General features: G+C 40.5%; 52 protein-coding genes, 1 pseudogene and 1 riboswitch (1 of these 54 running past the window's edge). Of the genes and pseudogenes, 16 read left to right on the plus strand and 37 right to left on the minus strand.

Features of this window, described 5'->3' with window-relative positions:
• Positions 1 to 342: 342 nt before the first annotated feature.
• A complete protein-coding gene (gene sbcB / locus B5G52_RS05045; RefSeq protein WP_087531619.1) occupies positions 343 to 1,788 on the plus strand; it encodes an exodeoxyribonuclease I in 1,446 nt (481 codons plus the stop codon).
• 85 nt (positions 1,789 to 1,873) lie between these two features.
• On the opposite strand, the gene B5G52_RS05050 is transcribed toward sbcB, so the two are convergent.
• The 11 genes from B5G52_RS05050 to B5G52_RS05100 form a co-directional block, all read right to left on the minus strand.
• Entirely contained in the window at positions 1,874 to 2,578 is a 705-nt protein-coding gene (locus B5G52_RS05050) for a hypothetical protein (RefSeq protein WP_087531620.1), read from the minus strand.
• Positions 2,575 to 3,315: an iron transporter gene (locus B5G52_RS05055; protein ID WP_087531621.1), complete on the minus strand. Its 741-nt coding sequence runs from the start codon at positions 3,313 to 3,315 to the stop codon at positions 2,575 to 2,577. The genes B5G52_RS05050 and B5G52_RS05055 overlap by 4 nt, the downstream gene beginning before the upstream one ends.
• Positions 3,302 to 3,628, minus strand: coding sequence for a cupredoxin domain-containing protein (locus tag B5G52_RS05060; RefSeq protein WP_254911149.1), 327 nt, complete (start codon positions 3,626 to 3,628; stop codon positions 3,302 to 3,304). Before B5G52_RS05060 ends, B5G52_RS05055 begins: the two co-directional genes overlap by 14 nt.
• Positions 3,629 to 3,641: 13 nt before the next feature.
• Complete coding sequence (locus B5G52_RS05065; RefSeq protein ID WP_087531623.1) at positions 3,642 to 4,946, minus strand: ATP-binding protein; 1,305 nt, start codon at positions 4,944 to 4,946, stop codon at positions 3,642 to 3,644.
• The gene (locus tag B5G52_RS05070; RefSeq protein WP_087531624.1) at positions 4,946 to 5,605 is read right to left on the minus strand and encodes a response regulator transcription factor; all 660 of its coding nucleotides are present in this window, start codon (positions 5,603 to 5,605) and stop codon (positions 4,946 to 4,948) included. Before B5G52_RS05070 ends, B5G52_RS05065 begins: the two co-directional genes overlap by 1 nt.
• A gap of 1 nt (position 5,606) precedes the next feature.
• Positions 5,607 to 6,254: a hypothetical protein gene (locus B5G52_RS05075; RefSeq protein WP_087531625.1), complete on the minus strand. Its 648-nt coding sequence runs from the start codon at positions 6,252 to 6,254 to the stop codon at positions 5,607 to 5,609.
• A 2-nt stretch (positions 6,255 to 6,256) separates the two neighbouring features.
• Positions 6,257 to 7,051, minus strand: coding sequence for an SDR family oxidoreductase (locus B5G52_RS05080; RefSeq protein WP_087531626.1), 795 nt, complete (start codon positions 7,049 to 7,051; stop codon positions 6,257 to 6,259).
• Positions 7,048 to 7,737 carry a TenA family transcriptional regulator gene (locus B5G52_RS05085; RefSeq protein WP_087531627.1) on the minus strand — a complete coding sequence of 230 codons (690 nt, stop codon included), beginning with the start codon at positions 7,735 to 7,737 and terminating at the stop codon, positions 7,048 to 7,050. The genes B5G52_RS05080 and B5G52_RS05085 overlap by 4 nt, the downstream gene beginning before the upstream one ends.
• On the minus strand, positions 7,734 to 9,206 hold the full coding sequence (locus B5G52_RS05090; RefSeq protein WP_087531628.1) for an AMP-binding protein: 1,473 nt from the start codon (positions 9,204 to 9,206) through the stop codon (positions 7,734 to 7,736). Before B5G52_RS05090 ends, B5G52_RS05085 begins: the two co-directional genes overlap by 4 nt.
• A complete protein-coding gene (locus tag B5G52_RS05095) occupies positions 9,206 to 9,844 on the minus strand; it encodes a thermostable hemolysin (RefSeq protein WP_087531629.1) in 639 nt (212 codons plus the stop codon). The genes B5G52_RS05090 and B5G52_RS05095 overlap by 1 nt, the downstream gene beginning before the upstream one ends.
• A gap of 190 nt (positions 9,845 to 10,034) precedes the next feature.
• A complete protein-coding gene (locus B5G52_RS05100) occupies positions 10,035 to 10,916 on the minus strand; it encodes an NAD(P)-dependent oxidoreductase (RefSeq protein ID WP_087531630.1) in 882 nt (293 codons plus the stop codon).
• A 122-nt stretch (positions 10,917 to 11,038) separates the two neighbouring features.
• On the opposite strand from B5G52_RS05100, the gene B5G52_RS05105 reads away from it, so the two are divergent.
• Together B5G52_RS05105 and B5G52_RS05110 are read left to right on the plus strand one after the other, a co-directional pair.
• The gene (locus tag B5G52_RS05105; protein WP_087531631.1) at positions 11,039 to 11,560 is read left to right on the plus strand and encodes a glutathione peroxidase; all 522 of its coding nucleotides are present in this window, start codon (positions 11,039 to 11,041) and stop codon (positions 11,558 to 11,560) included.
• Positions 11,526 to 12,506, plus strand: coding sequence for a 2-hydroxyacid dehydrogenase (locus tag B5G52_RS05110; protein ID WP_087531632.1), 981 nt, complete (start codon positions 11,526 to 11,528; stop codon positions 12,504 to 12,506). The genes B5G52_RS05105 and B5G52_RS05110 overlap by 35 nt, the downstream gene beginning before the upstream one ends.
• A 528-nt stretch (positions 12,507 to 13,034) precedes the next feature.
• Here B5G52_RS05110 and B5G52_RS21880 read toward each other — a convergent pair.
• The 7 genes and pseudogenes from B5G52_RS21880 to B5G52_RS05135 all read right to left on the minus strand — a co-directional run.
• Positions 13,035 to 13,158, minus strand: a pseudogene (locus tag B5G52_RS21880) (transposase); the annotation flags it as partial.
• A gap of 200 nt (positions 13,159 to 13,358) precedes the next feature.
• Positions 13,359 to 14,207, minus strand: a complete 849-nt coding sequence (locus B5G52_RS05115; RefSeq protein ID WP_087531633.1) for an HNH endonuclease — start codon at positions 14,205 to 14,207, stop codon at positions 13,359 to 13,361.
• Positions 14,200 to 14,814, minus strand: coding sequence for an AAA family ATPase (locus B5G52_RS22290; protein ID WP_254911141.1), 615 nt, complete (start codon positions 14,812 to 14,814; stop codon positions 14,200 to 14,202). Before B5G52_RS22290 ends, B5G52_RS05115 begins: the two co-directional genes overlap by 8 nt.
• Before the next feature lie 245 nt (positions 14,815 to 15,059).
• Complete coding sequence (locus B5G52_RS22295) at positions 15,060 to 15,782, minus strand: GTPase (RefSeq protein ID WP_254911142.1); 723 nt, start codon at positions 15,780 to 15,782, stop codon at positions 15,060 to 15,062.
• A 790-nt stretch (positions 15,783 to 16,572) separates the two neighbouring features.
• Positions 16,573 to 17,058 (minus strand): zinc-ribbon domain containing protein, encoded by a 486-nt coding sequence (locus B5G52_RS05125; protein ID WP_254911143.1) that lies wholly within the window; start codon positions 17,056 to 17,058, stop codon positions 16,573 to 16,575.
• Positions 17,059 to 17,075: 17 nt separating this feature from the next.
• Positions 17,076 to 17,480: a biotin/lipoyl-containing protein gene (locus B5G52_RS05130; RefSeq protein ID WP_087531635.1), complete on the minus strand. Its 405-nt coding sequence runs from the start codon at positions 17,478 to 17,480 to the stop codon at positions 17,076 to 17,078.
• A 96-nt stretch (positions 17,481 to 17,576) separates the two neighbouring features.
• The gene (locus B5G52_RS05135; RefSeq protein ID WP_087531636.1) at positions 17,577 to 18,899 is read right to left on the minus strand and encodes a sodium-dependent transporter; all 1,323 of its coding nucleotides are present in this window, start codon (positions 18,897 to 18,899) and stop codon (positions 17,577 to 17,579) included.
• 153 nt (positions 18,900 to 19,052) lie between these two features.
• Between B5G52_RS05135 and B5G52_RS05140 the strand changes: the two genes are divergently transcribed.
• Positions 19,053 to 19,802, plus strand: a complete 750-nt coding sequence (locus tag B5G52_RS05140; RefSeq protein ID WP_087531637.1) for a 4'-phosphopantetheinyl transferase superfamily protein — start codon at positions 19,053 to 19,055, stop codon at positions 19,800 to 19,802.
• Here B5G52_RS05140 and lysC read toward each other — a convergent pair.
• Positions 19,776 to 21,176 carry a lysine-sensitive aspartokinase 3 gene (gene lysC / locus B5G52_RS05145; protein WP_176372509.1) on the minus strand — a complete coding sequence of 467 codons (1,401 nt, stop codon included), beginning with the start codon at positions 21,174 to 21,176 and terminating at the stop codon, positions 19,776 to 19,778. The two genes, B5G52_RS05140 and lysC, sit on opposite strands and share 27 nt — an antisense overlap.
• A 75-nt stretch (positions 21,177 to 21,251) precedes the next feature.
• A riboswitch (Lysine riboswitch) is annotated at positions 21,252 to 21,423 on the minus strand.
• A gap of 114 nt (positions 21,424 to 21,537) precedes the next feature.
• The gene (nhaD, locus tag B5G52_RS05150; protein ID WP_087531784.1) at positions 21,538 to 22,785 is read right to left on the minus strand and encodes a sodium:proton antiporter NhaD; all 1,248 of its coding nucleotides are present in this window, start codon (positions 22,783 to 22,785) and stop codon (positions 21,538 to 21,540) included.
• 162 nt (positions 22,786 to 22,947) lie between these two features.
• On the opposite strand from nhaD, the gene B5G52_RS05155 reads away from it, so the two are divergent.
• The 4 genes from B5G52_RS05155 (at position 22,948) to B5G52_RS05170 (ending at position 28,274) form a co-directional block, all read left to right on the plus strand.
• A complete protein-coding gene (locus B5G52_RS05155; protein ID WP_087531639.1) occupies positions 22,948 to 24,228 on the plus strand; it encodes a hypothetical protein in 1,281 nt (426 codons plus the stop codon).
• Between the two features lie 5 nt (positions 24,229 to 24,233).
• Entirely contained in the window at positions 24,234 to 24,779 is a 546-nt protein-coding gene (locus B5G52_RS05160; RefSeq protein WP_087531640.1) for a hypothetical protein, read from the plus strand.
• Positions 24,779 to 27,556, plus strand: a complete 2,778-nt coding sequence (locus B5G52_RS05165) for an ATPase (protein ID WP_087531641.1) — start codon at positions 24,779 to 24,781, stop codon at positions 27,554 to 27,556. Before B5G52_RS05160 ends, B5G52_RS05165 begins: the two co-directional genes overlap by 1 nt.
• 169 nt (positions 27,557 to 27,725) lie before the next feature.
• The gene (locus B5G52_RS05170; RefSeq protein WP_087531642.1) at positions 27,726 to 28,274 is read left to right on the plus strand and encodes a DUF4136 domain-containing protein; all 549 of its coding nucleotides are present in this window, start codon (positions 27,726 to 27,728) and stop codon (positions 28,272 to 28,274) included.
• 62 nt (positions 28,275 to 28,336) lie between these two features.
• Here the strand turns inward: B5G52_RS05170 and B5G52_RS05175 are convergent, their stop codons facing one another.
• A complete protein-coding gene (locus tag B5G52_RS05175; protein ID WP_087531643.1) occupies positions 28,337 to 28,837 on the minus strand; it encodes a peptide-methionine (S)-S-oxide reductase in 501 nt (166 codons plus the stop codon).
• A gap of 159 nt (positions 28,838 to 28,996) precedes the next feature.
• Between B5G52_RS05175 and B5G52_RS05180 the strand changes: the two genes are divergently transcribed.
• Positions 28,997 to 30,844, plus strand: coding sequence for a TonB-dependent siderophore receptor (locus B5G52_RS05180; RefSeq protein ID WP_087531644.1), 1,848 nt, complete (start codon positions 28,997 to 28,999; stop codon positions 30,842 to 30,844).
• Positions 30,845 to 30,912: 68 nt separating this feature from the next.
• Here B5G52_RS05180 and B5G52_RS05185 read toward each other — a convergent pair whose 3' ends face one another.
• Positions 30,913 to 31,176 (minus strand): YkgJ family cysteine cluster protein, encoded by a 264-nt coding sequence (locus B5G52_RS05185; RefSeq protein WP_087531645.1) that lies wholly within the window; start codon positions 31,174 to 31,176, stop codon positions 30,913 to 30,915.
• A gap of 126 nt (positions 31,177 to 31,302) precedes the next feature.
• Between B5G52_RS05185 and B5G52_RS05190 the strand changes: the two genes are divergently transcribed.
• From B5G52_RS05190 to B5G52_RS05200, 3 genes are all read left to right on the plus strand, one after another.
• Positions 31,303 to 32,475 carry an efflux RND transporter periplasmic adaptor subunit gene (locus tag B5G52_RS05190; RefSeq protein WP_087531646.1) on the plus strand — a complete coding sequence of 391 codons (1,173 nt, stop codon included), beginning with the start codon at positions 31,303 to 31,305 and terminating at the stop codon, positions 32,473 to 32,475.
• A 5-nt stretch (positions 32,476 to 32,480) separates the two neighbouring features.
• Positions 32,481 to 35,660 (plus strand): efflux RND transporter permease subunit, encoded by a 3,180-nt coding sequence (locus tag B5G52_RS05195; RefSeq protein WP_087531647.1) that lies wholly within the window; start codon positions 32,481 to 32,483, stop codon positions 35,658 to 35,660.
• Between the two features lie 172 nt (positions 35,661 to 35,832).
• Complete coding sequence (locus tag B5G52_RS05200) at positions 35,833 to 37,287, plus strand: serine hydrolase (protein ID WP_087531648.1); 1,455 nt, start codon at positions 35,833 to 35,835, stop codon at positions 37,285 to 37,287.
• A gap of 27 nt (positions 37,288 to 37,314) precedes the next feature.
• Here the strand turns inward: B5G52_RS05200 and B5G52_RS05205 are convergent, their stop codons facing one another.
• A complete protein-coding gene (locus B5G52_RS05205; protein ID WP_087531785.1) occupies positions 37,315 to 38,250 on the minus strand; it encodes a LysR family transcriptional regulator in 936 nt (311 codons plus the stop codon).
• A 116-nt stretch (positions 38,251 to 38,366) separates the two neighbouring features.
• Between B5G52_RS05205 and B5G52_RS05210 the strand changes: the two genes are divergently transcribed.
• Both B5G52_RS05210 and B5G52_RS05215 read left to right on the plus strand, forming a co-directional pair.
• Positions 38,367 to 38,657, plus strand: a complete 291-nt coding sequence (locus B5G52_RS05210) for a putative quinol monooxygenase (protein ID WP_087531649.1) — start codon at positions 38,367 to 38,369, stop codon at positions 38,655 to 38,657.
• 23 nt (positions 38,658 to 38,680) lie between these two features.
• Positions 38,681 to 39,337, plus strand: a complete 657-nt coding sequence (locus B5G52_RS05215) for a nitroreductase family protein (protein WP_087531650.1) — start codon at positions 38,681 to 38,683, stop codon at positions 39,335 to 39,337.
• Positions 39,338 to 39,376: 39 nt separating this feature from the next.
• Here B5G52_RS05215 and B5G52_RS05220 read toward each other — a convergent pair whose 3' ends face one another.
• From B5G52_RS05220 to dapB, 5 genes are all read right to left on the minus strand, one after another.
• Complete coding sequence (locus tag B5G52_RS05220; RefSeq protein ID WP_087531651.1) at positions 39,377 to 40,420, minus strand: S66 peptidase family protein; 1,044 nt, start codon at positions 40,418 to 40,420, stop codon at positions 39,377 to 39,379.
• Between the two features lie 170 nt (positions 40,421 to 40,590).
• A complete protein-coding gene (gene greA, locus B5G52_RS05225; RefSeq protein WP_087531652.1) occupies positions 40,591 to 41,067 on the minus strand; it encodes a transcription elongation factor GreA in 477 nt (158 codons plus the stop codon).
• 51 nt (positions 41,068 to 41,118) lie between these two features.
• A complete protein-coding gene (gene carB / locus B5G52_RS05230; RefSeq protein WP_087531653.1) occupies positions 41,119 to 44,337 on the minus strand; it encodes a carbamoyl-phosphate synthase large subunit in 3,219 nt (1,072 codons plus the stop codon).
• 16 nt (positions 44,338 to 44,353) lie between these two features.
• Complete coding sequence (carA, locus tag B5G52_RS05235; RefSeq protein WP_087531654.1) at positions 44,354 to 45,490, minus strand: glutamine-hydrolyzing carbamoyl-phosphate synthase small subunit; 1,137 nt, start codon at positions 45,488 to 45,490, stop codon at positions 44,354 to 44,356.
• Between the two features lie 207 nt (positions 45,491 to 45,697).
• The gene (gene dapB / locus B5G52_RS05240) at positions 45,698 to 46,498 is read right to left on the minus strand and encodes a 4-hydroxy-tetrahydrodipicolinate reductase (protein ID WP_087531655.1); all 801 of its coding nucleotides are present in this window, start codon (positions 46,496 to 46,498) and stop codon (positions 45,698 to 45,700) included.
• A gap of 260 nt (positions 46,499 to 46,758) precedes the next feature.
• Between dapB and B5G52_RS05245 the strand changes: the two genes are divergently transcribed.
• Both B5G52_RS05245 and B5G52_RS05250 read left to right on the plus strand, forming a co-directional pair.
• A complete protein-coding gene (locus tag B5G52_RS05245; protein ID WP_087531656.1) occupies positions 46,759 to 48,072 on the plus strand; it encodes a Na+/H+ antiporter NhaC family protein in 1,314 nt (437 codons plus the stop codon).
• A gap of 89 nt (positions 48,073 to 48,161) precedes the next feature.
• Complete coding sequence (locus B5G52_RS05250) at positions 48,162 to 48,938, plus strand: nucleoside-binding protein (protein ID WP_087531657.1); 777 nt, start codon at positions 48,162 to 48,164, stop codon at positions 48,936 to 48,938.
• Between the two features lie 67 nt (positions 48,939 to 49,005).
• Here B5G52_RS05250 and B5G52_RS05255 read toward each other — a convergent pair whose 3' ends face one another.
• From B5G52_RS05255 to nagA, 9 genes are all read right to left on the minus strand, one after another.
• The gene (locus B5G52_RS05255; RefSeq protein WP_087531658.1) at positions 49,006 to 49,794 is read right to left on the minus strand and encodes a putative porin; all 789 of its coding nucleotides are present in this window, start codon (positions 49,792 to 49,794) and stop codon (positions 49,006 to 49,008) included.
• A gap of 218 nt (positions 49,795 to 50,012) precedes the next feature.
• On the minus strand, positions 50,013 to 50,387 hold the full coding sequence (locus tag B5G52_RS05260; protein ID WP_087531659.1) for a PH domain-containing protein: 375 nt from the start codon (positions 50,385 to 50,387) through the stop codon (positions 50,013 to 50,015).
• Entirely contained in the window at positions 50,387 to 51,298 is a 912-nt protein-coding gene (locus tag B5G52_RS05265; RefSeq protein WP_087531660.1) for an ABC transporter ATP-binding protein, read from the minus strand. The genes B5G52_RS05260 and B5G52_RS05265 overlap by 1 nt, the downstream gene beginning before the upstream one ends.
• Positions 51,295 to 52,113, minus strand: a complete 819-nt coding sequence (locus B5G52_RS05270; protein ID WP_254911144.1) for an ABC transporter permease — start codon at positions 52,111 to 52,113, stop codon at positions 51,295 to 51,297. Before B5G52_RS05270 ends, B5G52_RS05265 begins: the two co-directional genes overlap by 4 nt.
• Before the next feature lie 120 nt (positions 52,114 to 52,233).
• On the minus strand, positions 52,234 to 53,415 hold the full coding sequence (locus tag B5G52_RS05275) for a cystathionine beta-lyase (protein WP_087531661.1): 1,182 nt from the start codon (positions 53,413 to 53,415) through the stop codon (positions 52,234 to 52,236).
• Between the two features lie 13 nt (positions 53,416 to 53,428).
• Complete coding sequence (gene nudC / locus B5G52_RS05280) at positions 53,429 to 54,352, minus strand: NAD(+) diphosphatase (protein ID WP_087531662.1); 924 nt, start codon at positions 54,350 to 54,352, stop codon at positions 53,429 to 53,431.
• Positions 54,353 to 54,487: 135 nt separating this feature from the next.
• Positions 54,488 to 55,282 (minus strand): glucosamine-6-phosphate deaminase, encoded by a 795-nt coding sequence (gene nagB / locus B5G52_RS05285; protein WP_087531663.1) that lies wholly within the window; start codon positions 55,280 to 55,282, stop codon positions 54,488 to 54,490.
• A 216-nt stretch (positions 55,283 to 55,498) separates the two neighbouring features.
• Positions 55,499 to 56,641: a transmembrane glucosamine N-acetyltransferase NagX gene (nagX, locus tag B5G52_RS05290; protein WP_087531664.1), complete on the minus strand. Its 1,143-nt coding sequence runs from the start codon at positions 56,639 to 56,641 to the stop codon at positions 55,499 to 55,501.
• Between the two features lie 63 nt (positions 56,642 to 56,704).
• Positions 56,705 to 57,671, minus strand: partial view of an N-acetylglucosamine-6-phosphate deacetylase gene (nagA, locus tag B5G52_RS05295; protein WP_087531665.1) — the 3' portion only. 152 nt of this gene lie beyond the right edge of the window; 967 of the gene's 1,119 nt are visible here — the last part of the coding sequence; its start codon lies off the right edge, out of view; its stop codon occupies positions 56,705 to 56,707.

Consider the following 57,671-nt stretch of genomic DNA (forward strand, 5'->3'; position numbering starts at 1 on the left):
ATGAAGAAAATTAACCTATAGACTTAAGTCTAATACCGAGTAATTGCTTATTACTATCAAATGATAATCAAAGGTAACTTTAATGCTGCTTAACCACTGCAACCACCCTACTTTCGCTAACTGCTCATCGATTAAAGCAAGGCTACAGCTCAGCACAATAATTATTACACAGCCTATTCATCTATAAAAATATTTATAGCCACAGGTAAAACTTAATCAGTTTGAGAGTCGCTATAATTAACCTACAAACTCCCCCGCCCATATGCCATAATCTAAATAATTCATAAATTTAGTAACTTGGCGGTATTTCAACCGTATCGAGCTAACTTAAAGGGTTTTTTAATGGCTTATCAAGAGCAAAATCAAGCAACTATTTATTGGCACGATTATGAGACCTGGGGGGCCAGCCCGCAAAAGGATAAGCCGAGCCAGTTTGCTGGTATTCGTACCGACCTTGATTTAAATATTATTGGTGAGCCACTGATTGAATATTGCAAACCAGTGGCTGATTACCTACCGCACCCTGAGGCATGTTTAATCACAGGTATTACCCCACAAGTGGCGATGCAAAAAGGCTTAGTGGAAGCGGATTTTATAGCCAAAATTCATGCCGAATTTAGTGTGCCCAATACCTGTGTAGCTGGGTATAACAGTATTCGCTTTGATGATGAAGTAAGCCGTTATAGCTTTTATCGTAACTTTTACGACCCTTATGAGCGTGAATACAAAAACAATAACAGTCGCTGGGATATTATTGATTTAGTGCGCGCCTGCTATGCGCTGCGCCCTGAAGGTATTGAATGGCCATTAAAAGAAGATGGTAGCCCGAGCTTTAAATTAGAACATTTAACCGTTGCTAACGGCATTGAACACGCCGCCGCGCACGATGCACTGAGTGATGTAACGGCCACTATTGCATTGGCAAAGCTAATAAAAGAAAAGCAGCCAAAACTGTATAACTTCTTTTTTAGTTTACGTGGTAAAAAAGCGCTCGCTGAACTTGTTGATGTATTTAACATGACGCCGCTAGTGCATACATCATCCCGCATTCCTGCAACGCAAGGTTGCACCAGTTGGATTGCGCCGATGAGTTTTCACCCAACGAATAAAAATGCAGTGGTATGCTTTAATTTAACTGAAGACCCACAAGTATTACTGGATTTATCGGTAGAGGAATTACGCACTCGCCTTTACACAAAACGCAGCGAACTTGGCGAAGATGAACTGCCTGTTGGTTTAAAACTGGTACATTTAAATAAATGTCCTATTTTGGCGCCCGCTAAAACGTTATTGCCTGAAAACGCCGCACGCTTAGGTATTGACCGTGAGCAATGTTTAAAAAATCTTGCAATATTAAAAGCAAACCCAGGCCTTCGAGACAAAGTCACTGAGGTATTTAACGACAGACCTGATTACGGCAAAACCACTAATACTGATTACATGCTCTATGATGGTTTTACCAGCAACGCTGATAAAGCCAAATTTGCTATTATCCGTGATGCCAGCCCTGAGCAATTAGCAGGTATGCAATTAGATTTTGAAGACAAAAAATTTGATAACTTATTATTTAAGTACCGTGCCCGTAACTGGCCGCAATCACTGAGCCAAGACGAGCTCGATCAATGGCGTCAGTATTGCCAAAACAAATTAATGCATGGTGAAGATCAACCATCAATCAGTGCACAAGATTTTATGATCACCCTTGAAAACCTCGCCCATGAACATGACGATAACGAAAAGAATTTAACTATTTTAAAGGCGCTGTATAACTACGCGCAGAGTATGTAGTTTCCCTATTGCTTATAAACAAACAGCGCTAGTTTGCAAAACTAGCGACAAGATTTAAGGCCGCGATTAGTCGCGGCTTTTTAATTTAAAATTCAAACTCTAGGGCAAGACGAAAACTGTGATCTTTCCCTTGTTGGCTAAGCTCGGTGACAAACCCTGCTTCCCACTTAAGTTGTCGCTTCGCCGAAAATCGATGCAGGCCAATAAAACCGGGGCCAATACCCAAGAAGTCTTCTCCGGCGTATAGCTCTAAAGCAGGCTGAAACTCAGAGCGAAAACGATAGCGATACTGTGCGCGAAACTCAGTTTCCCATTCGTTTTTAATATCACCACCCCATTCATACACTAAAAATGCATTCATGGTGAGGCTAGTACGACCAAACTCCTTTTCCCATAAAAAGCCCGTTGTGGCTTCATAACTATCTTTGCCTTCTTGCGTTTCAAGTTCAAATAAAGCGCCCCAGTCAGCCCAAAAGCGCCCTTGTTCAACCAACTGCCAACGCAGTTCTAGCTCGTAGGCTGAAAAGCCAAAGTTACCGTCATCATCGCGCTCTCCAACCGCATAGCCTTCCAAACTCATGGTGTCGTTTAATGAGCCACCAAAGCCAACTCGTTGGGCTAAAATATTTCCTTTATCGGTTTGATGAGAGATCAGACGCCATTCAAACTCACGTTCAAATGGTAAAACATAAGGGTGGTAAACTTTGTCTACGACTATTCCATCGGCTCGCACACTAGACGATGTTATAAACAAAAGTGAAGTTAAGCAGCACGCGAGAATAAACCTCATGATGGCTCCTTTTGAGAAAATTGCCGAATAAATACTATGCTGGTACAAATAAAAACTAAAACCGCAGCTAGATATAACCATAATGCAGTTTTGCTTGGCGTTGCTTCATAGCCAACTAAGGCCTTTAGTACACGGCCTAACTCTGAGTTTTCGACTAGCACTGCACGCCAATCAAAGTAGTTGGAGGTAATATTGATCAAATCAATTTGGCTGGCTAAATCTAATGCGATAAGTAATTTTGCCGAGGCATTAAAAGCCAAAAATAACATCAGTGGATATACACCAAATCGTGCTTTAACACTGTGCAGTAAAAATAATAGCAACACACCAAAACTACCGCAGATCCCGATTCCCAGAGATGTTCCTATAAGCAAGGGTTTTGCTGTGTCAGTGTTATGCCAAAAACCAACCAGATAAATAAAATAGTGACTCAGATACAACGCCATAACCGCCACTATTACAAGTAATGCGAATAAATGTCGCTGCTTACAACTTACAAGTGACGCAACATACACAATGACGCACAACAGCATTTGACTAAACTCTAAGCCGCGATAATCAAATAACTGGCTCAACCACGCTGCACTTTGTACATAAATAATACTACACAGCAACCCAACAAAAGCGGTTGCTATGAGCATTCGCTGGTTTAGTGTTAGCAATGACTGTAACAGCACGAGCAAAATTACGACTGGTAAAAGCTGATTAATACTCATCAACAAACTAGTTATCAGCATCAATCTTTCCTTCTACTAATACTGCGCCATGGGCCGTATTAGGTGAAAACTCGCCAAAAAACTCATAACGCCCAGGGCTCAGTGGCCCAATATAAATCACACTACGGCGATTTGGATACAGCACTTTCTCACGATTTAAATCGAAGCTGTCAAACTCTTCTGGTGTACTATCTTGATTTTCAATCAAAAGTTTTAGTTTAGTATTGGCCGGTACGATGATCTCCGCAGGATAAAAAAGATGATCTTTTAAAATTAATTTATATTCTTTAGCAACACACGAAAACGGTAATACGCTAAATAGCAGCAGGCTAATAAACCCTAAGCAGTTATTCACTCCCTGCTCCTTGCATAAATTCAACTCGCACTTGTAAGCCACCTAATTCACTATCAGCTAAAGAAATACTCGCGCCATAAATTGTTACTATATGTTCAACTATCGCCATACCTAATCCGGCACCTTGCTCACCAGAGGGGTGTTTATCACCTCCAACACGGTAAAAACGATTAAAAATTCGTGCTTTATGGGCATCATCAATGCCAGAACCTGAATCATCAATTTGCCAACCTAACACACCGTGTATATTGTTTAAGCGGATCACTATATTACCACCACTTGGCGTATACTTTATGGCGTTACTTAATAAATTACTAAATAGGGTTGCTAAGGTAAATTGGTCGCCATTAATAACATAATCATCGCCTTCAATACTGATCGTATGCTGTTTTTCATCAAGTCGTTCGTATAGCTGTGCAACCACTTGCTGGCTGATCTCAAGCACTGAAATTGGGCTAAATTGCGCCTGCCATTGCTCAGGATATGTGCGCCCTAAAATCAACATTTGTTCAACAATATTACTTAGTTTATCGATACCTTTAGCCATTGCATCAAGCTCTAAACTATTATTACCTTGAGTGCGTAAGTTATGTACATTTATTTTTAAACTACTTAATGGAGTACGTAATTCATGGGCAGCATCTGAGGCAAAAAAGCGCTCTCTTAAGTAAGCACTTTCTACACGCTTAAACAGGTCATTTAAACGTGAGATCACCGGTTTAATTTCATGCGCGTTTACTTGCCAATCAATTGCAGTGAAGTCATTAGCTTGCCTCGTCTTTAAAAGCTTTGAAAGACGAGTTAAAGGGCTTAGACCTTGCTTAACGAATAAACTAATTAATATCGCCAGTAACGGCACGCTCCAAAGCAAAGGAGTCATTGCTGATAAAATCATCGTTTCGCTAAGGGCATAGCGTTTACTTAATGGCTCTGCCACCAGCACTTGTTTTGTCTGCATGGTTAACCTAAATACTCGCATACGCTGCCCAGCTAAGTTTTCAACACTAAATCCATTCAGACTCGGTTTTTGCGCAAGCTCGGCTAATGATTCAGACGCACTGAGTAAGTTGTTATCTTGCCATATTTGAAACAGTAATTGGGTGAGATCACTGCGTAGCATCGGCGCATCTGTGTGTATAGGTTGTTCGATTAATACATGAGCAATAGTCTTTAATTCATTATCAAGTAACTGCTCAGCTTGCATCATGCTTTCGCGGTAACCTTTACTAAAGGCTAAAAAACAAGTCAAAATCACTGTTGATAAAATAATCAGCGTGAGTCTGCGTTTGATTGACACTAGCGCTTGCCTACCACGTAACCGATACCTCGTAAGGTTTTGATCAACTCTTTAGGAAGTTTTTTACGAAGATGGTGAATGTGTACTTCAATAGTATTTGACCCGACTTCTTCTCCCCACTCGTACAGCTTGCTCTCTAATTGTTGTTTAGATAACACGCGACCTTGGTTTTCGAACAGTGCTTTAAGAAGCATAAACTCTTTACGTGGTAAATTAATAGCTTGCTGATCCACTGACACAGTGAATGCTGAAGTATCCATCACAATGTTAGCCACTGTAATTTTACTTGATTGCGTTTGAGTTACGCGCCGACTAGCGACTCTTAAACGGGCAAATAACTCAGCAGGGTCAAATGGTTTAGCTAAATAATCATCAGCGCCTAAATCTAACCCTTGTACTTTATCGTCAATACTACCGCGTGCCGTTAAAATAACGACAGGTAAGTTAGGGCGATGTTTTTTGACGTGTTTTAATACATCAATACCATCGCCATCAGGTAGGCCTAAATCCAATACTAGCAGTTCAATTTCATCGCTTTGTAACCATTGCATCGCTGAACTTATACTCGCACAATGTTCAACACTGTAACCTTGTTGGCGAAGTGATCGACATAAGCCTTCAGCCACCAATTTATCATCTTCAACAAGCAATAAATGCATATTATCTCTTTAGTTTCTTCTCGACTTTGGCCAACAGTTGAGTTATTTCTTGCTGGCGATATAAATCCGCTTTTGGCCTACCTGGGCGTGCCGGTGCCTGTTGGGCAGCAAGTAAATGTTTTTTTGCTTTTTTGTACTCTCTTTCGTCATACAAAAATGCCGCGTATAAATAATTACTATCGATGCCGTTTGGATTTATATCAAGCGCTTGGTTGAATAATTCATTCGCTTTGTCATCATCACCAAATCCAATTGGCCAACTCGGTACTTTACTGTAAAGAGTCGCTAAACTGGTGTAAGCAGAGCCTGATAACGCATTAGCATCAATTTCTATGGCTTGCTCTAACTGTCCTTTAGCGTCTTTTGCAAATCCTAACGCACCTAAGCCCCCTTTTGCCCCAGCGTAACTCGAAAGCACAATACCATACCAAATATGGCTTTGAGCCTTATCATCGTAGGTCTTTGCAAACCCGGCAGCCTGCTTTGATAACTTTTCAAATGCATTGAGCTGCGCTTTATCTACTAACTCATAATTCACAGTTGCCCAACTGGTTTGCACTTGAGCTAATTCGCTTGCAAGATCAGCATGTGCAGTACTGGTTAAAAATATCCCAGATAACAAGCAGCTAATATAAAGTAGTTTAGTCATAATCATTCACCTTTATCAATTTTATCTACAAAAAAACTTTTAATTTTAGGAAGTTGCTTTGCAATTGCGTTATCTACTAAGGATGGAAATGCCCCATTTAGTTTGACAAATAAGCGCTCTGGAAAGCCAATGTAACTGCGTGAATTTCCAGAGCTCAATAATGAAATAAGCGCATCTGCCACTTTATCGGGTGGATCCATTGTATTGCCTAAAGCTTTATTCATCGCGCGTACTTGCACGGAATTGATAGTTGTATCAGTAGCTCTAGGTGCTAAATATAATATTTTTACATCACAGTGACTGAGTTCGCGGGCCAGCGCTTCTGTCATTCCTCGTAAGCCAAATTTACTTGCGCAATATAAGGTTTGATAAGGGTAACCAATACTGCCAAACGATGATCCCACATTAACTATTGAGCCTTTTTTAGCTAAAATTTGTGGTAAAAATAGCTGGCATAGCTTAATTGGCACCGACAAATTAACTATCAGTAAATCATCTATTTGCTGCTCCGTCATTTCACTAAAACCTTGCATCACATTAATGCCAGCGCTATTTATAAGCATTGTTGCACTGCCGAGTGATTTAGCATGTTCGAGTAAATTTTGCCGAGTCTGTGCTGATGTTAAATCGCCAATAAATATCTCACAGTCTTGGCCACACTTAATCTGTAATGCCTCAAGCAGTGCTTGTTGACGACCCACTAACAGTAAACGCCAGCCATGCTGAATCAACTTTAATGCCACGGCTTGACCAATTCCGCCTGTCGCACCTGTTAACACGCAAAGTGGGCGGTTCATGCACTTTGCTCCAAGTCACTATTTACAAACTGTGGATCTGTATCTAATTCACGAAAAATATTGCCATATAACTTATAAAAACATTTAGCGGCATACACTATTGCATGTTGATCTGCAGGAGACTCTATTTTATTCATTAAATCTTCAAAAAATTTCACATGCTCAATATCCAAAGCGCCATGAGATGTTAAATAGCTAAATGCTTTTTTAGGTAACCCGGTCATATTGGCTATGTTACTTGCCGCATTATCGGCTAACGCAATTGATGTACCTTCGAGCACATGCACCATGCCAAAAAATGCCAATGGGTTACCCCGATTAATTGTATCGTAGGCATAAGCTACCATTAATTCAGTGGCAAATTTGGGAGCACTTTGACGTACTTGTTGTTTATCAAAACCACACGCTGCAATATCATTGAGCACCCATTCTTGATGGCCTATTTCTTCTTCTATATATTCTGCAACAGCCTCACGGATCCACTCTTGTTCAGTCGATAATTTCGCGCCCACGGCCATCATTAATGGCACCGTATGTTTAACATGATGATAGGCTTGTGCTAAAAATGAAGCATACTCAGTCGTGCTTACTTGCCCGTTAAATACCCGGGTAATGATCGGTGCAGCCAATAAATACTCGCGCTCTGCTTGGGTGTGTGATTTTAATGTCTCGAAAAAATTACTCATAATATTGCCTCACTGTACAGTGCTGTTAGTTGTGCATGATAATAGTTTGCTATTGCTTGACGTTTAGGACGGTTATTACTGGTTAATAACCCCTTCTCTGCAGTAAATGGTTCAGCTAAGCGATGAAATGTTTTAATTTGGGCATATTCAGGCAATTGTGCGTTAATACCTCTAAAATGCTCGGCTAACACAGCATCAGCCATATTTACTGATGTATAAATAAGCGCCACTAAATGCGCTTTACCTTCACCAAAGACTACAGCTTGTTGTACTTCGCTGTTACTGAGTAGCAAAGATTCAGGCCACTCAGCGCTGATGTTGCGCCCAAAGCTAGTAATAATTTGGTTTTTTAAACGCCCCTTAATAGTTAACCGACCTTGTTGTTGAGAAACCAAATCTCCCGTTGCATACCAACTCGTTTGATCATGAGACTGTTGGCCTAAATAGCCTAAAAATAAGGGTCCTTTAATAAATAGCTGTCCGTCTACCAGTTTGCTTTGCAAGTGATTTAACACCCGCCCTGCACACTCTATATCATCATCATTTGGCGTGTTTAAGCTCACGACTGATGAAGCTTCAGATAAGCCATAACCTTGGTAAACTGGTAACCCTAAACTGCGCGCTATACTGATCAATTCACTGCTGAGTACAGCGCCACCAACGGCAATAAACTTCAGGCTCTTTGGTACTGTCCATCCCCGCTTGGTAAACCAGACTAAACAGGTCAATAATTCAGGTACCAAAATAAGCGTGTTCGGTTGCACACGATCAATGGCGTTGATCAGTTGACTGGCATCATTTAATTTTGCTCCAGAGAAGCCTAATGCTGGCAGTGTCATAACATGCACTTCACCTGCGGCTAATAACGGTGCAAAAACCCCTGCAATGTTTTCAAGTAATACTGGTAAAGGTAATAAACACAGATGTTTTGGCTGTTTTATCGCTATTTTTTTATGTAATGAGGTCGCCACTTGTAATTGACTTTGTAAAGATAAACACACTCCTTTTGGCTCACCAGTAGAGCCTGAAGTAAACGTTACTTTTTGGGTATCTGTAAAAAATGTTGTTGGGCTCGAAGCGCTTACTTTATAGATATAAAGTGAGTAGCGGGTTAACACGCTCAACGTCGTAATACATTCTAAGCCATCAAGTTCACAGAGAGTGTCGCTGACAAAATGCGAGACGCCGCTTTTATTCACGCTATTAGTTAGCTGTTGTGGACTAAAAAAGGTTGGCAACGGAATACTCACCTTTTGTAACTCAATCAATGCAAAGTCTACAATTAACCAAGCTGGTGTATTGTCCATTACAAACGCCACAGCTGATATATCCAGCGCTTTTAAGTCGTTAATTAACTCGGCCACTGCTTGCATTAGCGCCTGCTTACTGATCAGCTGCATTTGTTGGTCATGATGATCAACAATCACAGTATCAAGCGCTGCATGTGGTAGTTGCGATAAAAACCCCATTATGCCTCCAATTGAGATGCTAATTGGCAACTCGCTTGATGATAGCGCTGTTTAATATTAAATAAATGAGGAGTGTTTAATACACAATCATGAGCAGCCGCTAAATCAACTACACACAGTGTTGGTTTATTTTCATAATAAGCCCCCCAATCAGCTGGGTTATCAAGTGCCTGACTATTAGCTAATGCAATTTCAGTGCAATTAACCCCCAGCACTTTTAATAATGCTCTCACCTTTACAGTGGCACAAAATACTAAGCATTTTGCGCCAATTTGGTAAAGTGCTTCAGTCGTTAGTACAAAATGAGCGAGAGTTGCTTTGCGATTGGTTGAACATAAATTACCAAGCTCGTAAATATCTACCCTCGGTACATCAACAAAGGTATCAATCGGCTCTGGTAAGTATTGCTCAATAAATAGTGATTGAGTAGCAGCTCTAAGTCCTAATGTGCAAGAATCAGCAGCAATACTTAATTGGCATAATATCGGCATAAACTGCTTAATATTAGCGCCATAGGCTCTGGCAAAACTCGCTTTAACAACCTGCTCTAGTTGCACACGCAAGGGCATGTTTGCATTTGCACACACATAATCGTGTGTGTTCGTAACAGGCAAGTTAGTAACTTGAAGTGATTGCATAGTGTTCGCTCTTTTTAGACTATGGTTAAAATCTAACGAGCAAAACTTAAATAAACCTTAAGAAAAATTAATTTTTATAAAAAACCCAAACAATGTTTGGGTCAGTGATTACCTAAGCGAAGATTTCAGAGATAACAAAGCACATCTACCCGCTAACTACATGCTGAAAATAGATTTATTATCCGATAATCTACTTTTTATGAAGTGCTTCAATACGTGCTAATAAGCTTGAAGTGTCATAGCGACCACCACCAAGCGCCTGAACATCAGCGTAGTATTGATCAACGGTTGCAGTCATCGGTAAAGTAGCGCCGTTGTTTTTCGCTTCATCGAGGGCAATGCCTAAGTCTTTACGCATCCAATCTACGGCAAAGCCAAATTCGTACTCGCCCTGCCACATGGTTTTATAACGGTTTTCCATTTGCCATGAGCCAGCGGCTCCTTTTGAAATAGTTTCAATCACTTTTTCGCCATCAAGGCCGGCTTGCTTGGCAAAATGCAGCCCTTCAGCCAAACCTTGCACCACACCAGCGATACAAATTTGATTCACCATTTTACATAATTGACCAGAGCCGACTTCACCAAGTAACTGGCTAAAGCGACTAAAAGCAGCCATAACGGGTTGCACTTTAGCAAAGACAGTTTCATCTCCACCAGCCATTACCGTCAATACGCCATTTTCAGCGCCCGCCTGACCACCTGAAACAGGCGCATCAATAAACGCGATATTTTGTAATGCCGCCTTTGCAGACACTTCGCGTGCAACTTCAGCTGAGGTTGTCGTGTGATCCACTAAAATAGTGCCATCTGTCATTCCTGCCAGAACGCCATCGTTACCGTAAATCACTGAACGTAAATCATCGTCATTCCCAACGCACATAAAAACAATATCTGCATCTTTAGCTGCAAATGCTGGAGTCAGAGCAACATTACCTTTGTACTGTTGTGTCCATTGCTGTGCTTTATCCGTTGTGCGGTTATACACAGTAACATTGTGCCCAGCATTAGCTAAGTGGCCAGCCATTGGGAAACCCATTACGCCTAAACCGATAAATGATACATTCATTGACATAAAACTTTCCTATTTCAGTGGTAACTTAAAAAGATACTTTGATTATCTCAACCGAACAGACAAAAAGCGAATGAAAAAGTCTTCATTAAATTTCTTCATGGACGATACAGTACAGGTAAACTATGGATAGCATATATCAATTCAGTGCCCCCCTTTATAACGGCGAAGATTTTGCTTTGAGCCAGTTAAAAGGTAAAACTATTTTAATCGTCAATACAGCGAGTAAATGTAACTTTTCAGTGCAATTAGCTGCGCTTGAAAAGCTGTACCAACAATATAAATCGCAAGGCTTTATCGTTTTGGCTTTTCCATGTAATCAATTTGATTACAATGAGCCTCTAGAAAACGCTGATATAAAAGATTTTTATCACCATCATTTTAATGTTAGTTTTCCAGTGTTTAGTAAGGTAATGGTAAACGGGCCTGACGCCCACCCGTTGTTTAACTATTTAAAAACACATACTCGGGGAATTGCACAAAACCGCGCAATAAAATGGAATTTTACAAAATTTCTTATAAACTCAGAAGGTCAGTTATCTGTGCGTTATGCCCCGCGCACAAAACCCGAAACCTTAAAAATGGTGATAGAGAGTACCCTCAATGAATCAGATGACAGTAGCGCTTTTCAGTTCGCAAAAATATGAGCAAACCCCTTTTGATACATGCTTGCAAGACCAACCAAGCATTTCAATCACTCATTTCGAACAAGCGCTCACTGAGCAAAGCACCATTTTATGCAAAGGTTTTGATGCTGTATGCATATTTGTAAATGATCTCGCTAATGAAGCAGTAATAAAACAACTAGCAGAGCAAGGAATTAAATGTATTTTATTACGTTGCGCAGGCTTTAATAATGTGGATTTAACAGCTGCTAAAGCCCACAATATAAAAGTATGCCGTGTGCCAGCGTACAGCCCTGAAGCGGTTGCCGAGCATTGTGTAGCCTTGATGCTCACGCTGAACCGCAAAACCCATAAAGCGTATAATCGCATACGTGAAGATAACTTTGATTTAAATGGCTTACTTGGTTTTAACCTGTTTAAAAAAACCATTGGCATAATTGGCTGTGGTAAAATAGGCCTTGCGCTGGTAAACATTCTAAACGGTTTTGGCGCCAACGTTTTAGTATGCGACCCCTACGCCGAACAAGGTGATTATACGCTTTGCGACCTTGATACATTATTAAGACAAAGTGACGTCATCTCATTGCATTGTCCACTGAACGACCAAACACACCACATAATTAATGAGCACGCCTTTAGTAAAATGAAACAAGGTGTGATGCTTATTAATACCTCACGCGGTGCATTAGTCGATAGTAAAGCATGCATTAGCGCACTCAAAAGCAAAAAACTTGGCTATTTAGGCCTCGATGTTTACGAGCAAGAATCAGAGTTATTTTTTAAAGACCGTCGCGACGAAATCATGCAAGACGATATATTTTCACGCTTAGTAAGCTTTCCTAACGTGTTAGTCACCGGACATCAAGGCTTTTTTACCAAAGAAGCATTAAGTGAAATAGCCCAGACTACAATTAATAACGCGATTGAGTTTGCTAAAAACCAGCCGCTGAGTAATGAGGTTAAATAAGGCTAGGTGCTAGATCAAAGTTTAAAAACCGAGGCAAAAAAAATCAACCAAGTGAGCTTTGTTTAAGCCCGTTATGTTCCTTAAGCTGGTGTGGCTAATATCAGCTCTAACGCTATTTAGAATTCAGTTGAATGGCTGCTCCGAGGGAGCAGCGGACAGTGATAAATTATGATGTATGAAGTCAAGGTTGATTTGACCCCATTAACTCAGTATCGATAACACAATTGCTATTCGTATGATTAACCTGCTTAATTACTCAGGCTAGTAGCGGCTGTGCGTGAGAAAATATCATTGCTTAACTGTTAAATATTAGGTTTCATAGGGGCATAATAAATACTGAGCTACGCAGGGATAGCTTAGATAGGGCAGGCATGCCGATGAAATTGGCTTGATGTAGCTTAGGTCATAAAAAGCAAATTCCCATCGCATAAAGAACACCAACTCTGACACACCGAGCAGGTAGTGCCTCAGTCCAACAAGCGATTATGCGACACAAACTGCGTGTCGCATAAATACTAAAATGTCAGTCTTCATGGATAGACCAGTAAAACGGTCTTCACCGCATAGAAATGCTCGGTGTACACAGCAAGAAATACAATGATAGTACTTTGTATCAACCCAAACTTATTTGACGCTTTCGTGCAACGGCCATACATCACCGTGTTTGTTTTTTGAACTAATTAAAAGTTAGTAAAAAATAGAGGAAATACAAACTTTAAAAATGGGTGTCTTTTTTGTTTCTCTCTTTGATGCTGGCATTGGTGAATTTAAATTTCTTTTTCATATAAAACCTCAGTTGATTGGTTATAACCAAGATTTTGATATGTGTTTAAATAAGTTTTAAATGCAAAATTAGATCTGTAAATTTTTTATAATTGCTTGATACATAACTCTCTTCCAATGGTTTTTAAACTCTATACTTTCAATAACAGGTTTAAGCAAAATTCTAGCTATTAATTCAGGTTCATCAGGAAATTGTTCTGACATAGAATTAAGTTGCGGTAACAACTCTCCTAGATGAGAACTCGCCACCCTTCCATATATTCTTGCCAGTTCGAATGCCCTGAAATGTTCTTCAACTCTGCTCTTATCATGCTCCCCCCACTGTTCTGGAGCTGATACGTAATAGTTTATTTCTCCAGGCTGACCCTCTTTATATTCAGCAAATACCCACTGACTGTTAAAAAAAATAAAATTATCCAAATAAGGATGAATAATCTGCTTTTCCAGTTGTTTAGCATATCTAGTTCCTTTGCCATCCATATTACAATCTCGACAAGATGGTATTAGATTATGAGGAGTAATTGAAAAAAGTGGGAAATGCTTTTTAGGTAAGTAATGGTCGAGATTTCTAGGATTACCAATCCCACCACAAAAAGGGCACCGTTCCTGCGCTGTAGCCATTATTTTATCATAGGCTTTCCTACCTACAGGCCTTTTAACCATATAGTAGTTATAAAGTTCTTTCAGCTCGTCAGAATGAATACTGCCAACAACTGGTTTATCAGAGTTTTCTTTCGAAAGAGCTGGTATTTTATATAGCAAACCTTGCTCGCCCAAATCTACATATTCATCAGCCAAATTTATTAACTCTGGTAAACTTTGGTTGTAACGCTTTTGCTCTTTTTTGTCAGTTATTCCATCGGCACAAGCATTAAACGTATATTCCATATCTATTTTCTTTAAATCTAACTTAATCATTTTCCTTGCGCTCTCTTTCCATGATCAATGCTTTTAACAACGCTCGAGCTTCCATTCCTAATTGACCACGATATTCGTGAACAATATCTTCATATTCTCCTCCAGTAGCTACAGATTTGGCTAAAAGATCATAAAAGCCAGACATTGCAACCTCTAATCCAAATACTTCTTTTGTTAAAACACCAACATTTTCCCCGAAAGTTTCGACTCTCGGCCTCCAAGTTTCCATAGTTGAGCCAATACGATTCACCTTCCATACGCAAGACTTGGGCACCTCTTGAAGTACAACGGGAGAATGCGTAGCAATAATCGCTACTGCATTTTTGTCATATGTTAACTCACTCAATGCTCTGATAAATGCTGCTAATAACGGTGGATGTAAATGACTTTCAGGTTCATCTATCAAAATTAATGTTTTTTGCCCTACAGTTGCTACTAGGCGAGTTATAGTTAAGAGGACTATCGCATGTCCTGAGCTCATTTTCGTTAAATCATCTTCAATAGACTTAAGATATAGTTTTCTATAAGCATCGGGGTTTTTTCTAATTTCAGGATCTACCCCGTTTTTAAATTCTTTGTACTTGCTATACAGGGACTGAAGACTCATAGAATGAAAATTTTCATCTGAACCTAGCTTTTCTATAGCTCTATGCCAACGTTCTCTTTTTTCCTTTTTTCTGAAACACTCGATTAATGCAGCGGCGCAGTCTTCTTGTAGATCTTCGATAGTTCGATTTTTCCCACCTCCATCAAAGCTTTTTAATCCAATATAAAAGTAACATGTCCCCTTAGCAGGATCTGATTGCTCTGATGGTGGAGTAAAAGGATCAAATGCGCTAAATGAAACAGAGACTAAGCTACTAAGTAATCCGCTTCAATAGGCTGCTCTTTCCTGCGTTCACAATCCATAAACCTAGTAGTACTAGAGTCTGAAGTATTGGCTATCGAATCTATCATTCTATTTAATAAAGTCGTTTTACCTACGCCATTTCTACCTATAATGGCATGGATATTGGTGCTTGGGGTGGAACTCTTTTCAACATTAAAGTCTAGCCTTATCTGAGCCATGTCAAGGGTGGAGTCTCGAACAAAAGCAAAATCATAATCTGTTAAAGCTGGAAGTCCATTTAAGACTCTCTGAAAACCGAGTTTAATTTCAGATAAAGTGGTATCCCTTAGCAATGAAGTGCTAAATACTTCCTCTTCTCTAATTGTCGAAATGATCTCATTATTGAAGACGATATCATTTAGGGGCTTTAAAATAGCCTTTTTTACTATATCTGAGTAAGATGCTAAGTTTTCGTAAAAGGGTTCATCGACCCCGAGTGAGAAAAATTTACTACATAGTTTAGTAAATGACTTGTCTAGCTGTGAATACGTACTCTCACTCGATGTTTGCCCTTTAAACCCAATTCGAATACTGCCAATACCATCTAATTCCCCGTCTTCATTACAAAATGATAAATAGAACATTGTTACAAATGAAAAATCATTCCAATGATCTATTTTCAAATACACTGTACTAGGTTTTGGCGCAGATATACTGGCATCTCTAGAAATAATCCTGAATTCCATACTCTTTCCTTTTTCCAGTTCATTCTACAATGGTAACTTATTTTTTAGAGTAAATTCAGGAGTAATACCTGAATTCAAGTGAAAAAATATTTTGAAAGAAAACTTAAAATGACATATATGGTCACTTCGCCTGAGTCAAATTTTTAGGTGATTTTTATTCTTTTACAGTACATTTTTGTTACATAATGATCATCGCGCCAGCGAGTTTTTACTAATAAAGGTAACGGTCTTATGACATATATCCGGCGTCTAGTGGCTATTTCGTTGCCGCGCCCTCATGAGATCCAAAAAGTCTTATTTGCCTTTGCACCCACGATGCCTCTAGGGCAGATGTCATACTGAGGTTTCAAATAAGACAATACCGTTTAATTCATCAGTGCTTATACCCGTTTGGTCCTATAAGTTTTAATAAAATTAATCTGTTACTAATAATTACCTAAGCCGTCTTTAGAAGCCAAAGGGTCAAATCTTGTCTTCAGACATTAAAACTCCTCAACGTCTGCAATTGACATACTTCTGACTATCAGGTTTGGTTAAGCCCTGTTTATCTGCTTATATAAATCAACCACTTAAGTCACTTAAATATGCCTACTCACATTTTACGAATAGCGTTTAGTTTATTTACCTTGTTGATCACACCTAAATCAAACAGTTGCTGTGCGCTGGAACCCAAAGGGGTCAAATCTTGCCTTCAGACATTAAAACTCCTCAACGTCTGTAATTGACATACTTCTGACTATCAAGTTTGGTTAAGCCCTGTTTATCGGCTTTTATAAATCAACCACTTAAGTCACTTAAATACATCTATTTGAATTTTACGAATAGCGTTTAGTTTGTTTACCTTGCTGATCACACCTAAATCAAACAGTTGCTGCGTTGTAGACTTGAGCAATTGCGTTTCTTCAGGCGTTCTATGTTCTTTAATGATTAAGTTTGCATAGCTGATTTGCAGCCGGTTTAATGCACGGGTTTTCTTTCTGCATTCAAAGCATTTGATTGCATGTGCATCAACCCAAAACTTTAATTGTTCAAACCAGTATTGCTGCTCTTTAGCAAAAAATATAAAAGCTCTGTGACAATCGACACAGTGCTCTGCTATATCAACGTAGAGTTGCCTTGGATATACACTGTAACTTTGTGTTTCTATAACTGCGGGGATTGCTGTTTCTGGAAAGTAACGCACATTTTCGTATCGCCAATGGGCATTATTGATTTCTTGTTTTGTATAGCTATTACCAGAGGGAATTGGCTCGCTGCCATATAGTGGATGGTTCACATAATTGCTCATATTAGCTATTTTCCAAGCACAAAAAGGATAGCTAAAGCCCCTACTGCTAGCGCAATAATCAAACTTTTATTTAGCTTACTTAACCAAGGAGAAACAGTAGCATTTTCTTCTGAGTCGCTTACTCGTGGTTGAGGCTGTTCAACAGTTGGTCGTGCTGGTAGTTCGCTGTCGGCAAGCTGTTTTATAGTCATGACAACTTGCTCGCCAGTAACGGCATCGCCATTAGCAATCGTTAAATTCTCAATAATGCCATTACAGTCTGCCATCACTTCTAACACGACTTTGTCTGTTTCAACATCAAATAACACATCGTCTACGTAGGCTAATTGACCTTCATTAACATAAAGGTTAGCAATTTTTGCTGTTGATACCGAGTCAGGTAAAGTCGGTATTTTAACTTCTCTATTCATGATCCCTCCTTGGATGTACTAACCCTCAAAACTAAAAAACTGACGGCTGACGGCTGACGGCTGACGGCTGACGGCTGACGGCTGACGGCTAAACTATTAACCAAACGCCACGTTAGCAAACACGGCGGTCATTAAAATAGGGCACACAAAGCGAATATACTGAGCAAACCAAAACTTAAAACCACTGCTTGCTTGGTGCAGTTGGTTACCACGGCGCCATAACCACCCTACCGTAATAAAATAAAACAAGCCCATTAATGGCAGCTGATATTGCGTTAATACCATAATCACTAAACCAAATAACCAATCAAAATTAAAGATGATTAATGAAGAGGCTGCCAGTACGGTGAGACTCACAATAAAGGTCGCTGATTTACGTTCTACTTGGTGGTTTTCAACTAAAAATGCTACGGGGATTTCGGTCGATGAAATGGTTGAGGTTAATGACGCTATCGACATCAAAACAAAAAACAATAAGCCTACCACTAAGCCTATTTCACCCATGGTATTAAATAGCTCTGGTAAAATTGCAAAAATAAGTTGGCCTTCACCAATGAGTTTACCATCAGCAAAAACTTGTACACCGTTGTGTTGCGCCACATAAATAGCAGGAATAATCAACAAACCAGCTAGAAACGCTACGCCAGTATCAAGCAATGCCACCGATGCAGTTAAGCGCGGTAAGTTAGCATCGGGTTGTAAATACGAGCCGTAAATCATCATACAGCCGACACCGAGTGACAATGAAAAGAACGCCTGCCCCATAGCGGCTATTATCAAGTTTGGGTCGAGTATATGGCTAAAATTTGGCACTAAATAAGCTGCAAACCCTTCGTTTGCACCATCAAGGGTGGCGATGTAGGCAATTAAACCCACTAGTAAAACTAACAACATTGGCATCAAACGACGAGACCAAGTTTCAATGCCCGATTTAACCCCTTTTAAAATAATGCTGGCAGTCAAGATGAGCATCAGCGGCGTAAATACAAAATTTCGCGCCATTGAATCTGTTTGTAAAAAATTACTTATATCAGTAAAACCGAAGAAGGTGGTAATGGGCTCAAGCGCATAAGCAAGCATCCACCCTGCTACAATCGAGTAAAAGCTTAGCATTACTATGGCGCCCGCTAGGCCTAAATAGCCCGCAGCCGCACCTACTTTTGGTGCTTGATCTTGCCATGCGTTTTTAAGTGCTTTAACTGGGTTAGCTTGTGCTTGGTGTCCTAAATACAGCTCGGTGTACAAAGCAGGCACAGCCAAAAGAAATATAACAATAAAATAAACCAGTAAGAACGCACCACCGCCGTGATTCGCCGCTTGTGTAGGAAAGCCCCAAATATTACCTAAACCAACCGCAGCACCAGAAGCCGCTAAAACAAAACCAAGGCGGCTTTGAAAACCATCACGCAATTGTGCCATACATCTACTATCTGTTATTATTTTTCATTATTGTGAATTAAACCATATTTCACAGCGACTGAGTAATAAATTTGTCAATGCTGGCACAGACCATTAGTAAATGCGCACTTTATACCCAGCTTTTATATTTTCACTGCTAGCCATCTGGACTTTATGCTTAACCAATACTTTGATCAGCACCTAACTGTAAACCCATTTAGTGCGTCTGATATTAATGCACAAAGCGTTTTAATGTTAAACGCAGAGTCTATTAACTTTGCTGATTTTGCATTAGATAATTTACTCAGCCCATTTGAGCAAGCTGTTATTGAACGCAGAAAAAGCAGTAAAGCAAAACAAGAGTATCTCGCCACACGTTTACTGCTTAAGTTTTTAGTGAAACACTGTTTTACTGAATTTGCCAATACATCCGCTCATCACATAAGCTCTGAATTTGATGACCATAGTAGCAAGCTTTTATTGCATATAAAAAACACCGATACCGTTTTGAGTAGTTGTTTATCTCATTCAAACGGTTTTGTTGGTGCGGCGCTCAATATTGAGCGGGTCGAGTTTGGATTTGATATTGAGAAGGTAAGCTTAAAACGCCCGTTTGAAAAACTGGCTAAACATTTTTATCATCAACAAGAAGTCAACTTAATAACCCAAACCGAGCAATGTGCTGCCCAGCGTTTTTTTAGGATTTGGACCTTAAAAGAAGCACTCGCCAAAGCGACTAGCCGCCCTATTGCTCAACTTCTCAGTCCACATGTTTTCACCGAGCTCGCAACGGCTAATTTAAATGCTAAAAGCACGGTATTTGAAGGCTTTGACATATCTATCGTGAATAAAAAAAGCACTGACTGGCAGTGCTTTTATATCACTGACTTACAGCAATTAAGCAGCGCTTTCGAGCTCAAGTAAACGGCTATGAATAGCTTGAACAACTAAATCTGATTCAGCTTGTTCAACTAAAAAGCATAAATTGTGTTTGCTCGCACCGTGACAAATTAAACGAATGTTAAAATCACTAAGCACATTCATTAAGTTTACTTCTTGTTGACGCAGCTGAATTTCAGAGCCAATGAGCGCCACCAGCGTTAGGTTGTTTTCAACCGATACATGGCAAAATTCAGCAAGTTTATCTAAACAATCTTGATCAAGCTCAGGGCGAGACGCATTCGGTGCATTATCAAGCGTAATTGCCACACTGATTTCAGAGGTTGTCACTAAATCAACTGAGATATTAAACTCACTCAATATAGTAAATACGCGCGCTAAGAAACCACTGGCTAAAAGCATTTCAGGGCTTTTTAGGGTTAACAAAATTTGGTTTTTACGTTGCGTAACAGCACGAATACCTGGCACTTGAGATTTTTCACGTTCGATCCACGTACCACCACGCTCAGGCTCTCGGCTTGAACCTACAAACACACTAATGTGGCTTCTACTGGCTGGTAAAATTGTTGCAGGGTGCAATACCTTTGCGCCAAAGGTGGCCATTTCTGCCGCTTCATCAAAGCTTAAACGGGCAATAGGTGTGGCTTTTACGCACAAACGCGGATCGGTGCTAAAAATACCCACAACGTCTGTCCAAATGTGTACACTTTTCGCGTTGACAGCCTCTGCTAATAACGCCGCGCTGTAATCTGAACCACCACGGCCAAGGGTAGTTGTTTGTCCATGGGCATCACTGCCAATAAAACCTTGAGTAACAACAACATGTTCTTTTAGTAATGGAATTAAATGCGCTTTTGCCGCCATTGCAGTCGCTTCAACATCTGGCGTTGCTTTTGAGAATTGGCTATCAGTTTTTAATACTTGGCGTACATCAAAACGCACCGCATCTAAACCATTTAGGCGTAATACTTGGGTAAATAAATACGACGATAAACGCTCACCAAAGCTTAATAATTCATCGTGTTGTTGCTTAGATTTAAGCGTTTCACTGGCAAGCGATTTAAACGCTTTAATTGTTTCAGTAAAACCGTGTGCTAAATCAGCATCAAGCGACAGTTCATTTAAAATGGCTTCTTGAATAGCAATCACACCATTAATGTGTTCGCTGCGCTCTGGTACAGTTAAGTCTTTTTGGCATAAAGCAACGAGGTGGTTTGTTACACCGGCGCTGGCACTCACAGCTACAACGCGCACTGTGTTATCAGCTACAATAATTTCACTGCAACGGCTCATTGCGTCAAAATTAGCTACGCTTGTACCACCAAATTTAGCGACAACGTAATCTGATTTTGCATTGCTTAATTGTTGCGTGTTATTTGTAACTACTTGGGTATTCATGTCGTCTCCTGTTGTGGCATTAACCACGATAATACAAGAAGAACTTGGCAAGGGGGTGCTTGATAAGAAAAGTCCACTGCCAGAAGCTCTCCACCTAAATTGGTGACAGTTTTGAGGATTCAGCCCCATAAACCGAAAAACCACTGTGACGTCAGTTGTTCTTCTCGGCGAGTATTTCCCTCCTTAATGATCAAAAGCAAACGTCGCTTCACATTAAGTACCTAAATATCGCACCTCTTCTGAATGTTAGATTAACTACTTTAAATTAGTGGCTAAAATAACAAAGCCCGCTATAAAGCGGGCTTTGAAAGTTATCGTTTAGACGTCTAGCTGTCAAGTTGTTTTATTAAATCTCGTACGATTAAATAAAACTCCCGGCAACATAAGATCCAACATAACCTACCGTATAAGCAATTAATAAATAAACCGACATACGTAAATAGCTCATAAAGGTCAGCGCTTTTACTTTACTCATGGCAATAATACCCGCGGCCGAACCTATAATAAGCATAGACCCACCCACGCCTGTGGCATAGGTAAACGACAGCCACTGCTGCGGGCTCATTACGATATCGGCTTTTAACAATGCAGCTGTTAGCGGCACGTTATCAACCGCAGCTGATAGAATACCCATGAGGTAATTTGCATATTGCGCAGGCATTAGCTCATATAAGTTAGTGAACTTACTAAGCATACCCACTTCTTTTAATGCACCAACGAGTAACAGCACACCAACAAAAAATAGCAAAGTGTCGTATTCTATTTCGCGAATGTAATCGATGATTTTTTTGTTTACGTCTTTTTTGCGCATTAAAAACTGTGCAGTTAAAAACATCAGTGACAAACCAAACAAAAAGGTCAACAACGGCGGTACATGGTAAAGTACACTAAGCATTAATGTAGCCATAATGGTTGATAAGAAAATAACCGCGATAGTGATATCGGTTTTTTCAATGCGACGCTCTTCTTGTTTGGTAAACTCAACAGCACCATTTAAGCCAAACGACAGCATAATTGCCAACAGTGCAACACTTGAAAGTGCTGGCACAATAAGCAATAGCAAGTTTGCTATGCTGACTTTACCATCGAGGAAAATCATCAAGGTAGTTACATCACCGGTTATGAGTGACACCCCACCAGAGTTCACACTAAAAACGATTAGCGTAGCGTATTTAATGAGCTTTTTCGGATCGAGTTTTAACGACATCACGACTGCAAGTGAGATAAGCGTAGCGGTAATGTTGTCTGATATCGACGAAAATAAGAAGGAAAAGCCACCAATTAAAAACATCAGCTTACGTTCGCTAATGGCACTTGGCATCACTCTGTGCACAATATTTTGGATAAAACCTTTGGAGTTCAAATAGGCAACAAAAGTCATTGCAGCCATTAAAAACAACCATAGTGTGGCAATCTCTAAAATATTGTGATCAAGTTGATGTTGTATATTTTCGGGGCTTTGCCCGTTAAGCGGCGAGATAAATAAGATAATCCAGCATAAAGTGCCAAAGAAAAGCGTAGTTTTGGCCTTGTTTACATGGATAATATCCTCTATAACGATGAGCACAAATGCCAGCGTTATCAGGGTTAGGATAATTGACGTTACCATGGTATTTGAACAACCTTTAGAAAAATGTAAAAATTGCATTCTTGATGTCACTTATGTGACACGGCGCGCAGTCTAGCACCAAAGGCTTTGTAAAACTATTGCCAATTACCTATTTTATTACTAATCGCTGATACAGCCTAAAAAGAGATTTACTGGAGCGTTATGATCCCAGCTAAAAAGTTACTAAATACCCTAACCGAGCACTGGGGAATGCTAGAACTATTATTTAAACGATTTAAAATGGCTGATTTTAGCTTAAAAGACGTACAAAATGCGATCAAACAAAAACAACCAACTTGGTCAAACGAGCGTATTTACAAAGAAACCAACCGACTTTTAAATCAAGATATTATTATTCCATTAGCAAAATCGTCTCAGCTTGAGATTAACCGTGCTATTGCTGATTTTGCAACCTTTTTATTGCAAGAAGAACATTTGGGGCTTGCGCAAGAAATCAGTGTTTTAGTTGAAGATTTAGCACGCTTAGGCAACCGCTTAGCCAATGCTGGTGAAATTGAAGACTACGATGAATTACGCCGCTTTAGTCGCATTATGGATGACCGGGTACGTAAAATAATGAAGCTGTTTGCTCATAACGAAAACGCGATTTTAAATATTGTGGAGCAAGCAAAAGCCAATAACGCGGTGCAATCGTTGCAAAAACGCTACAAAGCAGTCATTGAAGCCTTTGACGAATACATCGAACCCATGCTCGAAATGGTTGATATTCGTGGTGACTTTCATGCTTGCTTTAGCACTATTGAAGAACAGATAAGTACGCAAATAGTGCATATAGAGCGCTCCGGTAAAGCGTATCAAGATAAACGTATGCTTGAACAATTGCGTACGCGTATTTTGGAAATGCACCTTGTTGGACGCGAGAGCTTACGTAAAAGTGCCGATATGCTTATGCCTCTGCGCGAAGAGCTGCGTCGTAATAATATGATCACCCGCCAAGCAGCGAAAGTACTTGGTTTGATTCGTAAAAATGGCGTAGACAACATGCTAAGCAGTGTGCAACCGCATTTTGTATCAGATGCTCAGCGCTTTTCACTGGGTCAACAACGCCACATGGTGGCTTATATGGCTGGCTTAGTGGAATTTGAACACAGTGAATATGAATTGCCTGACCAACAAGATGTGCCAGCATATGTGACACCGAATATTCCAGATTATAACAATGTTAAAACCAGCTTTAAAAAGCGTTTTAATGCTAAACGTAAAAAGCCAGAGCCTCTATTAACTTTTCTTGGAGAAAGTTACCCAGAACTCGAAGCCGACGAAATGCTGTTTTTATATCAAAAACTCGTTAGCGATACTGATATTGAAATCAGTCAAAGCGATGAAAAAATGCGGGTTAAAATCGCCGGACAACACTTTTCACTCTTTCCATTTAATACAAAGCCTGTTGATCCCACGCATAACCAAACAGGGAATGAGTAACCTCTATGACACAAATTAATTTACATGAATTAACCCACCTACAAGCCATCAATAAAAAACTGGTAACGGGTTATCACATTAGTGAACAAGACACCTTAATGTGGCAAGAGCTTGATCAACACATTGAGCAATACAGCGCGCTATTTAGTTCACTCGGCCATGACTTACAACACGATAGCCGCGGCTTTTATTATTTTGCCAGCGACGAAAGCACGCCAAACATGGGCAAAATCTCCCGTGCCATTGCACTCACTGTTTACATATTAATTGAACACTACGCTAATACGGGTAAAGACCCGATGCGTGCACTATTTGATGAAGTAAACGATTTAGAGTTGATGCAAACCTTAGTGCAAATGAACAAACACTTGTTTGATCAGCTCGAGATTTTTTCAGGCTCAGATTTACGTAAAGATGTGTACTTACGTATGATTCGCTTAGGCCTAGCTCGTGAAGTTGAAGGTGGCTTTATGTTGCAAGCCCCTGTTTATCGTTATATCGATGCATTAATGGAAGTTAACGAAGAAACCTACCTAGGTGAGGACGAATAATGAAAAATCTTTACGGCCTCAGTAAACTGGCGCTTTTAAACACCGCAGGTTATGCCAAGTGTGTTATCCCGCTTGATAAAAGTAGCTCCATTTGTGCCCCTAATAACACGGGTAAAAGCTCAGTAATCAATGCCCTGCAATTTCCACTGATCAACGATTTGCGCCTTACCGAATGGGATGGCCATGATTTAGATGAAACCCGTAAGTTTTATTTTTCATCTGATCAATCTTACATTTTACTCGAAGCAAACTTACCGCAAGGCTCTGTGGTCATCGGTGTTGCGGGTCTTGGGAAAATTGCCGGTTACGCCCATCAGTTTTTTTGTTATCAAGGCAAGCTTGAGCTTGAGCAATACACTCAGGGCAAAACCATCATTAAGTTCACTAAGCTGTTTAATCACTTAAAAGAGCAAGGCTTTAACCCAATTGAACTTAAAGCCCAAGAGCTAAACGCTTTACTTACAGGCGGTGCCACGCCGTTTGATGGCGACATTAACTTAAAAATGATCCCGCTGAACAATGTGCAAGATTCAGCAATTTATAAAGAGATATTCCGTCGTATTTTAAACTTACATAAGCTTGGCGCTGCCGATGTTAAACGTTTTATGCTGCGGGTGTTTGAGCGTCATATGTCTAACTCAAAAGTCGATTTTTATGAAGTATGGCGTCGCTCATTTGATAAAGTGAATCGGGCTAAACGTGAATTAAAAGCCCTTGAGTCAATGCAAGAGCCAATCAGCGCCCTTGAGTCAATGCTTGAAAATCAAACCGTTCTCAAAGGAAAACTTGCCGCTTACGCCCCTAAAATTGACCAAGCGCTAATAGACTTTGATACGTACCAAGAGGCACAACTTAGTGAGCTCAATGTTGCCCTTGAGGACATTGAACACGAAAAACATGAGTTTGAACAAAAGCAGCAACTCTACGTTCAGCAATCAAGAGATATTGAGCGTAAACAAACCCAGATTGAACAATGGTTTTTAGACTTTAATGCACTAAAAGCAGAGTTTGAACTGGTTAATATGGCAACGCTAAAAGTAAGCCTTAGTCAGTTAAAACAAGATTATGAGTCACTGTCGCATTCAATAAATAGTGCCCAAGGGCAAAGTTTACATACGCTTGATTACCGTATCAGCGAAACTCAAAAGCAAATTAAAAGTTTAAAACTGCAACTTAAAAACCTTGAATTTAATTTGTTCACCCGAATGCGTGAGGATTTATCGCTCAAAGAAGTGGAAGAAATTTCACGTATTTTAAACCCAGATATTCTCTCGTTAGCCACCACCAGCAGTGGCGATATTGATATTAGCGATGAAGATGCATTTGGCGAATTTTTAACGCAGTTATCTGATAACGTAAAAGGCGGCGTACTTACCCTACCCGGCGCAACCATTAAATTGAAAAAGCTCTCTGTTGTGCAAATGCAAACAGGCGAGAATAAAGAGCAACTGACAGCGCAGCTAAGCGCCCTTGAAAATTCATTAAAAGAATTTAAACAGCAGCGCGAAGTAGCTGCAAATGTTGCTGATAAACAAAAAGAAAAAGATGCCCTATACGATGAGCTAATGAGCTGCGAAAGTGCACTGAAACGCTTTGAGCAATATGAGGTGATGTTGCAGTCAATTGACGCTCAAGCCATGCTGAAAGAGCAGTTAGTCGCCGAGCGCGATCAGGTTGATGAGTACTTACAAGATATTCAAAAAAATAGTGGCTCAATCGCAGACAGACGCTCAATTATTAAATCTAAAAAGGAGCTGATATCACGCCAAGCTGATCGCCTGCGCCAAGTTAAATCTGAGAGAATCGACCATACCCTTGATTTATACAGTGGCAAAGTCACCCCTTATATGATTGATATTCATATCGACTTTGACAACTTGAGCGATTTAGTCCATCACTTTAATAAAGACTGCCAAGAGCTACGTAATTTTGATATCAACGTTCGAAATACCTATTTGCACATTTATAATGCAGGCATCACTAAGTTTGATAACGAAAACGATGAGTTTACTAAATACCAGAAACTGATCAGCGCATTTCATAATATTGATAACGAACGTGATGCAGTTGAGCGTCAAGCCCGTGTTGCACTGACTGAAGTTGCGGCAACCATTAAAGGCTTGCGTGAAGACTTAGACCGCTTGCGCCGCGAAATGAATAGCTTTAATAAAGGCATCAGTCAGCACCGCATTTCAAACCTACAAGCGTTCAAAATTAATGTGATACCGCGCAAAATGCTGGTTGATAGTATTGATACCATTATCAGCACTTCCAATCAGTTTGAGCAAGGCGACACCCTTGATTTATTAAGCCAAGAACCTTACAGCGAAAGCGCAGTGAACGAGGCAAAAGATCACTTGATTCAACTGGCTTCTGATAAAGCAGGTTTAACCCTAACCGACTTATTTGATATTCGCTTTGAAGTGGTTAATCGTGCCGGTGAGACTGAACACTTTGATAAAATTGATTCAGCAGGCTCAAATGGTACTCGTATAACCATTAAACTGTTATGCGGCATGCTGTTTATTCGTTATTTATTAAGCGACCAAGAACAAAACCTTTACCGTATACCTATTTATATTGATGAAGCGGCCGATATTGATCCGCAAAACCAAAAGGCAATTATTGAAACCGCCTTAAGTTTTGGCTTCGTGCCAATTTTTGCTTCAGTTAAACCACAAGTAAGCTGTGACTACATAGTGCCTATTCGCTCAGTAAAAGATGGTGCGCAAAACTGGGTAGACGAAAAAGATTGGATAGAAGTGGAGCATGAATAAGACCAGAGCGACGTTTCTATAAATTAATATATCATTCAGTCAAGGACGACTAAACTGATTAGTACGTATTGTTTACACAAATTACAGGCAAAAAATAACATTTCCTTGAATTCATTCTATGTTATGTTATCCAACGAATAGTCATTAAATTTGCCAAGGAGCAAACTCCATGAAAAATATATTAATTTCAGCTGCTGTATTACTACTTGCAGCCTGTGCAAAAACCCCTGATATTGATTACGACAAATCTGTGGACTTTGGTAACTACAAAACGTTTGCTTGGTTTCCACAAGCGACTTTGGCTAACGCTGATAATTATCAAATCAGCCCATTGATGGAAAAACGTGTGCGTGAAGCGGTAAATACACAATTACAAGCACACGGTATGACACCTGCCGACGAAGCCTCAGCAGATGTATTAATTAACTATCATGCCTCTGTTGATACTAAAGTTGATGTTGATACATTTAAGGTAGGTTATGGCGCACGTTGGAATTACTGGGGTATGGGTTATAACACACAAACAACAACCCATGAATATGATGTAGGTACTTTAGTTATTGATGTTGTTGATCGTGCCTCTAATCAGCTTGTTTGGCGCGGTGCTCGTGAAGGTCGCTTACAGAAAAAACAAACGCCTGAACAGCGTAACAAAGCTGTTCAACAAGCTGTTGCGACTATTCTAAGTGGTTTTCCACCAGAAAAGCTTGCACAATAAACTGCTATAATTAATTTTTAAAAAGCTCACTTTTTAGTGAGCTTTTTTGTATCTGAACAAATTTAATCCATTTTATACTTATACAAAAGATCATGCGGTATATGGCAGTAATCATCGGGGAAGTTAGTTAAGCGATCTTGATGCTCTGGATCGCTTGCAACGTAGTTTATTAATGGTTGCACTTCTACTACGACTTTAACGGCATCATCACGTTGGTTGATATAATCTCGGGCTATAGTTAGGTGTGTTTGCTGTTTACTATAAATAGCTGTGCGGTACTTCGGACCAATATCATCGCCTTGCTTGTTTATACTGTAAGGGTCGATAATTTCAAAAAAGTATTCTATTAAACTGTTGAGCTCAACTTTAGCGGCATCAAAAACCACTCTCACACATTCAGCATAGCCGTCATATTCATCAGTTGTATTATTACTAGTGCCATTCGCACGACCAGCTTCTGTACCGACGACACCAGGTAAATGCTTAATAAACTCTTGTACGCCCCACAAGCAGCCGCCAGCAAAATAAACGGTTTCTAAATTGGTGTTATGTAATGTGTTCATATATTAAACCTATGTGATAGACATGAATGATTATCAAATGCAATTTTCTCTCATTAAGATACAATAGCGCTCTATTTAAAATGCGTACTAACAACGTAATAAATATGATAACAACAAATAATCACACCACTATAATTAAAAGCGCAAAGAGATTTTAACGTGATCAAAACTGTACACCTAGCAATACCAGCCATCTTATGTAATTTTTCAGCACTCACTCTGGCCTCAGATAATACCGATGATATTGAACAAATAACAGTGCACTCCTCTGCCACTGCAAATCAACTCCCAGTGGGTACATTTGATGCACCAGTGTCAAACTTAGAATATGACCCACGTGTTGATTTACAATCACGTAATATGGCTGAGGCACAAGCCGATGTCACAATACGTGGCGGGATTTTTGAAAACACCGGTTTTAGTGTAGGTAGCGTAACGTTATTCGATCCACAATCGGGGCACTACTTTGCTGAAATCCCTATTGCCCCACAAATGCTTAGTGGGGCTAAAATTTTTACTGGCGTTGATAATGCGTTTAATGGCATGAATAGCTCGGTAGGAACGGTTGCTTTTGGGTGGACACCAATCAACACCGGCGGCAGTGCTTCTATAGGCGTTGGTAATAACGACTTTAATCTACAAAGTGTTAATGCAGGCATTAGCACTCCTCTTGAAGGGGTGAACGATTGGCAGTTAGGCTTTCAAGGTGAATATTCGCACTCACAAAGTGACGGTACCATAGAGTATGGCGATCATGACTTTAGTCGCGCCTCAGGACGAGTACAGTTAACTGGCCCACAATCACAAACTGATATTTTTTATGGCTCACAGCAAAAGTTTTTTGGCTGGCCAAATATGTACACCCCTTTTGGTGTAAATGAAACCGAAGACTTAGACACTGAACTGTTTTTGGTTAATCATCAGCAAAACTATGCCGCTGATAGTTCATTTGAAATATCTGCTTATTATCGTAAGAATAACGATCATTATATATATACTCGTGAAAACCCTAGCGCCTTTGAAGCTTTTCATGAAACCGAAGTTAAATCGATTGGTTTTTCAGGACGTCATGCTCAAAATAAATCCTTTGCTTTAAACTACTCGGCTCAATTTATTGAAGACTCAATAGAATCAACCACCCTTGAAAATAACTTTACCTCGCGTAATTATTATAAACTCAGTGTGTTACCTGAATATCAAACAGCTATTGCGAACAATCAGTTACTGACCGTTCGTTTAGGTGCTACCTATGATGATACCAATAGAGATGACTCTGAGCTTTCGTTAATGGGTGATATAAACTGGAACACAGTAAATACTGATGGAACAGAACGCACTGTTTATTTATCGTTTGCGCAAGCAAGCCAAGTGGCAGGTTACACGGCGATTGGCGGCAGTGAGTCAGGTGGGTTATTTAGAAGTAACTATAATTTAGAACGCGAAACCACACAAAATCTAGAGCTCGGTTTGTTACTTGAACAGCAAACTTGGCAATTAAATTCTGCCTTGTTCTATCGACAAGATGACAACTTAACAGACTGGACTTACAGCTTTGACTCTGTGTATGCCCGTGCTGCAAACCCAGTAGATATTGATACTTCTGGCATCGAAATTTTAGCAACTAAACAATTCGATACTGTTGAATTAATAACAAGTTATACTTACCTTCATAAATCAGAAACATATGGCGCAGAAGAAATTGATGCCAGTTTTTATGCACTTAACTTTCCTGATCATCGTATAACACTCGGTGCAGTGTGGACGCCTACTGACATGTTAGAGTTTCGTGTTGATAATGAATGGCGTAAGCAGCATGAAAATGCATTACGCAGTGGCGATGACTCAGCGCTTTTTACCCACTTAACCTTAAAAGTCACACCGACAGGGTTTGATAACTTATTTATAACACTTGCTGCTGATAATTTATGGGGTGAATCGTTTGAAGAAATCCCTGGTACACCAGGTCGCGGTGAACAATATACTTTAAGTGCGACTTATAGTTGGTAAGATAAAAAATATATGTCAAAAACCGCGTTAAAAACGCGGTTTTTTTATAACCAAATAGCAGTAAAAACCTAGGTCATTTGCTCTAATTCAGTTATTAATTGTAACGCTTGGGCATTAGTCGTACCGCACACGTCAATAGCCGCACTAAAATCACTACATACTTTTGGGCGACTTTCATCACCAAACAATTTACATAAGTTATTGTTATCTAACTGAATGCAACGCTCACCGGCTTTTTTACCCTGAGGCATGCCAGGGATTGGAGAGCTAATACTCGGTGCTATACAACACGCTCCGCAGCCTAGCCTACACGCCATTGGTTGTGTATTCATTTTCACCCCTTAATTACCTATTACTGACACTTTGTTACTTATGTAATGCTTTGTTACATCTTCATACGACTTGTAAATACTTTATTCATTATGCTTACCCTGTCACCCAATTATGAGGAAAGCCCTGTGGCTACTAAAAAACAAATAATTCTACCTATTGCCGTACTGGTTGGCGGCATCGCCTTGGCAGCTGGTTTCTCATCAATGAAGCAGCCACCAGAAGAAAAACCAGAACAAGATACTCGCCCTTTAGTCTCAGCTGATGTAGTTCACCTTGATGCCATCAACCTTGATGTAAAATCGTATGGTGTAGTTAAAGCAAAAGACCATACACAGTTAGTTGCTCAGGTTGCAGGACAAGTCGTGTATGTCTCTGAGCAATTTGTTCAAGGTGGATTTGTTAAGCAAGGCGACATTCTAGCACGAATTGACCCAAATGATTATGAAGCTGCACTCATTGAAGCGCAAGCAGGCTTAGCGCAGGCAAGTTCAGCGCTTGAAATTGAACGAGCGCAAGCTCATGTTGCACAAGCTGAGTGGGATCGTATTAAAGATGACTCAAACGAAGTGATCCCTTCTAATCTCTATTTACGCAAACCGCAGCTGGCTGAAAAGCTGGCTCGTTATCGCGCAGCACAAGCAAGTGAAAAACGCGCCAGCCGTAATTTAGAACGCACCTATATTAAAGCCCCGTATGATGCCATTATTTCAGCGCGGGATATTAGCCTTGGCAGTGTAGTCAGCCTTGGTAGTAAATTTGGTGAACTAAGCTCAACATCTATTGCTGAAATCCGTTTACCTGTTGCCGACAAAGAGCTGCAGTACTTAACAAATGGCGGGATCGGTGCAACAGTAACGGTTAATGCCGAATTTGCAGGTAAGCCTACCACTTGGCAGGCTAGCGTTGTGCGCAGTGAAGGGGTGATTGATCAAACAAGCCGCATGAGCTATTTAGTCGCGCAAGTTAAAACACCGTATGCCAGCAAACAACCGCTTCGCTTTGGCTCGTATATAAATGCCACCATCTCAGGGCGCTCATTAGATAATGCTATTGTTGTACCACATCATTTAGTAAAAAATAATAAAATTGCAATACTCAACGATGACCTAACGCTTTCATTCAAAACGCTCAATATTGTGCGTGAACAAAACGGTATGATAATAGCCGATGCTGGTCTAAATGAAGGTCAGCAATTAATTACCTCAGCACTGGAATTTCCAACTGAAGGCATGCAACTGAAACTTAACGATAGTCCTGCTCCTTCAGGCGTAACGCAGCTTGCGTTGAAAGAGGAGTAAGCCATATGACCATTCATAGTGAAAAAGGGCTGATAGCCTGGTTTGCCCGCAACCCTGTTGCAGCCAATTTAATGATGATTTTTATCTTAGTTGGCGGCATCTTAACTGCGTTTTCAATTCGCAAACAGATGTTTCCACAATTTGAAAACAACTGGATCAGTGTACAAGCTGTCTACCCGGGGGCAGCGCCACAAGAAGTTGAAGAAGGTATCACAATCAAGGTCGAAGAAGCGATTGAAGGGCTCGAAGGCTTAAAGCGTAAAATTACCTATTCTAATCGTGGCTATTCTCAAGCATGGATTGAAATAGACGAAAAATACGATACTAAAGAAGTACTCGACGAAATTAAAATGCAGGTTGATTCAATCAATACTTTTCCTGCAGACATGGAACGCCCTATTGTTCGCCATGACAAATTTGAACAAGAAGTCATGATACTCGCGCTGTATGGTGATATGAGTAACTACCAGCTAAAAGAGCTTGGCAATAACATTAAAGACGAGCTACAAGCGTTACCGCAAATAAACCTTGTTGAATTTAATGGTGGTTTAAATTACGAAATTGGTATTGAAGTCAGCCCAGATAAACTACGAGAATACGGACTAACTTTTAGAGATATCTCAAATGCTGTGCGTGCCTTTTCGGCGAATATGTCAGCAGGACAAATCCGTTCTGACAATGGCTATATTTCTATGCGTGTAGAAAAACAAGCCTATCGCGGCAACGAGTTTGAAAAACTCCCATTAATACTTCTCCCTGATGGCGCCCAGATCTTTTTAGGAGATGTTGCAACAATTAATGATGCCTTTGAAGAAGGCTTACAATATTCAAAATATAACGGTAAAAATTCCCTCTCCTTTGAAGTTAATGCATCAAAAGATCAAGACATCACAAAAGTAGCTAAAGTATTAAAGCAGTACCTAGCCGATAAAAAAGATCAGCTGCCTGCTGGTGTAAAACTCTCACCTATTGTTGATTTAACCTACTACCTTGAAGGTCGCTTAGATATGATGATCGACAACATGGTGTGGGGTGGCATTTTAGTGATGGTTGTATTGGCACTATTTTTACCACTTAGATTAGCATTTTGGGTAATGATGGGCTTACCTGTATCCTTCCTAGGTGCTTTTTTAATGATGCCAATGGGCTTTTTAGATGTCACGATCAATTTGGCATCACTGTTTGCATTTATTTTAGTACTAGGAATAGTGGTAGATGATGCCATTGTTGTTGGTGAGTCAGCTAGCGCTGAAATTGAAAAACACGGCCACTCACTCGATAACGTTGTACGCGGCGTAAAGCGTGTCGCTATGCCGGCCACTTTTGGTGTATTAACAACGATTGCCGCGTTTTTACCACAAACCTTAGCAACAGGTCCTGGCGCTGCATTTTCTAAAGCCATCGGTGGTGTAATTATTTTATGCTTAATTTTCTCTTTGATTGAATCAAAGTTAATCCTCCCAGCTCACTTAGCAGCAATGAAAGATCGTAAACCTAATCCTAAAAATCCATTACATCGCTTACGTAAGGTGATGGATGGTGGCTTAAAACGGTTTGTCGATAACTATTACACGCCGTTTATTGCACGTTGTATTCACTATCGTTATACCGTCATCATTGGTTTTGTGTGTGTGCTTATTGTTAGTGGCGGTATGTTTGCCGGTGGCTTAGTTAAATTTGTAGCCAACCCGAAAATCCCTCATGATTTCCCACGAATTTCAGTAGAAATGAACTTAGCCTCTTCTGAGCAAGCAACATTAGAAACTGCTAAAAAAATAGAAGACGTCATCTTAAAAGTTGATCAGCAACTGAAAGAGCAATATGGTACAGCGATGGTACGTGATTTATCAGTAAGCCTTCGCGGTCGTACTAATGCCAGTTTGATGGCTGTGCTTATTGAGCCTGATTTACGCCCTATTGATACCTTTGCACTAAGCGCACTTTGGCGCGAGCAGATGCCACCTCTTCCCGGTGTTAAAACACTCACAATAGAAGACAGCATTATGAATGGCGGCCGTGACGACGGTGATATTAGCTTCCGCCTTGAAGGTAAAGATGCAAAGCAACTTAAAGCAGTAGCAGCTCAGCTAAAACAGAAGTTAAACAGCATGGAAGGTGTTGGTGATGTGAATGACTCAATGCAAAGTGCTACTGACGAAGTTCAGCTTGACTTAAAACCACTGGCTTACAGCATGGGCTTAACCCTTGCTGATGTAGCATCACAAGTAAGCTTTAGTTACTACGGCTTGGAAGCACAACGCATATTGCGTGATGGCGAAGAAGTCAAAGTGATGATCCGCTACCCACAAGAAGCACGTAATTCAATTAGCGATATACAAAGCGTACGTATCATTACACCGAGTGATGTTGAGGTTCCGCTTACAGAAGTCGCAACTGTTAGCCTAGTAGATGGTGTTAACCGGATACGCCGGGAGAATTCAAAACGTACGGTCAACGTATGGGCTGCGGTTAATACGGATAAAGTAGAACCGTTCGCGATTGCACAAGAAATTCGTGATGAGTACTTACCTGCCTTACTGAAAAACTACCCTGGCGTACAAAGTAGTGTTGCAGGGCGTATTCAGGAGGAAATGGACAGTGTTGCAGAGCAAATGCGTGATTTTGCTCTGTCTATGATGATTATATTTGCATTATTAGCAATACCGCTGCGCTCATATTCACAACCTTTTATTATTATGTCTGTGATCCCATTTGGTGTCATTGGTGCCATGTTCGGTCACATGATTTTAGGTATGACCATGAGTGGCCTATCAATTTTTGGCATTATCGCTGTTGCAGGTGTTGTGGTGAATGATTCACTTGTTATGGTTGATTTTGTTAATAAAGCACGCGCAGAAGGCGTCGCAATAAAAGACGCCGTTATGCAAGCGGGTGCACGCCGTTTTAGAGCAATCTTACTCACCTCTATTACTACCTTTATTGGCGTACTGCCTATTATTATGGAAACTAGCTTACAAGCCAAAATTGTTATCCCAATGGCGGTATCACTGGCCTTTGGTGTGCTATTTGCCACTGTTATCACGTTAATTTTAATTCCATGTCAATATGTTGCACTAGAAGATATGAAGCGAGTGATACGTAAATTACGTGGTAAAGAAGCACTGATAGATGGTGCGCCAATTAATAACCAGGAAGATACGAAAGTCAGTCATTCAGCGTTATAAAATTTGTTATCCCAACCATCAAGCCCGGGCTGTTTACAACTCGGGTTTTTTATTGCAAAAAATAAAAAACAAACAAACTGAACACATAAGTGCAACACGAAATGAGTTTACTTTTCATACTAACCACGCTAAAAATTGATTTTAAAGCAAACAATAATAATTAAGGGAAATTATGAGTCACAAAACTAAAATCTGGCTAACTCAGTTATTAGCTATGAGTTTATTTTTTATATCTACAATAAGCTTAGCCGCTAATAAAGCCACAGAAATTGACTCTTTCATACAAGGCTTTCATGAGTTAAAACAATTCAATGGTAACGTGTTAGTGGCTAAACACGGCGAAGTTATTTTCGAAAAAAGCTATGGTTACGCAAACTTTGAATGGGATATTAAAAATACATCACAGACCAAGTTTCGAATAGGCTCGATTACAAAGCAATTCACAGCCCTACTCATTCTGCAATTGGTTCAACAAAACAAAATACAGCTCGATGCACCATTAAGCACTTACCTACCCGACTACCGTAAAGATATTGGCGATAAAATTACCATACGCCAAATCCTTAACCATACTTCAGGCCTAAGTAATTATACTCATGCAAAAGCATTTAGAGATGATTACAGTCGTAACCCTTACAGCGTTGATGAGTTTATAACGCTGTTATGCAGTGATGATTTATTATTTGAGCCCGGTACACAATTTCGCTACAGCAATTCAGGCTATTTTATTTTAGGTGCCGTGATTGAAAAGGTCACTCAACAAGCATACCAAGACGTACTACAGCAGAACATTTTTACCCCGCTGAATATGCATAACACCGGTTATGATTCTCATGAAAAGCTGCTCAAGCAACGTGCATCTGGTTATAACAATAACTTAGACGGTTACACTAATGCCGATTATTTAGATATGTCTATTCCCTATGCTGCAGGCTCACTCTACTCAACCGCACGTGATTTAGTTAAGTGGGATCAAGCACTTTATGCAAATAAGCTAATAAATAAAGAGCTAAAAAAACAAATGTATGCAATTTCTAAACAACGTAATTACGCACTTGGCTGGGAAGTTAATCAACTCGATGCTGATAAATATGGCAAACCACTAACACAAGTACAACATGGCGGTGGTATCGAGGGGTTTAATGCCTTTATTAGTCGTATAGTGGAGGATCAACTACTCATCGTGATTTTAAATAACACCGGCGGAGCTCCGCTCACACCTATGACGAAAGGCCTAACCAATATTGTTTATGGTAAATCTTACGAGGTAGCAACCGAAAATGTTGATAGCATGCTGTTTCAGGCAATAAAAAGTGGTGGCATTAGTGAGTTAAATAAGAAATACGCAGAATTGGTCTCTAGTGGTGATACTCCTCGCGAGCGCTCAATTAATTATTTTGGCTATGAACTACTCGAAATGAAGATGATTAAAGAAGCCATTGCTGTATTTCAACTCAATGTGCAAACAAATCCAGACTCTGCGAATGCCCACGACAGTTTAGCGGAAGCATATTTAGCTGATGGTAACATTGCAAAGTCACTTGAGTTTTATCAACAAACTTTAAAGCTCGACCCTACGAGTGACAATGCATCTCAAGCAATTAAAACACTCAGCAGCAAACTTTAAATCAACATGCACTTGGCTGAAAAAACATCACTCAAGTGCACTTTTTGCTAAAACACCTTTATCAACTAACTGTTGCAACAAACGAGTAGCTTTTTCTCTGCACGCATCTCTTAGCAATCTCACTGCAGGCGTAATGGATTGGCGGCTTGGGCATATCAGCCAAAGCTCGCCACAGGTGTGTTGATAACCAGGCATCAGCGTGATCACGCGCTCATTTAGCAAATCATCCGCAATGTCTAATGCTGATTTGACTGCGATGCCTTTACCAGCAACACACCAACGTCTTACTAAATCACCATCATTGGATGCGCGCTTGCCCTGCATTTTTACTTTGTATTTAGTATCACCATCAGTAAATTCCCAGACATTATTGATTATATCTTGTAACTGATAAAACAGACCTTGGTGCTGGCTAAGTTCGTCTGGGTGCTGAGGGTTACCATGTTGCTGCACGTATTCTTTGGTCGCGCACAGTAAACGTGGCACATTACAAATTTTAAAGCCATACACGTTTGTGTCACTGGGCGAACCATAGCGCAATGCTATATCCACTGAGTCACGATAAAAGTCTATGTTGCTGTCACTGATATGCGCACGTAAGCTTACCTTAGGGTACTTATCCATTATTTCATCAATCCAAGGGATCACTAAGTTACGCCCTAAATCAGACGATAACGCCACTCTGAGCTCCCCCTCAATTTCATCGTGCTCGCCTTTTAAATTTTGCCGCGCGTTTTCAAGCACTACTAAAGCTTGCTCGCATTGTGGTATATATCGCTCTCCTGCTGCTGACAGTCTAAGGTGGCGTGTTGTTCGTACAAAAAGGTCAACACCTAATGCTGCTTCTACACGTTTGATAGCAGCACTTGCTGTGGCGGTTCGCATATCAAGCTTTGCCGCAGCTAAGGTAATACTTTTGAACTCAGCCACTTTCAATATGAGTTTTAAATCATCTAACTGCATATTATCTATTTTATTTTGATAATGATTCAATAATTATGCTGTTTATCAAAAGCAATGCAAGGGCTATTATGCAATCCATAGTAAAACATTCGTTCTAAAACGCTTAAGGATTAACAATGAATCAGCTAACCGTTGTAGCAAATATTGTAGCCCATCAAGACAAAACTGAATTAGTAAAAAACGCACTATTTAAGTTAATTGACGAAACCAGAAAAGAACCGGGTTGCATTCGTTATGAATTGCATCAAGATGTTGATAATTCAAGCCATTTTATAATGTATGAACAATGGAAAACGACTCAGTTATGGTCAGAACATACACAAACTGAGCATATAAAAGCGTATTCAGCCACAGTAGAAGGCGCAATTGCGCATTTTACTATTAATAAATTGACCCTAATTAAGTAAACAGTTTTAAACAGGAAAGAAAAATGACACACCCTATCATTGCAGATTTAGAAGCACGTTATACTGCTAAAAAATACGACTCATCTAAACGCGTCTCTGAGCAAGACTTGGCGGTACTTATTGAGGCTATGCGTCTTTCACCATCCTCTATCAACTCACAACCTTGGAAGTTTATTGTGATTGAATCTGATGAAGCTAAAGAGCGTATGCACAATACTTTTGCTAATAAGTTCCAATTTAACCAACCCCATATTAAAGCAGCTTCGCATACGATTATATTCGCTTACAACCCACACTACACGCGTGAAGATTATGCAAAAGTGATTGATGCTGATATCGCCAATGGCCGTACACCAGAAGAAAATCGCGAGCAAGCATTTGGCGCTTACGCCTTTGTAGATTTAAATACTGATGAAGCTGGTAATAATGCCACTTGGACCAAAGCACAAACTTATATTGCGCTGGGTAACACTATGCACGCAGCAGCACGTTTAGGTATTGATTCAACGCCAATGGAAGGTGTTGATGCAGAGCTTATCGGTGAAGAGTTTAAACAAGAGCTCGGTGGTTATATTTGCGATGTAGCCTTAGTCATTGGCTACCATGATAACGCTGAAGACTACAACGCTAAACTGCCAAAGTCACGCTTAGCACAAGAGCATATTATCAATATTTTATAAATTCAGAAGGCTCATGGGCAACCATGAGCCTTACTCACCTTATTTTAATGAAGTTGTTACACTCACTTCACTCGCTAAGCCTTTATTAATTTTTGCTGTTAGTGTACAAAATGCGCCATTAACTAAACTCATATTAGGTGCAACATGACCTATATCGGCATCAATGATTACTGGAAAAATACACTTTCCAAGAGCAAACTCAATGGCATCATAATAATCAATACCTTGGTAAGGTGATTTAACTAATGCACTTCGTCCTAGTATAATTCCATTAATGTCAGCGAAAACACCATTCAGCTTCAACGCCATTAAACTGCGCGCAACCGCACTCGGTGACAACTCTGCATTTTCTAAATAAAGTACCAGCCCCTCTTGAGCAAACTCTTGTTTAAAGCTGTGTAAGTCTAAATAAGGTGTCGCAAGTAATACATTTAGAGTATCTAAACAACCGCCAAAAAGTCGCCCTGTTAATTCTATCTCACGTTTATCTTTGTAATTTAAACATCGCCATTGGCTAGGCTCTGTTAAATCAAACAATGTATCAGGTTCGTTTGCGTAATCAATCGCCTTGCTTTGGTAAAACTTAGCGGGCTCTTGAATAAACTGCTCCCCTTTAGTAAGGGTCAAAACATCAAATACTTGCAAGCATGCACTATCACTTTCGTCTGGGTGAAGCTGCATTAAATTTGCGGTGTGTAAAGTTGCCCAGCCACAACGTGCTGTTAGTACACACATAAAAGTGCTGATATCTGAAAAACCAACAACCCATTTAGGGCGACACTTTTTAAGTGCACTAAAGTCAATATATTGCAGTATTTCCATCGCTAACTCACCACCCCAAGGTGGCATAACTGCAGCGATAGTATCATCCTTTAAAAATGCCATTAACTCATCTGCGCGGTCTTTGGCTGAATTGAGCTCTCTGAGGCACTGCCCTTCAATAACATCATAACCGCGTGTTTTAAGCCCATGTAGAACTTTATCCAAACGTGGTTGAAATTCAGCATCTACACAGCTTGAGAATGCACAAATTGCAATTTTATCACCTTGTTCCAAAGGTGCAGGAAAAATAATTGGTTCCATAAAACTCCTTGGTAAACTTCTGCGCCACTAAAAATGTAAACTTAATGGAATGGTTTTTACAAGACTCTAAGCTACCGAAATAATCAAGCTGTGTCTAATTTAGCTCACGCATAAAAAAACCGCTGCAGTTACGCAGCGGTTTCTATTAAAACGCAAAGTCAGTAAAGTATTTAAACGTACTCAACCTCGATAACTTCGTATTCAACATCGCCGTTAGGGGTTTTAATGATCACAGCATCATCTGCCTGTTTACCAATTAAACCGCGTGCGATTGGTGAATTTACCGAAATACGATTATTTTTTATATCTGCTTCGTCATCACCCACAATTTGGTACGTTACTTCGGCATCAGTTTCAACATTAACGATTGTTACTGTAGTGCCAAAGATAACTTTACCTGTATTTGGTAATTTAGTTACATCAATAATTTGTACGTTTGAAAGCTTCGCTTCAATTTCTTGAATACGGCCTTCGCAAAAACCCTGTTGTTCACGCGCTGCGTGATATTCAGCGTTTTCTTTTAAGTCACCATGTTCTCGTGCATCTGCTATATCAGCAACGATTTTAGGACGGGTAACTGTTTTTAATTCGTTAAGTTCTTTGCGCAATAACTCTGCGCCACGAACTGTCATCGGAATTGTTTGCATACTTTTCTCACTTAATCCCAAGGCCGAAAAACACGGCCTTGGCACATTTCCTTAGTTCAATCGCTGATGTAGTTCTTGAACTGACGTCACTTTGCTACGGTCATCCGCTTGGTTAGCAGTACAGTTAGCAAATGCCGCATTCAAGGTTGTCGTGTAATTGGTTTTGTTTTGCAATGCACCACGACGCAACACCTTCGAGTCTTCGATCGCTTGGCGACCTTCGGTCGTATTTACGATATAGCTGTATTCTTTATTCTTGATGTTATCAAGAATATGAGGGCGGCCTTCAAATACTTTATTTACACGGCGTACTTCAATACCCGCAGCTTTAAGGGCTTCGGCTGTACCACCTGTAGCATCTATTTTAAAACCAAGATCAGTCATAGTTTTAGCTAGTTCTACAATACGTGGCTTATCGCTATTACGTACCGATAGTAACGCGCGACCGCCGCGTGGTAAAGTATTGCTTGCACCTAATTGTGCTTTTGCGAATGCTTCGGCGAAAGTATCACCAACCCCCATAACTTCACCCGTTGAGCGCATTTCTGGACCACGGATTGGATCAACACCTTGGAACTTAGCAAACGGTAATACAACTTCTTTTACGCTGTAATACGGTGGAATCACTTCTTTTGTGATGCCTTGACTTGCAAGCGATTGACCCGCCATACAACGTGCCGCTACTTTTGCAAGTGCTACACCTGTTGCTTTAGATACAAATGGCACTGTACGTGCGGCACGTGGGTTTACTTCAATTAAATACACTTTGCCATCTTTAACAGCAAACTGTGTATTCATTAAACCAACTACGCCAAGCTCAAGTGCCATATCGGTTACTTGCTTACGCATTACATCTTGTACTTCTTGCGTTAATGAGTGCGCAGGTAATGAACATGCAGAGTCACCTGAGTGAACACCGGCTTGTTCAATATGTTCCATGATACCACCGATAATTACTTGTTCGCCGTCGCAAATTGCGTCAACATCAACTTCAATCGCGTTATCTAAGAAACGGTCAAGTAGTACTGGCGCTTCGTTTGATGCAGATACGGCTTCAGTCATGTAACGACGTAAATCTTGCTCGTCATACACAATTTCCATTGCACGGCCACCTAGTACATACGAAGGACGTACCACTAGAGGAAAACCAATTTCAGCTGATTTAGCAATCGCTTCTTCTGTTGAAGTCACTGTCGCATTTTCTGGCTGTAATAAATCAAGACGTTCAACTAATTGTTGGAAACGTTCACGGTCTTCAGCACGGTCGATTGCATCAGGCGAAGTGCCAATCACTGGCACGCCATTAGCTTCAAGTTCACGGGCAAGTTTAAGTGGTGTTTGACCACCATATTGCACGATAACGCCTTTTGGCTTTTCAACACGTACGATTTCTAGTACGTCTTCAAGCGTAATTGGCTCGAAGAATAAGCGATCTGATGTGTCATAGTCAGTAGAAACCGTTTCTGGGTTACAGTTAACCATGATTGTTTCATAACCGTCATCACGAAGTGCAAGCGCTGCATGAACACAACAGTAATCAAACTCAATGCCTTGACCGATACGGTTAGGACCACCACCGATAACCATGATTTTATCACGATCAGATGGGTTCGCTTCACACTCTTCATCGTATGATGAGTACATGTAAGCAGTATCAGAGCTAAATTCTGCCGCGCAGGTATCAACGCGCTTATAAACTGGCACGATGTTTAACTGATGACGTTTTTTACGAATTTCAGCTTCAGATACACCGGCAATTTCAGCGATACGTGGGTCTGCAAAACCTTTACGCTTTAATTTACGTAGGAAGTCAGCATTTAAGCCTGCCATGCCTACTTCGCTAATTTTTGCTTCGTCTTTTAAGATGTCTTCAATTTGTACTAAGTACCAAGGGTCAATCTTAGTCAGTTCAAATACATCATCAACGCTCATGCCATGGCGCATTGCATCTGCAATATACCAAATACGTTCAGCACCCGGCTCACGTAATTCACGAATGATTTTTTCTTTCGCTTTAGGATCATCTAAGGCAACTATCGGGTTAAAGCCCGTTGCGCCAACTTCAAGACCACGTAATGCTTTATGTAATGACTCTTGTTGGTTACGACCAATCGCCATTACTTCACCAACAGACTTCATTTGCGTTGTTAGACGGTCGTTAGCACCGGCAAATTTTTCAAAGTTAAAGCGTGGGATCTTAGTTACAACGTAATCGATTGAAGGCTCAAACGATGCCGGTGTTTTACCGCCTGTGATATCGTTTTGTAGCTCATCAAGGGTGTAACCTACAGCAAGTTTTGCTGCGATTTTAGCAATTGGAAAACCCGTAGCTTTAGAAGCAAGAGCAGATGAACGTGATACACGAGGGTTCATCTCAATGATAACCATACGGCCATCAACTGGATTAACACCAAACTGTACGTTAGAACCACCTGTTTCAACGCCAATTTCACGTAGTACCGCCATAGAGGCGTTACGCATTAATTGATATTCTTTGTCGGTAAGTGTTTGCGCTGGTGCAACCGTGATTGAGTCACCTGTGTGCACACCCATTGGGTCAAAGTTTTCAATAGAACACACGATAATACAGTTGTCTTTTTTGTCGCGGACAACTTCCATTTCGTATTCTTTCCAGCCAATTAATGATTCATCAATCAATAATTCGCTAGTAGGTGAAAGGTCTAAGCCACGCTCACAAATTTCTTCGAACTCTTCTAAATTATAAGCAACACCGCCGCCGGTGCCACCCATAGTGAAAGAAGGACGAATGATACATGGTAAGCCGATGCGCGTCATCGTGTCGCGAGCTTCTTCCATTGAGTGAGCAATTTCTGCACGCGGACATTCTAAACCGATGTTTTTCATTGCAACATCGAAACGTTCGCGGTTTTCTGCTTTGTCAATTGCATCTGCCGTTGCGCCGATCAGCTCAACGCCGTGCTTAGCCAATACACCGTGCTTGTCGAGTTCTAGTGCACAGTTTAATGCAGTTTGACCACCCATAGTTGGTAGTACTGCATCTGGCTTTTCTTTTTCAATAATTTTTTCAACAACTTCCCAGTGAATTGGTTCGATGTACGTCGCATCAGCCATTTCAGGGTCAGTCATAATTGTTGCTGGATTTGAGTTAACTAAGATAACTCGATAACCCTCTTCTCTAAGTGCTTTACACGCTTGAGCACCAGAGTAGTCAAATTCACAGGCCTGGCCGATTACAATCGGGCCAGCGCCTAGGATAAGAATGCTTTTTAAATCGGTACGTTTTGGCATTATTACTCCAGTTTAATTAGTTGTTACGCGCTTGCATCAGGTCGATGAAGTGGTCAAATAATGGGGCTGCATCATGCGGGCCTGGGCTTGCTTCTGGATGACCCTGGAAGCTAAACGCTGGCTTATCGGTGCGATGAATACCTTGTAATGTGCCGTCAAATAACGACTTGTGCGTTGCACGAAGGTTAGCTGGTAAGCTTGCTTCGTCAGCAGCAAAACCGTGGTTTTGTGCAGTGATCATTACAACGTCACGGTCTAAGTCTTTCACAGGGTGGTTACCACCGTGATGACCAAACTTCATTTTTGCGGTTTTTGCACCCGATGCTAATGCTAATAATTGGTGCCCTAAACAAATACCAAATATTGGCATGTCTGTTTCTAAAAAGGCTTTAATTGCATCAATTGCGTAAGTACACGGCTCTGGGTCGCCGGGGCCATTTGATAAAAAGATACCATCTGGATTTAAGGCTAACACGTCTGCTGCCGAGGTTTGTGCAGGCACAACGGTTAGTTTACAACCACGATCTACTAACATACGTAAAATGTTACGTTTTACACCGAAATCGTAAGCTACAACGTGAAACTTTTCATCAGCCGCATCTAAGGTTTTAAACCCTGCGCCTAATGTCCAGCTTGATTCACGCCACTCAAAATTTTCCTTGGTTGAGACTACTTTTGCTAAATCCATGCCTTTTAAGCCAGGGAAGGCTTGCGCAGCTGCGAGCGCTTTGCTTTCATCGATATCATCACCTGCAATAATACAGCCGTTTTGAGCACCTTTATCGCGCAAGATACGCGTCAATTTACGGGTGTCGATATCTGCAATACCTAAGATATTGCGTTGTTTTAAGTAATCATCTAACGATTGCTCGTTACGGAAATTACTTGCTAGCAGTGGCAAATCACGGATCACTAGGCCTTTCGCCCAAATGTGACCCGCTTCTTCGTCTTCGCTGTTAGTACCCGTATTACCAATATGTGGGTACGTCAAAGTTACGATTTGTTCCGCGTATGAAGGGTCGGTCAGGATTTCCTGATAACCAGTCATAGACGTATTGAATACTACTTCACCGACTGACATGCCGTCAGCGCCGATTGCAGTACCGCGAAACACTGTGCCGTCTTCTAGAACTAACAGAGCGGATTTAGTCAAGTTAACCTCCTAACAGTAAAAAACGGGAGTAAAGTCATTTGCTTTACTACCCGTTTATAGCGATTGGAAACACGCAATTATGAATTTTTGGCAAATTGGCGCTATTCTATAGTAATTTACGCTTTAGGTCTAACGATAATTCATTAAACAGCAAAAATAAGCACTATCAGCCAAAAAACACTTCAAACCGCCAAAAATGCACCTTAACTACTTCAAGTCAAGCACATCTTGCATATCATAAAGTCCAGCTGGTTTGTTTTTCAACCAGCCTGCAGCTCTTACCGCACCTAATGCAAAGGTCATTCGAGAACTCGCTTTGTGAGTTAATTCAAGCCTTTCGCCAGAAGTTGCGAAATATGCTGTGTGTTCACCAACTATATCGCCACCTCTGAGTACTGAATAGCCGATTTCTTTTTGCGATTTTGCTTGTTCAACCTGGCTACGATCATAAACCGCGACGTCATCATGATCCCACCCTTTTGCCTCTGCGATCGCTTCGCCAATGGCTAATGCAGTCCCTGATGGCGCATCAATTTTATGGCGGTGATGTGCTTCAAATATTTCGATATCAAGATCATCACCAAATTTAGTCGCAGCGGTTTGCACTAAGTTAAGCAGTAAATTAACGCCAACGCTATAATTACGCGCAAAAACGATTGGGATATGCTTAGCGGCTTCATTTAGAGCCTGCATATCATCATCGTTCAAACCAGTGGTGCCAATAACCATTGCGATATTATTTGCTACGGCAGTTTTTAAATGTGCGCGCATACCAGCAGGTAAAGTAAAATCGATTAAAACATCAATATCATTTCCCACTTCGCGCTCATCACTAAAAGTTACAGCAAGTGGCGCTGCACTATTTAATTGATTGACTGCAATATTCAGCAAAGGTGAACTACTACGAACATAGGCAGCTGCTAACTCGGCATTGTTATTTTTGTGTGTGGCTTCGACTAATGCCAACCCCATTCTTCCGTTTGCGCCAAATACGCCAATTCGATTCATATTACTAACCTTTGCAAAATTAAGTGAACTAGATTTTATCTAAAACTCGTGTAATAGTCAGGTAACCCTTTCAAAAAATAATAATAACAGATACTCATAGACTTTAGCCATCTATACATTTAAACTTCTCTTTTGCGCCGATTTGGTCTTTGGCTTGCGGGCGCTGTTGTTCATCTTATCATTTTGATAAGACAACCAACTAAATTCAGCTAAAAAAGGGAAGTTTTGGCTGTAGTATATGTTATCTAACGAGGAATATGATGCAGCCATCATTTAACAAAACTAACGCAAAGCTCTCTTTGCTGCCCCTACTTACCTTTGTAGCCTTATTTTTAGGCGCAGGTCTATATTTACAATCACAAGGGGTCGATTACGCCTTTTATCAGCTTCCAGCTCCTGTTGCGATTTTACCCGCCATTATGTTGGCGTTTATCCTCAATAAAAATACCATCAATCACAGCGTTGAAACCTTTATAAAGGGTGCTGGTCACAACAATATTATTACCATGTGTTTAATTTACCTACTCGCAGGTGCCTTTTCTGCTGTAGCAGGTGCCACTGGTGGTGTTGATGCGGTTGTAAATGCAGGTTTATCACTTATTCCTCCTGCTTTATTACTGCCAGGTTTATTTTTAATTGCCGCAGTAGTATCAACGGCTATGGGTACCTCAATGGGTACTATCGGCGCAATTGGTCCGATAGCTTATGCTGTATCAATTAAAACCGGTATCGATCCTGCCTTAATGGCTGGTACCATTGTATCTGGCGCCATGTTTGGTGATAATTTATCAATCATTTCAGATACGACTATTGCAGCTACACGTACTCAAGGCTGTGAAATGAAAGACAAATTCCGCGAAAACTTAAAAATAGCCCTACCTGCAGCAATCCTCACTATTGGCTTATTATTTTTCTTAACCCCTGCAGCGCAAGCGGTAGAAACCAAAGATTTCGATATTTTATTAGTCCTACCTTATGCCTTTATTTTAGTACTGGCGGTAATGGGCTTTAACGTATTTGTTGTGTTATTTAGCGGAATAATCTTTGCGGCATTGATGGGCTTTACTGGTAGTTATGAAGGCGCCAGTTTTGTAAAAGACATCTATAAAGGCTTTACCGATATGCAAGAAATATTTTTGCTGTCGATGTTTATTGGTGGTTTGTCTGAGTTTATCCGCATTAATGGCGGCCTTGATTATATTGCACAAAAAATTCAAGCCATTACAAAAGTAATCGCTAAATGGCACAGAAAAGTGGCTGACCAGTTAGGCATAGCTGCACTCGTAATGACCAGTAACTTATGCATTGCAAATAATACCGTATCGATAATCGTTGCAGGCCCTATCGCCAAAAAGTTAGCAGATGACGGTGAAATAAGCTCTAAGCGCTCCGCCAGCTTATTAGATATATTTGCCTGTGTAACACAGGGTTCACTCCCATATGGCGCACAAGCGCTATTACTCGGAGCAACCTTTAAAATTAGTCCATGGGAAGTATCCACATCCTCATACTACTGCTTTATCCTAGCATTTACTGCGATTACAGTGATTTGCTTGCGTCGCAATAAAGCTTAATATCTTTTGCAGATACGCTCAAATTTGTGCGTATCTGCTATAATCTCGTTTTTGGATTAATCAACAACCTTTAGATTCGAGATAACACATTGAACAAAACCGTCATCTTTGCTGCCATTTGCTTGGCCAGCGCTTCAAGCCAAGCGGCTAATTGGAGCACCACCGCACTACACCTCAACAATGGTGACTTTAAAAACCCATTTACAGGGCAAGAGTCAAATACCACCATAGCATCACTACAGCACGCTTCGGCTTATGATTATGGCGATAACTTTTTCTTCATTGATTACATTAACGATGCCACTGATGATGGCTACCAAGATAAAGACTTTTATGGTGAATGGTATTCAACGTTTAGCCTGTCGAAAATATCTGGCAACGATATGTCATACGGCGCAATTGCAGATATTGGCCTAACGGCTGGTTTTAATGCAGCTGGCGATTCAAAGGTGCTAAAGTATTTACCCGGTGTAAAAGTAAATTGGCAAGCGCCTGGTTTTAGTTTTTTGTCTACATTAGTTACAGCCTACATTGATGATAATGATGGCGTAGCCCGCGGTGGCGCGCCAATTGAAACAAATAGCTGGATGCTGGATGTTGCTTGGGGTTACCCATTTTCAATAGGCTCACAAAAATTCAATGTAACAGGTCACGTGGAGTACATCGCTGAACGTGAAAATGAATTTGGTGAAGATGTAAAAGCGTGGATCTTAGCTCAGCCCATTATTACTTGGGACTTAGGTCATGCCATGAGTATGAAAAAAAACACCTTACTGCTTGGCTTAGAATGGCAATATTGGCATAACAAACTTGGCACGGATACCACTGAGTCAGTGCCACAGTTCCACGTAGAGTGGACGTTCTAAAACATTAAATAATTTATTAGTCAAAAAAAAGCCTACTTAAAGTAGGCTTTTTTATACAAATTCATAATTAGAACTGTAAGCTTACATTTGCAAAGTATGCATCAAAATCTGAGTCATCCCAGTTATTCGCGTAACCCGCTTTTAAACCTACGTTCTTGTTGAAGAAGTGTTGTGCACCAAAGCTGTAGTCATCATTTTTGTCAAACGTAACAAATGCCGATGTAGCTTTAGAGAAGTAGTAGTTAGATCCTAACTCCCATGAGCTACCAACATTATCAGTATCTGAAATAGTCCCTTCAACAGTTAGGTAGTTACCTTGTTGAAGATCCATGAAGTATTTAGCATTCACTGCACGGTAATCAAACTCATCATCTGATGTTACTGTAAAGCCAACATAATCTGTGCTGTTTAACTGGTGGTTATACGCTAAATCAAATAAAACACGGTTTTCACCGTCTTCAACATCTTCAAATGTTGCTTTTAAAAGCAGATTTGGGTTGAAGAAGTAACCTGCTGAAAGCTGAATTACATCAGTGCTAGATGCATAATCTAGGTTTGAATATTCTGCACCCAGTACAAAGTCTTGTACAAAGTATTCGCCGCCAATTGTCGCTACATCACCAAAGTCATCATCGCTGTATGCACCATACACATTAGATTGCTTATTGATGTAGTCAAATTGATCGTAAGGACCTAGAGTCGCTTTTGGAGAAAAATAATATGTAGAGTCAACGCTTATAGTATCGTTGTTGTCCGTGTCCTTGTACCCTACATGGCTAATTGAATTATAGCTATCCGCAGCAGTCGCGGCGCTAGAAAGAAGAATGCTCGAAATAATAACTGCTAATTTTTTCATTGTAAGATTTCCCTATTTATCTTGTTACATTGCTGTTGTGCCTAGCCCATTGACTAAGGCGGATGCATGCTAACGCGGGTAAACTGAATGAAAACTTAACCAAGCCATTGTTTTTAAATAACTAATTGTAATAAATTGTGGGGAAATGTAAATAAAAAGTTTGCCAGCACATATAAGCACTGGCATCAATACAGGTAAAAAACCGTTATATCAAAGGATTACAAAGCATATTTAGCGATTATTCTATATACTTCATTAATGTTATCGCCAGCTTTGAAATCTTTACTAATCGGCGTTGGATCTGAGCCAACCCATATTTTAAGCTCAGCATCTAAGTCAAAATGTCCTGCACTTTCCTTACTGAACTTCGTTATTTTTGAATAAGCGACACTGACCATTTCCATTTTAGAGCCAGTCATACCTTGTTTATCAATTAAAATTAACCGTTTATTGGTGAAAATAAACATATCGCGTACCACTTTATACGCTTTTTCTACCTGCTCATCGTCAATTAAAGTATTAGCGAGCACTTTTTCTAAATCGTCATCATCTACTTCGCTAGCATTACCCATTAACCCACTTAATAAACCCATTATACTTTCTCCTGTGTAAAAATTTGATTTTCTAAGGTGTGGCCATTCACCAATTGACGGTAACGCCAGCCTTGTTGATGGCAAAAGTTTAGTAACTCAATATCAAACAAGTTATCCGATTTTTGATATTCAATTACATACTCTTTGGCCTGACTCATATACACCCGACTAACGCCATTTAATGATTGTATTGTTTGCTCAACATTAGAATAATTATCAGCAAGGAGTATGGTCATAAAATTCTGCGTTTGTTGGTCAGTGCTATCAGCTTGATGCTCTGTAAGCTTACCTTTATTTAAATGCAATACTTGCCCACAAAGCCGCTCTAACTCTGTGAGATCGTGAGAACTTAAAATAAATGTAGCTTCGTTACTTAAAGTCGCCACTAATTCACGCACTTCTCGCGCATGAATTGGATCAAGCCCTGCTGTGGCTTCATCGAGCATCACAATTTCAGGTTTACCTATCAGCGCTTGGGCAATCGTTACGCGTTTTCGCATCCCGTGAGATAAATCGTCAGAGCGTTGCTTAGCGACCTCCCCTAATCCGACTAAATCGAGCACCCGCAGTGCTTCAATTTGACTTTGCTTATTTGAAAGCCCTTGTAGTTGCCCATAAAATGCTAGCTGATGAGCAATACTAAAACGAGGGTCTAATTGTGCATCTTGCGGGAGCGCACTGAGTTTGCCAAATAATTCGCTGCTGCCAGGTTTATGTCCTAAGACTGTTAGCTGGCCATGCGTCGGTAAAATATACCCACACAGTATGCTAAACAAAGTGGTTTTTCCTGCGCCATTTGGGCCAACCAATGCAACGGGAGCGCCCTTTTTTACTTCAAAGCTAACATCATCTAATGCCAGCTTACTGCCATAACGTTTAGTTAATGATTGTGCTTGTATTAACGTACTCATAGCGAGCTCCTTACAAAAATACGTTGAGCAACAAGGAGTAAAATAGCGCTTTGGAGTAGCGGAATACCTAAACTACTAAACAAGCTTGAATTTTGTCCCGCCATTTGATCAAGTTGTACCCCTGGGAATATATAATCAAGGACGCTTAGCGCAGGTATTTGCCAAGCTAAAATGCCAATAACAATATTGCCTAGGGAAAAAAATAAAATAGCCAGCACCAATGCTAATCTAGCAGAACGAGCGAACGTGTTTAGTAGTGCCATTAACGCGATAAAAGGCATGACGGCCACAATCAAGTAACACAACATAATAAAACTGCGGCTGAGCCCATGCATTAATAAGCTGGCATCTCTAAACACCATAACAGCTAATGTTGCAATCAATGTTACAGCCATTAATGCGGCTAATATCAATACTTGGCCTAAAAATCGTCCCAATAAGATTTCATTTCTAGTCGCACGAAGAGTTAAAAAGCGAAGAGTACCTCGTTGTTTATCACCGACAATTTGGTCGCTGCATATAAACAAACAAAAACAGGGAAAGCTATACAAAGCAATAAGCCAGTACATCGCAAGTTCTGCTTCGGGCCAATCAAGCAATTTACTTAACCCTATTGCGCCAAATACCTGTTTAGCCAGTTCAGCCATTTCTGGCGAGCTAATAATACTAACCGCTTGCCCTATCGGGTAGCGTAAAACTAATAACCAACAAATGGTAAAGGCTGCTACTGCAAGTAGCCCGCGCTTAGTCATAAATAGCCTGACAAGCTCAAACTGTGCGATTTTCAATAATCGCTGTGGGTGTATTTGCGTCACAGGTGTTCCTTTTATTTTCTAGTTATATCTACATTAAGGGCAAACGTATTGAATTACTAGCAAAAAAAAACTCACCAACGGTGAGCTTTGTAACAATAGATGAAATTGTAACAGCCGTTTTTAAAGGTGCTGCTGATATACCTCTAAAGCTTGTGCTAAGTCAGCAATTAAATCATCCACATCTTCAAGGCCTATATGTAAGCGGATCACTGGCCCTTGCTCCCAGCCGGTTGCAGAGCGTAAATTTTTCATCGTTAAATTAGCAGTGACTAAACTTTCAAATCCGCCCCATGAAAATCCCATTTTAAAATGGGTTAAGCTATCTAAAAATGCATCTATAGCTTGCTGATTGCCTTGCTTCATAACAAATGAAAATAAACCATTACTGCCATCAAAGTCACGCTTGAAAAACTCATACCCTGGGCAAGTACTAAACGCTGGGTGGCGAATATGATCAACAAGACTGTGTTGCTCCAACCACGTTGCCACTTCAATCGCCGCTTTTTCATGTTGGTTTAACCGCACGGACATGGTTCTGAGTCCACGAAGTGCTAAATAGGCATCATCTGCTGAAGTGCATTGGCCTAATAGGTAAGATTGCTCACGTAGTCTTGGCCAATATTTTTCATTGGCAACCGCAACGCCCATCATCACATCAGAATGGCCTACAATATACTTTGTTGCAGCTTGAATACTGATATCAACTCCATGTTCCAAAGGACGATAATGTAAACCATTGCCATAGGTGTTATCTAACATGGTCATTACACCTTGTTCATTCGCAACAGCAACCATGGCAGGCACATCTTGGATTTCCATAGTGATTGAACCTGGTGACTCTAAAAACAACACTTTTGTATTATCTTTAATAAGCGACTTTATTCCGGCGCCGATAGTCGCTGGGTAATAAGTTGTTTCCACACCATAACCAGCTAAAATTTTATCGCAAAAATCTCGCGTTGGCTCATAAGCGGTATCAACCATGAGTATATGATCGCCCGCTTTTACAAATGCCAGAAGTGCACTGCTAATTGCTGCTGCACCACATGGGTATAAGGCACAACCTTCCCCCCCTTCAAGCTCAGTGATTGCCTCTTGCAAAGCAAAGTGAGTAGTTGTGCCGCGACGACCATAAAAAAGTGTTTTATCACCACGCTTTTTCGCCGCATTTTTTAATTCATCAACTGAATCGAATACCACAGTAGATGCGCGCTGTACCACGGGGTTTACAACACCATGTGTATAAGCTTTTTTTCTACCACTACTGACTAATTGCGTATTCATATTTTTTTTACTGGTCATTATTAATCCTTGTTTAGTCTTTTTGGTCAAGCCAATAATTTATTAAATAGCGAGATATTGAATCAGTCCGAGGTAACTTTAAGTGCTCCCCCTCTTCGTGCCAATTGCCAAATTTTCTAAGCTCTTCGCGGCTAAACCACTGCGCATCGTCTAATTCGTCTTTATCTACTTGAATTTTTTCTGTCACCGCTTCGGCGATAAAACCAAGCATGATAGAGGAAGGAAACGGCCAAGGCTGTGAAGCTATATAGCGAACATTATCAACCACAATCCCCGCCTCTTCCATCACTTCACGGGCAACAGCTTGCTCAAGCGTTTCACCGGGGTCAACAAACCCCGCTAAAGATGAATACATACCTTGTGCCCAAGCAGCTTGCCGACCAAGTAAACAACGCTCAATACCATCTGAAAACTTACGTGTAACCACCATGATAACGGCAGGATCGGTACGAGGAAAAGTTTGATGTTTACACTTAGGATTAATACATAAACGCGAGTGCCCTGCTTCAACTAATTGATTTTGCGTGCCGCAACGGCCACAAAATTTATGGGTTGCATGCCAATAACATAAGCCTCGTGCCAGTGCTGCCATTGATCCATGTAACATATCCACTTGCGCGCCATAGTGACGAATATCAACAAACTCAGCGCCAGAAGTTAACGCTAATAAGTTGGCCTCATCAAGCTCACTGACGTCCAAAGCAAAGTGGTTAATTTTTTGTTTGTCAAAACCTAAAAACACACTGTTTTCTAAGTTGAGGTGACTGACTTTGTCGTGAGATAAAAAGGTCACGGCAACACTGTTTTTATTAAAGAGCGTATGATTGTTATGAACTAATAACCACCTACTTTGCTGATTTTTTTGTGCTGCCAACCATTGCGTATCTTTTCTTAAGTTTGATCCGCGATCCAATGCCATGTGACTGTAATTTAGCATTGTTACCCCTTTTGCTATTTAGATGGCTAAAACTAACATAACACCGTGTTAAACCCAATTGATTAATCAACTAAAAAACAAGCAAAAAAAAAGCCCCACAGGGCTTTTTTGAACACACAATAAATTAGCTTCTTATTACAAGGCTGCAAGTTGCGCCTGTAACTTTTGATTTTCAGCTTCGATATGCTGATAAAACTCTAAATCTTCTAGTTTACTTGCAGCGGCTTTATCAATCACGATAACAGCATCTTTATGTAATTGCAGTGCCGAAGCTGGACACTTCGCCATTAATGGCCCCTCAATCATTGCCAAAACTGCATCAGCTTTATTTTCACCCGTTGCTAATAGTACGACTTTTTTAGCTTCTAAAATTGTGCCAATACCCATCGTAATAGATAAGTGTGGTTGGTATTCATCAGCGGCAAAAAAACGTGCATTATCGTCGATGGTCGCTTTTGTCAGCGTTTTAACGCGTGTACGCGATGTTAAGCCTGATGATGGTTCGTTAAAGCCTATATGACCATTACGACCAATGCCTAATAACTGCACATCGACTCCACCTGCAGCTTTAATTTTGTCTTCGTATTCATTGCAAGCTGTCACAGGGTTTGTTGCATCACCCGGTGGTACGAATGTATTAGCAGTATTAATATCAACATGATTAAACAATTGTTCATTCATAAAAAAGCGATAACTTTGTGGGTGTTCACCTGTTAAGCCAAGGTATTCATCAAGGTTAAATGTCGTCGCTTGTGAAAAAGATATGTCACCGGCTTTATTTTTAGCTATTAATTGTTGGTATAACGCAACCGGCGTTGAACCGGTTGCTAAACCGAGCACTGATGTTGGCTTTTGTTGTAATTGTTGTGCGAAGATATTTGCGCCATATGCCGCTACGGCCGCCGCATCATTTAAAATGACTATTTGCATATTAGTTTGCTCAGTTATTAATTAGTTGATAAAAAAATGGGATCTAAAACCCAACTCCACGTGCAATCGAGTTGGGTTTTAGATCAAACCTGACTGGGATACATCAGTCTAGGTTAATACCATTATGACAACGCTGTCATTATTACTATTTACAATTAGTTTGTAAAGTAAAAGTGAATAAAAAAACTGTTTTTTATTGCACTAATCAAAGTTCGTCTAAACACTGACGAATATTTTACGTTTATACATCCAGTGCAATACCAGCATTTGTACTAGTAATAAAGCAATCACTGCGATGAGCGGCTGCCATGGCTCGCTGGCAGCCGAAATAAAGCCACCAAATACGCTAATACTGATAAACTCCCAATTGACTAAGCTAGATGCTAAATAAATAATGATCGAGTTAGCACCAATGATCACAAACGGGTAGGCCAACTTTTGCCCATTGAGAATATCGACCAATGCATAAAATACAGCCAATAATATGGCACTCCAGCCAACGGTAACGAGTACAAAAGAGCTGGTCCATAACTCTTTATTTACTGGGAACTGTAAATCCCACAGCCAGCCTAAACAAATACTGATAACACCTGCTACAAATAATATTGCTGTGGTTTTCCACTCACCAACTTTACTCGCTTTAGCAATTAGCTGACCTGCAAATACACCAATCATAGCATTGACAATCGCAGGTAAATTAGACAATACCCCTTCAGGATCAACGGCTCTATTTTGATAACTAATTCCCGGTAAAAAGTATTTATCAAACCATGCATTCCAGCTACCAGCTGCACTTAAGTCACCAGCACTACCACCTGGTACAGGTATAAAGCTCATTAATACCCAATAGCCAAACAGCAAACCAATGGCAGTAAATACTTGGGTACGAATACTTGTATGCCATACCAACATGGCGCAAAAGAACCATGCAATAGCAATGCGCCCTAGCACGCTGGCATAACGTATTTCATCCAGTGCCAGTGGAATGCCAGCCCCCCAACCATGGTTATACATGACACCTAAGGCACTCAATAGCAATAAGCGCTTAATCGCTTTGTGGTAAAACACTTTACGCTCATCCCAGGGCAAGTGATCTATACGCTTAGGTGCCAACCCCATCGCCACACCAGATAAGAATATAAATAACGGAAAAATTAAATCGTAAAATGTAAAACCATGCCATTGACTGTGAACAGTATGCGCCTCAAACGCCTTCCAACCAGTCCAACCTGTTAATACAAATAATGCGGCAAAAATTGATTGGCCACCTAAAATCCAAAACATGTCCATACCACGTAATGCATCCAATGATGCTAAACGTTTCTTGGCCGGTTTTACTGGTGCTTGTGTTGTTGTCATATTTTTCTTCTCTTAAAACAAAAAGCCCCGCGATACAACGGCGGGGTTTTTTCCAGGGAAACGTTAAATTGCTTTACCTGCAATATAAGTGGCTTTGATATATTGGTGCTCATCAAGCACTACAAAGTCTGCGTCAAAGCCATCAAGTAAACGTCCCTTTTTCTTGAGGTTTAAATATTGTGCTGGGTACAGTGACGCCATTCGTAAACTTTCAGCTAGGCTTACATCCAGCGCATTCACTGTATTTCTCACCGCACTGGCCATATCAAGCACACTGCCCGCAAGCTCTCCAGTACTAGAATTAAGTCTGTCGCCTGTTCGGATCACCTTTCGACCATCAAAAAAGTCGAACTCCATATCATCGGTACCGACCGGTGGCATAGCATCTGTTACTAACATAATTTTGCCACGCTGCTTAGTGCGAATTGCCAACTGAGCTGATAATGGATGAACATGATGACCATCCACTATCAAACCACACCAGCTGTTATCATGCCAAAGCGCGGCCCCCACAACACCTGGTTCACGTGAGGTAAATGCAGACATCGCATTATATAAATGGGTAAACCCATCAGCACCTGCATTGAGCGCTGCCATCGTCGTTGCGTAATCCGCATTTGTATGGCCAATTGATACTTTAACGCCACATTCAACTAAGCGCTCGACATCAGCAACACTGACATTTTCCGGCGCTAAAGTGACCATTTTAATACCTAAATCTTGGCGTGCATAAATTGCAAATTCTTGTTCGCTGATAGGGCGGATAAACCGCTCACTATGTGTGCCTTTCTTAGGCAGTGATAAGTGAGGGCCTTCAAAATGAATACCTAAGACTCCCGGTACACCTTCGCTAATTGCTTTTGCTGTGGCGTCGGCCGCTGCTTGCATGATTTCGACTTTATCAGTAATGAGCGTTGGCATTAATGCCGTACTGCCAAATTGAGCGTGTGCTTTGGCTATTCTATTTAAGCATTGTGGCGTTTGTTCAGCATTAAAAAACGCCCCGCCGCCGCCATTAACTTGTACATCA

It is taken from the genome of Pseudoalteromonas sp. A601, assembly GCF_002165575.1.
Classification (GTDB): Bacteria; Pseudomonadota; Gammaproteobacteria; order Enterobacterales; family Alteromonadaceae; genus Pseudoalteromonas.

Coding starts and splice junctions, on each gene's coding strand:
- B5G52_RS05200 (WP_087531648.1), top strand. CDS start 35,833: ATGAGTCACAAAACTAAAATCTGGCTAACTCAGTTATTAGCTATGAGT.
- B5G52_RS05115 (WP_087531633.1), bottom strand. CDS start 14,207: ATGATTAAGTTAGATTTAAAGAAAATAGATATGGAATATACGTTTAAT.
- B5G52_RS05140 (WP_087531637.1), top strand. CDS start 19,053: ATGCTTAACCAATACTTTGATCAGCACCTAACTGTAAACCCATTTAGT.
- B5G52_RS05050 (WP_087531620.1), bottom strand. CDS start 2,578: ATGAGGTTTATTCTCGCGTGCTGCTTAACTTCACTTTTGTTTATAACA.
- nhaD (WP_087531784.1), bottom strand. CDS start 22,785: ATGGTAACGTCAATTATCCTAACCCTGATAACGCTGGCATTTGTGCTC.
- B5G52_RS05220 (WP_087531651.1), bottom strand. CDS start 40,420: ATGGAACCAATTATTTTTCCTGCACCTTTGGAACAAGGTGATAAAATT.
- B5G52_RS05100 (WP_087531630.1), bottom strand. CDS start 10,916: ATGTCAATGAATGTATCATTTATCGGTTTAGGCGTAATGGGTTTCCCA.
- B5G52_RS05265 (WP_087531660.1), bottom strand. CDS start 51,298: ATGAGTACGTTAATACAAGCACAATCATTAACTAAACGTTATGGCAGT.
- B5G52_RS05105 (WP_087531631.1), top strand. CDS start 11,039: ATGGATAGCATATATCAATTCAGTGCCCCCCTTTATAACGGCGAAGAT.
- B5G52_RS05195 (WP_087531647.1), top strand. CDS start 32,481: ATGACCATTCATAGTGAAAAAGGGCTGATAGCCTGGTTTGCCCGCAAC.
- B5G52_RS05205 (WP_087531785.1), bottom strand. CDS start 38,250: ATGCAGTTAGATGATTTAAAACTCATATTGAAAGTGGCTGAGTTCAAA.
- B5G52_RS05160 (WP_087531640.1), top strand. CDS start 24,234: ATGACACAAATTAATTTACATGAATTAACCCACCTACAAGCCATCAAT.
- nudC (WP_087531662.1), bottom strand. CDS start 54,352: ATGCTAAATTACAGTCACATGGCATTGGATCGCGGATCAAACTTAAGA.
- B5G52_RS05110 (WP_087531632.1), top strand. CDS start 11,526: ATGACAGTAGCGCTTTTCAGTTCGCAAAAATATGAGCAAACCCCTTTT.
- B5G52_RS05080 (WP_087531626.1), bottom strand. CDS start 7,051: ATGAACCGCCCACTTTGCGTGTTAACAGGTGCGACAGGCGGAATTGGT.
- B5G52_RS22290 (WP_254911141.1), bottom strand. CDS start 14,814: ATGAGTCTTCAGTCCCTGTATAGCAAGTACAAAGAATTTAAAAACGGG.
- carB (WP_087531653.1), bottom strand. CDS start 44,337: ATGCCAAAACGTACCGATTTAAAAAGCATTCTTATCCTAGGCGCTGGC.
- greA (WP_087531652.1), bottom strand. CDS start 41,067: ATGCAAACAATTCCGATGACAGTTCGTGGCGCAGAGTTATTGCGCAAA.
- B5G52_RS05135 (WP_087531636.1), bottom strand. CDS start 18,899: ATGGCACAATTGCGTGATGGTTTTCAAAGCCGCCTTGGTTTTGTTTTA.
- B5G52_RS05095 (WP_087531629.1), bottom strand. CDS start 9,844: ATGCAATCACTTCAAGTTACTAACTTGCCTGTTACGAACACACACGAT.
- B5G52_RS05210 (WP_087531649.1), top strand. CDS start 38,367: ATGAATCAGCTAACCGTTGTAGCAAATATTGTAGCCCATCAAGACAAA.
- B5G52_RS05155 (WP_087531639.1), top strand. CDS start 22,948: ATGATCCCAGCTAAAAAGTTACTAAATACCCTAACCGAGCACTGGGGA.
- B5G52_RS05175 (WP_087531643.1), bottom strand. CDS start 28,837: ATGAACACATTACATAACACCAATTTAGAAACCGTTTATTTTGCTGGC.
- B5G52_RS05215 (WP_087531650.1), top strand. CDS start 38,681: ATGACACACCCTATCATTGCAGATTTAGAAGCACGTTATACTGCTAAA.
- B5G52_RS05170 (WP_087531642.1), top strand. CDS start 27,726: ATGAAAAATATATTAATTTCAGCTGCTGTATTACTACTTGCAGCCTGT.
- B5G52_RS05185 (WP_087531645.1), bottom strand. CDS start 31,176: ATGAATACACAACCAATGGCGTGTAGGCTAGGCTGCGGAGCGTGTTGT.
- B5G52_RS05090 (WP_087531628.1), bottom strand. CDS start 9,206: ATGGGGTTTTTATCGCAACTACCACATGCAGCGCTTGATACTGTGATT.
- dapB (WP_087531655.1), bottom strand. CDS start 46,498: ATGAATCGAATTGGCGTATTTGGCGCAAACGGAAGAATGGGGTTGGCA.
- B5G52_RS05260 (WP_087531659.1), bottom strand. CDS start 50,387: ATGGGTTTATTAAGTGGGTTAATGGGTAATGCTAGCGAAGTAGATGAT.
- B5G52_RS05070 (WP_087531624.1), bottom strand. CDS start 5,605: ATGCATTTATTGCTTGTTGAAGATGATAAATTGGTGGCTGAAGGCTTA.
- B5G52_RS05245 (WP_087531656.1), top strand. CDS start 46,759: ATGCAGCCATCATTTAACAAAACTAACGCAAAGCTCTCTTTGCTGCCC.
- B5G52_RS05075 (WP_087531625.1), bottom strand. CDS start 6,254: ATGACTAAACTACTTTATATTAGCTGCTTGTTATCTGGGATATTTTTA.
- B5G52_RS05085 (WP_087531627.1), bottom strand. CDS start 7,737: ATGAGTAATTTTTTCGAGACATTAAAATCACACACCCAAGCAGAGCGC.
- B5G52_RS05275 (WP_087531661.1), bottom strand. CDS start 53,415: ATGACCAGTAAAAAAAATATGAATACGCAATTAGTCAGTAGTGGTAGA.
- B5G52_RS05130 (WP_087531635.1), bottom strand. CDS start 17,480: ATGAATAGAGAAGTTAAAATACCGACTTTACCTGACTCGGTATCAACA.
- B5G52_RS05255 (WP_087531658.1), bottom strand. CDS start 49,794: ATGAAAAAATTAGCAGTTATTATTTCGAGCATTCTTCTTTCTAGCGCC.
- lysC (WP_176372509.1), bottom strand. CDS start 21,176: ATGAATACCCAAGTAGTTACAAATAACACGCAACAATTAAGCAATGCA.
- B5G52_RS05165 (WP_087531641.1), top strand. CDS start 24,779: ATGAAAAATCTTTACGGCCTCAGTAAACTGGCGCTTTTAAACACCGCA.
- B5G52_RS22295 (WP_254911142.1), bottom strand. CDS start 15,782: ATGGAATTCAGGATTATTTCTAGAGATGCCAGTATATCTGCGCCAAAA.
- B5G52_RS05055 (WP_087531621.1), bottom strand. CDS start 3,315: ATGCTGATAACTAGTTTGTTGATGAGTATTAATCAGCTTTTACCAGTC.
- nagB (WP_087531663.1), bottom strand. CDS start 55,282: ATGCAAATAGTCATTTTAAATGATGCGGCGGCCGTAGCGGCATATGGC.
- nagX (WP_087531664.1), bottom strand. CDS start 56,641: ATGACAACAACACAAGCACCAGTAAAACCGGCCAAGAAACGTTTAGCA.
- sbcB (WP_087531619.1), top strand. CDS start 343: ATGGCTTATCAAGAGCAAAATCAAGCAACTATTTATTGGCACGATTAT.